A 55,050-nucleotide genomic window follows, 5' to 3' on the forward strand; every position below is an offset into this window, starting at 1 on the left:
AACGTCAAAACGCCTCCTCCACCTCGATCGACTTCGCCTGGAAGACTTCGCCAAGATCCTCGGTCCAGCCGATCGCGCTGCTGACCAGCGACACGCGCACGGTCGGCCGGCGCACCTCCACGGCCGTGCCATCCAACGGCGAGAGCCGCAGCGATGGCTTGAAGGTGACGATCGCCTTGCCGGCCGCATTGAAGACGAACGGCGCCGAGATCGAGACCATCTGCTCGTTGACGGTCAGCTTGTGGCCACGCTTCAGGCCGATCCCCGGCACGCCGTTGCGCAGGTTGAGCGATCGACCGTACTGCCCGGCGCCGTCGACGACCGGCATGAGATTGTCGGGCGCTTGCGGCGTGGCAGCCGCTTCGAGCCGGAAGCTGTTGATCTGGCCTTCGAGGTCGATCAGGAACGCCTCCGCCTCCAGCCATTCGTCGGTGCCGCAGCGCACCGCCATCTCGGCGGTCGCGCTCCACATCGAGGGGCCGGGCTGGGTTACGACCTGCCGGCGCTTGGTCCAGTCGGACCGGTTGACCTGCGCCGGCCGGTCCAGCGTCCACACCCGGCGACGGATCGCGAGCTGGTCGGGGACGGTGATGAGTGCCATCGTGCCGTCCCCTTACAAACGCTGCCGGGCGACGCCGGCGATCGTGCTCTCGGTGTGCTTGGCGGACGCGCGGTAGGCTTCGCCCGCCCGCGCGGTGGCGATCTGGTTCACCTTGCCCCAGACGTCCTGGTCGACCATGGCGCCGCGCATATCGATGTACTGCGTGTTGCCTGCGCCGCGTGCCTTCCCGCCGTCGTTCGGCACCACGGTGCCGCTGATCCCCGGATAGAAGCGCTCAGGGCCATTCTCGCCGACGTTGTACCACTTGCCCGCGGAGATCCCCCCGCCGTTCTTGCGCGCACCGCCGAACGACGAGGCGAAGAAGTTGCCGATCGAGGCGAACACGCCGCCCCCGCCACCAGCGCCGAACAGGCTGTTAGCGAGAGGCTTGATGATCGCCTGTTGGATGGCGATGTCGAGCAGCGAGCCCACGATCCGGCGCCCCATGTTGGTGAAGGCGTCCCCGAGGCTCTTGGCGCCGAGGATGGCGTCCGAGAGTTCGGTATTGAGATCGTGCAGGGCACCGACGCCGGCATCCTCGACGCTCTCCTTCAAGGCGTCGCCGGACATGTTCATCTGCCGCATGAAGGTCTGCGCCGACGTCTCATTGCCCCGCATGGTCGCGGCGCGACGTTGATCGTAGACGCCCTTCAGCGCGTCCTTGCGCGCCGCGGCGTTGCTCCATTCGGCCGACCCGGTCGCCTTCGTAGCGAGGATGAGATCGAGATCCGCCTCTTCCTGCTGCTGCTGGAGATCGAGCAGACGCAGCTCGCCGTCCCGGCGCACCGCCACACTGTCAGCCGCGTCGATCGCCACGCGAACCTGCTCCTGCGCGGCATCGTTCCTCGCCTTGGCGAGATCGTAACCCTCCTGCGCGAGCGCGACCGTGAGCGTCTGTTGGACGACGTCACGACGACGCTCCAGCACCTGGTCCTTGGCGGCGAGCAGGCTGGCGCGCTGCGCGTCGGTCAGATCCTTGTCGACACGGTTCTGGCGGATGTACGAGGCGCGTTCCTCTTCGAGAGCGGCGACGTCCGCGGCGAACCGGGTCCGCGCGTTGTCGGTGAGGTCGGCCTCCGCCTGGAGCCGCTCGACGCGCGAGCGGCCGAGCTCGTCCTGAAAGGCTGCCTCGTTTCGTGCCGCATCGTCGGCGGTGTCGCGGGTCTTCTTCGTACGCGGCTTCTTCGGGTCGTCGAAGCCCATGTCGATCTTGGTCGGCTTGCCCGCCGCCTCCGCGCCGTTGATCGCGTCGTCGATCGTCCGGAAGTTCGCCTCCGCCTTGGCGGCGTTCTGCGCACGCTGCGCGACCTCCGCCTTGGCGTCCTGCACACGGCCGGTGCGGGGCAGGATCAAGGTCGGATCGAAGCCGGCGGTCGCGAGCAGCGTCAGCGCCGCCCCTCCGACCGACTTGTCCTGCTTTGGCGCCTGCGCCTGCGCCCGCGCCAGCTCGGCACGTGCCGCGGCGAGGTTCGCGCGGGCATTGGCGATGGCGGCGGCAGCGGCGACGCGGTCCGCCTTCGCCTTGCCGAGGATCTCATCCCGCGCCTTGCCGGTGGCGGTCGCCAGCCGGGTCGCGGTATCGGTCGCGGCCGAATTGGCGTCGTCGAGCTTCGTAGCGGCGTCCTTGGCCGCCTGCGACGCCTCGGCCGTCTTGAACATCAGCGGGGCGAGCAGCGTCAGCAGGCTCACCGCCAGTCCGATCGGGCCGGCCAGTGCGAGCAGCCGGGTGCCGAGCGCCTGCAACATGGCCGATGCTCCGGCCTGCAACGCGAGCTGCGCGAGAAGGCGGATTACGACGCCGACCGGGTTGATCAGCGCGGCGAAGCCGAGTGCGATCGGACCCAGACGCAGCAGCAGCAGCGGCAGCGCCACCTTGGCGAGCGTCAGCATCACAAGAATCATCGGGCCGGTCGCAGCCGCCACCGCGCCGACGGCGACGCCGAGCTTCAGGAACCAGGGCGGCGCGCCCGCGACGGCGTTGATCATCGTCGCGGCGGTGTTCTTGATCAGCGTGATCGCCTGAAGGATGCCGGCGTCGCCGATTGCGATCTTCGCCTTCTCCCATGCGCCCGCCAGCCGCTGCGTCGCCGCGGCCTCGCCATCGAGCAGGACCGCCATCTTCTGCCCGGCAGTCACCTTCTCGATGCTGGCCTGCACCTCGTTGATGCCGGCCGCGCCTTCCTTCATCAGCGCGATGCCGGTGCGCATGGCGTCCGTCCCGAAGGCCGTCGTCATCGCGTCCTGCAACGACCGATCGCTGAGCTTGCCGAACTTCTGGCGCAGCACCTCGGCTATCTCCGCGAGCGGCTTCGCCTGCCCCGCGGCGGTGAAGAAGGCGTTGCCGTTCTCCTTCGTGATCACGCCGAGCTTGGTGAGGACGCGCTCCGCCTCCTTGGATTGCGGATTGAGGGTCGTCAGGAACGTCTTGAACGAGGTGCCCGCGTCCGATCCCGACTGAAAGTACGAGGCGGTGGCGGCGAGCGCCGTGTTCATGTCGTCGAAGCTGTAGCCGAGGCCGCCGGCGACACCGCCGACCTGACCGATGGCGAGACGATAGTCGTCCATCCCCATCTTCGACACGTCGAGCGCGCCGGTGACCTTGTCGACGATCTCCGGCAGATCGGCGGCCGTCTTGCCGAACTGCTGGATGATGTCGGTCGTCGCGTCCGCCGCGACGTTGAGATCCGTCTGACCGACGACGGCGAGGGTGAGGGCGCTTTTGAGGCCGCCGGCGAGGATCTCGGCCGCGCTCATCCCGTTCTTCGCGAGCGCTTCGATCGCACCCGCCGCCTCGGTGGCGCTGCGGCCGACCGCCGGACCCATCGACAGCGCCGCATCACGCAGCTTGTCGAGCTGCTCGGGCGAGGCGTTGATCAGCGCGGCATGCACGCCGTTCATCGCCGCCTGGAAGTCCGACGCGGCGTCCTTCGACACCTTGGCCATGCCGCCGAGACCGAGCGTCAGCCCGGCCGTGAGAGCGAGGCCGGTGGTACGGACCTTCTGCCCCGCCTGCGCGACCGAATCGGCGATCTTGACCGCCGCCTCGTTGACCCGCTTGGCCGTGCGTTCGACTGCGCCGGCCATGCCGTCGGTCGACTTGTCGAAGTCCTGCTGCGTCTTCTTAGCCTCGGCGCGCGCAGCCGACATGCCCGCCTTGTAGGCTTCGTCTTTCACACCCATCGAGACGACGAGCGATGCCAGCAGTGCCTGCAACGTTGATCTCCGAAGGCGTCAGGCGGCCCCCGGACGGGGACGGCCGGGGAAGTCGACAAGCTCGATCTTGATCGGCGCCCCCGCCGAGGCGCGAGACGCATAAGCGGCGAGCATCTCCGCCGGCGACTGCCGGTCGGGCTGCTTCTTCGCCGACGCGGTCAGCGCCGACAGGTAGTGCTTGAACCCGCGCAGCCGCTCCTCGCGGGCGAAGAACTCGCCCTTCCACGCTCCGAAGAGCGTCTGTTCGTATGCGTCTGCGCGGGCCTTCAGCCGCCCGCGGAGGGCCGCGCCGTACGTTGCCGGGCACTGGTGCCAGAACGTGCCGGCGTCGAACCCCGCGCGCGCCCACTGGTGGACGAGGGCTTCCCAGTCCGTCCGCTCGCGCGGGTTCGGGGCTTTCCCGGGGCGGCGTCGTCGCCATCCCCCTTGCCCTGCGCCGCGCGGATGGCCTTGCCGATGATGTCGCCGAACGCCTCGTGACCGAGATCGTCGGCGATGTCGCTGACGTCCTCCAGCGTGACGTCCGCATGATGACGGCGCAGGCCGAACCATGCGAGGTCGCGCAGCACGGACAGGCGCACCGTCTTCATCGCCGTCTGCATCTTTTCGACCGCGGCGATGCTCAGGCCATCCAGCTTGCCCGTCGACATGGCGGTGCCGATCGCGAACGCGGTCTCCGGATCGATGTCCGGGATCGCGTCCGCGACGACGCCGAAGAAGCCCTTGCCGTAGTGCTCCTCGACGGCGCACTGCGCGGCGTTGCCTAGGAACAGCGTCCAGCGCTGCCCCGCGGCATCGAACGTCTGCTCGCCGATCATCCGGCGATGTCCGGCTGCGCAGCCGCTGACGCCTCATCCGAGCCGCCGGTGAACTGGACGTTGATCGTCTGCGTCATGCGATCGTTGATCGGGATCGCCCGGCCGCGCGACTTGACGATCAGGAAGCCGCTGATCTTCCACCACTTGTCGTCGGGTGCCGGGAGATAGGTCTCGTACGCGTGCGGCTTGCCCGACGCATGGGCCTCGCGAAGAACCACATCGGTCGGGCTGCCGGGAATGTAGTTGATCTCCAGCGTGTCCTCGCCGGGCTCGATCAGGCCGGCGCCGTATTCCTTGCGCCGGCCCGGCGACTTAAGATGGGTCTTCTCGAAGGTCTCGGTCGTCTCCTCGGCGAACGGGACCTTGATGACCTCGTCGATCTCGGTCTTCGCCCCGCCGGGAGGGGTGAGGAAGAAGCCGGTGCCGTAGCCCGACTGTGCCTCGCTGTTGCCGTCTGCGTCCATGGGATGCTCCTTGCGCTAACCGTTGTGAAGGAAAATGAAGTCGATGATCTCGCGGTAGAGTTCGCCGCGTGGCTGGCCGTCGGTCGCCGTGCCATCGCCGTCGAAGCCGGGCCGGACGAGCGGGACCGAAGCACGATCGAACCGGACGCCGGCGACCTCGTCGGCGGGCGTCAGGACGGCGATGGCAATGTCGCGCAGCGCGATGGCATCCGCGAACGTCGCGCCCCAGCAGTCCACCTGGACGCGCGTCGGGCGGACGCCTTGGAAACCCTTGTAGTGCTGCGGCCGGGAGTCGCTGATGATCTGCAACGTGTAGGCCGGCAACGTCTGGCCGGGACGCCGCATCCAGTCGACGCGGGTCGCCACCTTGGCCGCAGCGGCGGGATCGTCGAGGAGGCGCTTGGCGACTGCGATCTCGAAGCTCATCGGGCCGACCTCTTCACGCTTTCGAGCAGATCCTGCACCACGACGTCCGCCGCGGTGTCGGACTTGGTGTCGACGGCGGGGCGGGCGAACGGGTGCGCAGCGGCGTGCGGCGTCCCTTCTTCGACCAGACGGCCGTACCAGCCGTCGGGCAGCGAGGGGCCGAAGTAGACGGTGTCGCTGTTGCTCGGCAGACCCTCCGCCTCCGCGGTGACGACGATGCTGCCGGCCAGCTCGCCGCTACGGGAATGGATCAGGCGGCGTTCCTCGTCGGCGATGATCGTCGCCCCCTTGGTCAGGGCGCGCCGCTTCTCCGCTGGCGTGGGGCCGCGCTCCAGCTGCGCGAACTTGCGGTCCAGTTCGCGGAACCCGCTCGACTTGAACGATCCCGCCGCCATCAGCCCGCCTTGACCGCGCGGCAGGTGAGTTCGAGGCCATCGCGGCGGCCGATCTCGCGCGGGGCGGCGATGATCTCGAACAGCTGCCCGTCGTCCTTCGCAGGATAGCGGACGCGATCGGCCGGGCCGACGTCGGCGACCGTCCGCGACCACCGGATGATGAAGGCGACCGGGATCTCGGCCTCTCGCGTGGCGAGGTCGAAACGCTCCTGCCCGCGGGCGGGCTTGTACTGCGCCCAGACCGTGGCGAGCGGGAAAGGCTTGCCGGGGACGTTCTGCAGGCCGTCGTGCGACGGCTTTCCATCGCGCTCGATCCGGATGCGCCGGTCGAGCGATCCTGTGTCGAGGCCCATCAGCCGTACACCCGGAAGGGCTGGAGCAGCATGGAAGAAGCCATTGGCATTTTGATTTCGCCAACGTTGCCGATCGCGACGTTGCCGCGGTTCCGGTATAGGTCGTCGACGAACATCAGAAGGGCGACACGCAATGGTGCGGGCACCTGCTCGTAACCTGCCCGATAGCGGATGCGCACCGATCGGCTTGCACCCCTATATGAGCGGGTGCCAGGCCACGACTTGCCCCACGCAGTGCCGATCTCGCCGTCGCGCACCTCATAGGTCGCCGGATCAAGATCGCGCCACGTGCCGGTCACGTCCTCGTACCGGATGCTGACCAAGTCGATCAGCGGCGGATAGGGAAGCCGGATCGGATCATGGACGAAGCCGTCGAGACCGGCTTCCAGTGTCTGGACGCCGATCGCGCGGCCGAGCCAACCATCGGGGCCATCGATATGCCCGGTTGCCGCGGCGATATAGGCTTCGATCAGCGCGTCATCGTCATCCGCATCCACCTTCAGCTGTTGCTTCGCTTCATCGAGCGTAATGATCGGCTGTGGCGGCTCGATGACGATGACGCGCGGGTTCACGGATCAGGCGCTCTTGTTCGCCGGCTTCGGCGCAGCCTTATTCGATGGCGCCGGCGCGTTCTTGTTCTTGGGCGGCGTGACGGCCTTCGGGGCGGCGGGCTCATTCGTCATCGGGGCGCTCTCCTGCTGCCTGATCGCTTCGGCGATTTCCTCGCCAGTGCTCCGCGAGGCGTAGCCAGCGGGCGGATAGTTCTTGGCCGGATATCCAGCGGCGACGTATTCGCCGACGGTCGGACCGTCGGTCTTCAGCTCGCCGCTCTCGTCGTCGTCGTCCGACAGGATTTCGACGAGCCCGTTGGCCTTCAGCTGGCTGCCACGCGCGCGGGTGACCGTATGTTCGGAGCCTTCCCGGACATCCTTGTCGGGTCCGACGCCCTCTTCACCGCTGTAGGCGCGGATGACCTTGATCTTCATGATGCTGCTCCTGGTTGGACCGAAGGGAGGGCGGCGGCCAGGCTGTTGCGCTGTCGAAAGATAACCGCCGCCCGCCGTTCGGGCGGGATCGCTCCCGCCCTCCCGGATCAGGCAACGTTGCCGAAATCGCCGTAGATGATCGCCTCGGGACGATAGACGGCAAGGCCGGTGCGCTGCTCGCCACGGATCGTGACCATATTCTTGACGAAGTTGTCGCGATCCTCCGTCGAGATCTCGACGTTGGCGTCCTCGCGATCGAACAGCTGAGCGGCGAGCTTGAATGCCCCCGTCAGGAACTTGTCGACCGTCATCGCCGGGGTTTCGACCACCGGAAGACGCCACAGGCGGGGCGGCGCGCCGTCGGCCGCGTCGCCGATGATGTAGCGGCCCATCTCGTCCTTGCTGGTCTCGATGCGCGCCCAGTCGATCGGGTTGAGAACATGCCCGGTCGCCGGATATTCGGCGAGCACCGCTTGCAGCATGGCATAGCGCAGCTGGTCGATCATGGTCGTGGCGACGAGACCGCCCTGGGGAGCATAGGCCGTTGCCTGCGGGATCAGACCCAGCAGGTTCGATCCCGTTCCATCGCCCTTGAGCAGCTGAAGCTCCTCGGCATAGGCGAGGCCGTATCGCAGCCGGCCATCGATGTAGCTCGCGAGCATCGGCGCATCGGCGAGGATCTGCTTCGATGCCTGCACCCAATGGGCGATCGTCGCGACTGGCACCGTCTTGAGGTCGAACTTCATGCTCGACTCGGGCTTCAGCAAACCCTCGGCGACCGCCGCGGCGCTGTTCACGAATCCGGTCTCCTGGACGTACTGGATCGCGTTGGAGTTGGTGCGGCCGGGCGTGATGAGATCCCGAACCGTCATGCGGCGATCGGGCGCCGCGACGATGCCCGCCTGCCGATCGGGAACGATCAGGTCGCCGGCCGCGCCTGCCGTGTCGGTGGTGACGCTGGTGATCGCCTTGACCTCGACGCTGACCCCGCCCTTCGACGGCGGCCGCTGCATGAAGCCCTTCACGCCCTCGTCCTCGACGAAGCGCTGACCCATGGACTTCCGCTCGGTGTCCTCGCCACCGCCACGCCGGGCGAGCTTCTGCTCGATCTCGGTCATCGTTGCCGAAAGCTCGTTGAACTTGACCAGCGCCTCGTCCGCGGCCTCCTTGGCCTTCTGGCTCAGGGCCTCGCCCTTTTCGAGCCGGCCCTTCGCGTCCTCGGCGAATTCCTTCACCTTGTCGGTGGCGGACTTGAGGTCGCGCGACAGCTGCTTGATGTCGGGCTCGTTGCCACCGCCGTCCTTGCGGCCATATTCGGGCTGGCAGAACGCCGGGGTGACCATGGCGCCCATGGCGAGGGCCGCCGCGGACGATGCGGCGAGGATGTTCGGATGCTTCATGATGCGTTCCTTCAGAACTTGGGCAGGCTGAAGCCTGCGATGGCGTCGGAAATGGACTTGAGATCGCCGGCGCCCGCGGACTCGCTCCGGAGCAGATGGTCTAGGCCGTGGCTGGCGATCGCCGCGGCCTGCGACTTCGAGAATGGAAAAGCCTCGCGCAGTGCCTTCTCGAACTCGGATTTCGTCGGGAGCTGACCGCGCTCCAGCTTGAACTTGACCGCCTCGACCCGTGCATCGTCGTTGGCGGGGAACGTGACGAGGCTGACCTCGACGAGGTCGAGCTTCTTCAGCGTGCGGATACCCGTCTTCTCATCGTAGCTGGCTTCGCGGACCCAGTAGCCGATCGACAGACCGGAGACGGCACCGGCCTTCAGCAGGGCATGGGCCTCCTGCGCCTGGCGCACTCCGGGGCTCTTGGGCGTGCCGTCGCCGATGATCAGCTGCCCCTTCACCCTGAGGCCGCGGGTGTCCTCTTCGAGCAGATCGTAGACACCGATCGGTTCGGACGAGCGATGCTGCCACAGGACCGGGACGGTGCGCCCTTTCGCCTTCAGATCGGCGAGGCTGTCGGCAAATGCGCCGGGCGCCACGATCTCGCCGTAGCTGTCAGTGACGCCGAAAACGGAACCGTAGCCGGAGAAGCTGCCGTCGTCGGCAACGTCGCTGGCCTTGATCGACAGGCTGAAGTCGCGAACCTTCAGCTGCCCGTGCTTGTGGTGGATCAGCATTACGCGTCTTCCTTCTGTTTCAGCGACGGCATTCCCTCCGGGAACAGCCAGTCCATGATCGAGCGACGCGCCGCTTCGCCGCTCGCGCTGGTCAGCTCGCCGAGCTGCTTCGCCGGGATCATGTTCGACTGGATCGTCAGATCGTCTCCGCCATCCAGCGGCGGCAGGTTCTCGAGGCGGCGAACCTCGTTGCGCGTCATGATCCCGTTCTGGACCATCTGCGAATAGAAGGAGGCGCGAGCCGCACTGTCCGCGCGAAGCAGACCTTCGAAGTTGAATTCGACGGTGATCGTCAGGCGCTCTGCCGGGGTCAGCAGCTGCTTGATGATGGCCTGCTCGATCCGCTTGAGGCGCTCGCGCAGCGTAAAGATCAGGAAGCCGATCGTCTGCTGTTCGAGACCGCTGCCCCAGCTCGTCGTGTTGGTCGTGTGGCCGACCATGTGCGGCGGCACGCCGAACCAACGGCAACCGTCCTCGACCGAGAACTGGCGGCTCTGGATGACCTCGGCGTCGGCCGACGACATCTGGATCGACTTCCATTCGAGCCCGGCTTCGAGCACGAGCGGCCGACCGCTGTTGTCTCCCGCCATCGGCTCGACGACGTACTTGTAAACGTCCTCGCGCTGCTCCTTGCTCAGCGTGCGCTGATCCTTGGTCGTCAGGACGCCGGAGGGGCGCAGCCCGTTCTTGTAGATCTGCGCTGCGGCCTCGTCGGTCGCGAGAGCGAGGCCGAAGGACTGGCGGCCGAAGGACAGCGTCGACAGGCCGCCCATCGGCGAACCACCGAAGCCGCGGATGTGGAACATCTCGTCCTGACCGATGTCGATCGCCTTGCCAGCATCGACATAGCGATACCGTATCGAGCCGTCGTCCGCCCGCCGGACTTTCACCAGCTCCGGGCGGACCGGCGTCAGGGCAACGATGCGGTTGCCGGCGCCACGCTCGATCCGGGCATAGGCGTTGCCCCACAGTTCGAGGCTGACACACATGAACTGCCAGAAGTCCAACGCGGTCTGATCGGCGTTCGGGCTGTATTGCAGCAGCTGGTAGAGCGGATGCGCCTTGAACCGGCTGCGGGTCTCGTTCGGACCGTCCTTATAGACGATCAGCGGCAGAGAGGAGATGGTGCCGGCGACGAGGCGAGTGCACGCCCAGACCGTCGAGAGGGTCAACGCGTTGGCGGCGTTGACCGTCTTGCCGGACGTGCTGGTCTCGGTCAGCACGCCGGACCAGCTGCGCGGATCGAGCAACGACAGCAGCATCTTCATGCCGCGCCGCATCTTGCGACCGATCTCCATCAGGCGCGCCCTCGGAGGGCGGCGAGATATTCGTCCATACCGCCTCCTTTTGCTTCCGGGTTGAGACTCATGAGCATCACAGCCGAAAACATGGCCGCAACGGGGTCGATCTTCGCGCTTGGCGACTGCTTCGTGATGGCGACGCCACTCGCCCCGCGCGGCTCCTGCTTCACGTTGCCGATGCACCACGACATCATCTTCGTGCCGCCATGCCGCACCGTGCGCGCCGCGCACTTCTTCGCGAGACCCTTGATCGCACTGCTGAGCCGCCAGCCCTGAGGAATGCTCTTCAGCATCTCATCCTCGAACCCCCGCAGGGCCAATTCGTCCACGATCGTCGCGACACCCGCGGGGTCCAGACCCACTGCCTCCCTGTCAGGGAAAAGGCCGGCATCCCGGACTTGAACCAGAACGTCGACGACCCCCCGAACGTCCTCGGTAAGATCCTCGGCGAGATCCTCGCCGACATCATCAGCGACTGCGCTGAGATCATCCTCCTCAGGCATGTTGCACCGGATCAGCGTGCCTTCGCCGACCAGCTCGTCGAGCTTCGTCGCGATGTCCTTGCGGCGATCCCATACGACGGACCAGGCCCAGCCCTGAGCCCATATCAGCCACCGCTTGCTGCCCTTCTCCCGACCGATGAGGCACAGGCCGAGAAGGTCATCCAGTCCGCCGCCATCGACACCTGCGACGATCACCTCGCTTCGGGCCAGCAGATCGTCCAGCGTCAGGGCGGGGATCGCGCAACGGTCCCAGAAGTCGGCGCCAACCCAGCGATCGTTCGAGAGCCGGGTGCCGATCTCGATGTTGAGGTGCTTCGACAAGAAGATCTGGAGCTCGCCGGTGTCGGCACGCTCGGCTTCGATCAGTTTCTCAGCGAGCCACTCGGCGTCTACCGAACGGCCGATGTTCGGGTTGGTGACATAGAAGTTTGCCGGATCGCGATATGCCCGGCTTTCAATCATCGCCGGCGGGAACTCGTAGAGCATTCCCAGCTTGCGGGGATCGACGATCGTCCCGTCACGGATGCCGCGGAAAAGATCGAGCTGCTTCTTGAACACGCCGCGGGGCGCGCCGTCCGAATGGGTCGACAGATAGACGACGAACCCTTCCGGCCGGCTCACCATGCCGCCGGTCGCCTCCATCAGCATCGCCGCGGCCTTCGGGTTCTTCCCGAACAGCCAAAGCTCCTCGACGAGGATGAACCCCGCCTTCTTGCCACCGACGATCTCGCTGTCGGCCGCGACGACCTTCAGCTCGGCTTCGTTCTCCAGATGCTTGATCGTGCGCAGATGCTCGATCGGCTTCAGAAGCGCTCGCAGTTCAGGGTCGGCGTTGACCATCCCCATCGCGGGGGTGAAGACGTTGTTCGCGATCTCCTTCGTCGGCGCCAGTACGAGCAGCTCGTTGTAGTGCCGCCAATTCAGGATCAGCGCCGTGATCATGATCCCCGCCGCGATCGTCGACTTCGAGTTCTTCTTGCTGATGAGCAGGAAGAACTCGTTGATCAGCTGCCGCGTCTGGGTCGCATCGTAGGCGCCGAAAATCGCCGCCACGAAGTCGAAGACGAAGTCGTCACATGCCTCGCCGAACGTCGGCTGTCCGGGCACGTCGACGATCCGCAGGTCCTTGAAGATCTCCAGCGCCGCTTCCGCCTCGTCCGGGAAGAGGGGCGGTGGCACCAGGCTGCGCCCCTCGACGATCCGCTCTTCCCAATCGGGACAGGCGGTCGACCATTCGAGCGGACGCATCGGCTCAGTTCAACAGCGTCGGGCCGGCGCGGGGCCTGAACTTCTTGACCGCCTCCTTCGCAGCCTCGCGGGCCGCTTCCTTCTTCCCGATGGGAGCAGGCTTCTTGATGCGCCCGCGGTCGATGACCTTCTCCGACAGTTGCTGGATGGCCGCACGTTCCAGTCGTCGGCCGAGCTCCTTTTCGGCAGCAACGCTGCCGGCCTTGGCACCGTCATTGAGCCGGGCGAGCTGGACCATTTCGAACCGGAGCGCGGCGGCCTCGCGCTGCGCCACTTCGGAAGAATAATGCTTGCGCAGCGTCGGGACCGAGACCCCGATTGCAGTCGCCGCCTCCTTGACGCTCAGGCGACGAGCGAACGCCAACAGGACCTTGTTCGAGTTTTCGAGGGTCCAGACGTGCTCAGGTCGCCCACGGCCTTCCTTGCGCGGCTGGATCGGGTCGCCGAACAGATCGACCCCCGAAAAATCCGCGTCGGCCAAAATAAAATCTCCAGATGAGAGGACTAGCGGTCTGGAGGCCTGCTCCCCTCCCGACTTTTCACCCCCCCCACCATTACCAATCCTGCCGCCGCTCCTCCGCCTGCTTAAGGCTGTCGTGGCACGGCTTGCACAGGCACCACAGGTTCCGGTCATCCCAGAACAACGCCTCGTCGCCGCGGTGCGGCTTGCGGTGGTCCGCGACCAGCTGCGACGTGTCGGCCTCGACCCGGCCGCAACCCGGCCACTGGCAGGTGAACAGATCGCGCAGGAGGATCGACATACGCAGCTTCTGCCAGCGCGACGTCTTGTACCACTTGCGCCATGCACGTTGGTCGCGCTGCCGATCGAACGACTGTCGATCGACGGGCACGCTCGCGAGGCGAGGGCGCAGGCCACCGAGGCGTGGCCGCAGGCTGGTCAGCTTGGCCACGTCGAACGCCTGTAAACGGCGACGGGCGACGTGACCGAAGCCGCGCCGCCCGTCGAGGAGAGGATGCCACCGTGTTGCGTCCGAAGGCCCAACCCAGTGTGTCAATAAATAGGCCGATTTTGTCGTCTAGGCGAACAGGGAAAATGATCGTGGCTGCTAGTTTATGGGATTGACAGGTTCCGGCCAGCATTTCCGCCGTTCTGCGCAACGCAGATGGCGTTGATCGCGCGACCGTAGCGCATGCGCAGTCCGTCAGCCCCGCGCTTCAGTCCCATGCGAGCCAGCATGTCGAGCCACGACACCTCGCGCCGGCCACGCGCCAGCTGCCCGATCGCAAGGCCGACGAGCTTGCGGTCTTCGGGTGAGATCGCGTCGAGCCAGCCGAACGCCTCCTCCATCTCCGCCACCTCGATCCGCGTCTGCGATGCGGGCCGCAGCACGACGTCGGAGCTGCTGCCCTCACCGCCGCGGGCGTCATAGTCGCCACGATGCTCCTCTCGGCTGATCTCGGGCCACGCCGACCGGATACGCTGCCAGCCGCGTTCGCGGTCGGGGTAGCGCCAGCAGGTCAGCAGCGCCTCGACGAGACGGTCCTCAACGTCGCAGAAGGTGAGGGCGCCCGTTGGAAGGACGGGCCCTTCCACTGGAGGCTGCTCGCTGATCGTCCGTCCTTCCATATCTCGGTTCCTCTTTGTCGCTGAAAGTGGCGGTTTTCCGCCGTTTTTGATGTTGGTGATCTGATCAACAGATCAGAATGGAAGGACTGGAAGGATAATTCAGGGTCTTTTCGTGTGCGCGCATGCGCGCACACACGCGCATGACGGGGGGACCGTGCAAACCCCTTCCACCCCTTCCAAAGCCGCGGAAAACCGTCACTTTCGTCCTTCCAATCGTACTTCCACGCGGAAGGATGAGTCCTTCCAAAATCGTCATCACAGCGGCACATCATCCGGATAGGGTCCGGGATCGCCATGATCACGACGGGAGCGATTGCTGACGTCGGTGTCGGCATAGTCGTCGGGCGACTTGGTCATCTCGATGTCCAGCCACTGGATACCGTTGGACGACTTCTTCTCGAAGCCACGGTCCTCCATCGCCTTCGAGAAGCCCTGCGTCTGCCATTCGGCCGAGCCGGTAGCCTTGGACCATGCCGTGAACAGTTGGAAGAGGGTAGACGACTTCGATCGCGCACCGCTCATCGGCCGCGTGCACTCGTCGAGGAACCGGCCGAGCTGATCGCTCTGCTCCCGGTACTTGGCCGTCGCCGCGATCACGCTCTCCGGCTCGACCAGACCGTGTGCCCGCCAGTCGAGCAGCCCCTCCAGCAGCCGGTTCAGGATGCCCGATGCCTCCTTCTTCAGCTTCTCGGGCAGCGCTTTGTCGACGTCCTCCTTCGCGATCTGGACCTCCCAGGGCACCAGCATCACGCGTCGCCAGATTCCGTCGTCGTGACCGGTGATCTTGGGCTTGTGGTTGCCCGAGATCGTCACCTTGAAGGAGGGCAGGAACGAGAAGAACCCCTTGTTGAGGTGGCGCGCGTCGATCAGCTCGCCGCCCGTGATCAGCTTGATCAGCGCCTCGGCGAGCTTCGCGCCCTTCTCTGGTTCGGACGTCCGCAGGAACCGGATGCCGGGGAGGCGAGCGAGATCCGGCGTCGCCTCGCCACCCTTGCGGCCGCGGCCCTGATCGAGGAACGTCTCGATCGCGACCGATCCGCCATAGTCGCCGGCGATGTAGCTCCACGCGTCGACTAGCGTCGACTTGCCGTTGCGGCCCTTGCCGTGGAAGAACGCCAGTTTCTGTTCGGTGATGTCGCCGGTCAGGCTCAAGCCGCCCCACTGGTGCAGGAACCGCCGCATCTTCTCGTCGGGCTGCACCACGGCGAGGAACGCGTCGTAATCAGGCGACACGGCCTTCGGATCGAACACGACGTTGGCGATCTTGCTGATCAGATCCTCCGGACGATGCTTGTCGAGGCGCAGGCCCCAGCGGTCGCCCATGGTGATCGGCTTCAACGTACCCTCGACCATCACCCATCGCTTGCCCTCTTGGGTCAGACGCATGGTGCCGTTGAGGAGATTCATGGCCATCCGGTCGGCGTCCATCGCATCCGCACGGATCGCGACGTCGGCGAAGGATTTGACCAAGTTGGCGATGCAGCCGAGCCGCTGCGATCCCTCGCTCGACTTCGCATGATCGCGTAGGGTGTCGCTGTAGTAGATCGGCACCTTGTTGTCGCCGCTGCCCTTCCAGCGGACGATGAAGTTCAACGTCTCGGCACGCTGCTCGTCCGTCGCGTCCTCCGGAAGCTCCTCCTTCAGGCCGCTGGCCTCGACGAGGTCGGCCTCGTGACGGATCGAACGCACCGTGTCGAACACGGCGAGGCTGACCTTGCCGGGGATCTTGTCCTTTTCCTCGGACAGTAGCTCCCAGCGGCGATCGTCCCAGACGAACCATCCCAGCTCGTTGCAGAACCGGAAGCGCCAAGCATGCCGCGCCCTGAAGCGTTCGGCGTTGCCGAGATCCGTGGTGGAGAACAACGCGCATTGGCGATCCAGCACTTCGTTTTTGGCCGGCGCAATGCGCCCCCCAGACCCCCTAGCGATGGGCGCTGGGCTCGGGGTTCCAGACTGGAAGGACGTTTCCTCTCCCTCCCGGTCGGGTGCGGGTGGAAGACGCTCGATGTCGTCGGCATAGGCGTCGATCGGAGGGAGGCCGGGGCCAGGAGCCGAAGAGGATGATGCGCGGCCGCTGTCGCGACCGCGCGCGGTTTGCGCGCCTACGGCGCTGAGGTCGCGAGGCTTGGCGATGCCGTTGGAGAGGCCGTTCTCGATCGCGCCGGCATGCGACTGATAGGCGCCCGGATCGAAGCCACGGACGACGTCGAGCAGCGTGTTGCGGACCAGCGCCTCGGACAGCGCGCCGGCGCCGACGAATTGGCCGAGATTGAAGGCGGCGTGATAGGCGCCCTGATTGCGCCCACCGTGCCGGCCGCCGCCCTTCGGCGTGCCGGCGAGTTCGCGCACCTCGGCATCGAGCGCGTGCAGCGCATACCTACGGTGCGATTCGTCGAGGTCGACCTGGAACAGCTGATCATGGGCCGCCAGCGGGGGTGCGGGGGCGTGATCCGTTGCGACGCGTGCCTTCGGCCGGCGCATGATCTCGGCGAGCGCTTCGGGCAGCGCCGCGATCGGCGTGTCCGCCTGACCGCGCAGCCAACGGTATTCGCCGCGCGAGTTATTGCCGTCGCCTTCGCAGAAGGAGGGCGGCACGATCGTGTAGCCGCCGAGCCCGCGCACATCGATGTGGTCCGGCAGGCTACCGCTGTTCCCGATCGGCTTTCCCTCGGGCATCAGGAAGTAGATATGCACGCCGCCCGACGGGGTCCGCACTGCGAGACTGACCGGCAGCTGACCGCCGATCAGCTCCTCCAGCGCCAGGCGGTGCCGCTCCAGCGTCCATTCCTCGTAGACCGCCTCTGCGATGACCTCGCCGGTGTCCGGATCGATCATCTCCGGGGTGATCAGATCACGGCGCGGGTCGAGGTCGATCACGACCATCCCGGCGCGGCCGACGGCGACGCCGATCATGGCTTCGGGCCACTTGCGCCACCAGGCGCGGATCTGCTCCTCGTCGTCGGTTGCCTTGCTGACGCCACCCGAGCCCTTGATCGGCTTGCCGTCGGCGTCCTTGTCGCGGGCAAGCAGCGGGCGCTTGTTCTGCCGCGAGCACGGGAACACCGGCCAGCCACGGCGCGCGAATTGGAGCGCCGCCTCCAGCTGAGACGGCAACGAAGTGGATACGCTCACGGATCATGCCCCCGGCAGGATTGGTGGCAGACGACCGTCGCCGGTCTGCCGTCGGCGCGATGCGCCGGTTAGAAGGGGACGTCGTCGTCCAGATCGTCGACCGGCGCGCCGCCACCGCCGGCGCCACCACGCGGACCGCCGCGGCCGTCCGCATAGCTGGAATAGTCATTGCGACCGGGATCGGCCTCGCGACGATCGAGCAGCACGAGCGTCGAGTTGAACGTGCCCAGGACGACCTCGGTCGAGTAGCGATCGTTACCGGCATTGTCCTGCCACTTGCGGGTGCGCAGCTGGCCCTCGATGTAGACCTTGGCGCCCTTCTTCAGATACTGCTCCGCGACCTTTACCAAGCCGTCGTTCATCACGACGACGTTGTGCCACTCGGTGCGCTCCTTCTGCTCGCCCGAAGTGCGGTCCTTCCAGCGTTCGGAGGTCGCGATGCTCATGTTCACGATCTTGCCGCCGTTCTGAAAACTGCGGCTCTCCGGGTCCTTGCCGAGGTTGCCCACGAGGATCACCTTGTTAACGCTGCTCATGCCATCATCCCCATCGCGCGCAGGTAGACCTCAAGGATCGCCTGTCGTTCCTGCTGTTCCTCGGGCTTCTTCGCCCGCAATTTCATGATGTCCTGAAGCGCGCGCGGGTCGTATCCGCGCCCCTTCGCTTCCGCCCAGACATCCTTGATGTCGTCGGAGATGCCCTTGCGCTCTTCGACCAGGCGCTCGGCACGCTCGATGAGCAATCGAACCTCATCCGCCGCCACGGCGCCGCCTTCGAACCCGTTGTGGCGCGGATTTTCTCCGCCTTCGCCCTCGGGCCGCGGCGGTACGTAGACCACGCTACCACCCTCGCGCCGCTCGCCGATCCACCCGGCGCTGACGAGCGCCTTGGTCATGGACTTCAGCGACGGCGACGCCGCACGAATATGACCCGGCAGCCGCTCCGCGACCTGTTCGAGCGTGATCTCGTCACACCCGACGAGCATCGCGCCGACTGCCGCCGCCACCTGGGTGTCGAGCTTCTGTTTCACGCCGCAAGCGCCTCGCGCAGCTTCGTCAGCCTCGCCTCGGCGGCCGTCGCGCGCGCTTCCGCCGCGTCGGCGCGTGCGGTGGCTTCGGCCAGCGCCGCGGACTGGTCGGGACGATCGGCGAACCGGGCGCGTAGCAGCTCGATCAGCGTGTCGAAGTCGACGACGGGAGCCGCGACGGGCGCCTCGGGCACCGGTGCCGGGGCGGGCTGGAGCCCCCGCTCGATCAGCTCGGCAGCTGCCGCGCCCAACGAGAGCACGTTCCGCTGCGCGTGCTGCTCGACCGCCTTGATCGCGGTCTGCGCCGTTGCCGGCAGTTGTATCGACTTCGGATTCACGATGTCCTCCAGGACTGGGGCGGGTACAGGCGCCGGAAGCTTGCCGGTCGGGTTGGTGGGGCGTCGTCGACCATCACGGCAGAAGGCGCAGCGGCCACCGACGAGGCGTGGACTGTCCTCGAAGCACTGCTCACACTCGCCGGCGACGCCCTCGGCGATCGGCAGGCGCGCGCGCTGGAGGCTCAGGGCGAGGTGCTCGTCCTGAAGCTCCGCTGCCATGTCGACGACGTCGGCCATGATCAGGCCGCAGCGCGCGCGATCGCGATGCGTTCGCTCAGGGCGTCGGCATTCGGATGGTCGCGGACTAGACGGTTGATGTCGATCAGCGCGTCGGCATGGTTGCCGCGCACGATGTTGACGACCAGATCATGCAGAACGGTCTCGTCGAGGTCCGGCGAGGTGCCGCCGCATTCGTTGCACTCGTAGTCGATAGCCATTGCTTGCTCCTCAGACGCGGTAGGGCATGAGGACGCCGACGAGGTCGTCGTCCTTGTCGGAAGTGACGCGGATCGGCGACGCCGGGTCGTTCAGCGAAAGCGTCAGAAGCGATCCTTCCGCGAAGACGCCAGCGACCTCCCGAGCGTACTGACTGTTCAAGCCGAAACGGATGCCGGACCCGGAGTAGGATGCCTCCAAAGGCTCGGTTGCGCTGGTCCCGGTCGCATCTCGGGCGCTCACCTCATAGGCGTCGTCGCCGGTGGTGAAGTCCAGTGCGACCGCGCGCACCTTGAACTTGTCGCCCTCCGCGTTGACGATCGCCGAAACCGAGGAGACGGGTCCGGTAAAATCCTCGCGCTTCATCTTGATGACATGCGCGCCGACGTCGGGGATCACCCGATCGTAATTGGGGTAGGTGCCGTCGACGAGGTTGCTGATGATCGTCGCGTTGCCCAGCTGGAAGCGGATGGCCTTGTCGTTGACCTCGATGTCGACGTCGCCGCTGGCGGAGCCCAGCAGTTGGATCATTTGTGTCACGGCCTTGGTCGGCACGATGACGTCCGCAAGAGCCTTCGCGGCATCCGGCAGCGCCATGTCGGCCCGCATCAACCGGTGTCCGTCCGTCGCCGCTGCCCGCAGCTCGCCTTCGACGGCATGAAGGAAGATGCCGTTAAGGTAATATCGCGTCTCGTCACGTGACTGGGCCACCCGGCAGGTTCCAAAAAGACGCAGCAAGGCATCACCGGCCAACCGAAAGCTGGCTGCGTTCTTCAGAGCTTCTCTTTTGGGGAATGCGTCGGCGCCCAAGGTCGAGATCGTGCGGACGCCACGACCCTGCTTTACCGTCACCGCCGCCCGCCCTGGCACCTCGGCTATCGTCAGCTTGCCCGCCTTGAAGCTCTTGACCGCGGTCAGGATCTTGTCACTTGGCAGGGTGGTCTTGATCTCGCCCACGACAGGCGTCGTCGCGTTCGCTTCGATGTCGATATCTGTGCCAGTAACCGTCAGCAGACCTTCCTGCGCCACGAACAGGATGTTGCTCAAGATCTCCATCGTGTTGCGCGCCTCAATGACGCCGTTGACCTGCTGAAGCGCGCCGAGCAGCGCGTCGCGTTCGATTTCTACGGTCATGCTGCCAGTCCTGTGATCGCGCCGGTGGAGAGGATGAGGACCCTGCGATTGGTGGGCCCGCGCGCGCCCTCGATGCGGATCAGGTGAGCCGCGACCATCGCGTCCAGCGTCGGCTGGACCATGGCGGTCGCGATGCCGGCACGTTCGGCCAGCTGTTTGTCGGTGGGGCAGGGGCGGCCCTTGGCGGCGAAGCGCTCCAGTACCGGGAGCAGCACGTCGATCGACGCCGCCTCGTCCTCCGCAATAGGCGCACGGCTCAGCGCGAGGCGAGGTCGCGCGGGCTTGGCCAGCGCATCCGCGACCGCGGTCCGCACCGCGATGTAGTTCATGCGGGTCGGATCAAGCGACGAGCGCGCCTGGAACAGCATCACCAGCTTCCGTCCCGCCAGATCGCGCATGCGCGCGGCACCTGCCGAGGCTTTGGGGAGGCCGGACCGGCTGGCGTAGATGAAGCGGTCGCCCGGATTGGCGACGGCCATCCAGGCGTTGATCCGATCGACGCCGGCGACGAGGCCGCTGACCTCGTCGAACATCGAACCCGAGGAGACGGAGGCTCGGGGGAACACCCCCGCCTCCTCGGCACACACGCGCCCGTCGGCATCGTGCATGGTCAGGGACGCGGGCTTAGCCATGAGGCACCGCGGAGAGTTTCGGCGAGACGGGCCGGGTCATGGGGCTACGGGGGCCCGCCTCGCCGACACGCGCGAGGCCGGGGAGAGAACCCCCGCGCGTGATCTTGTTGAACATCAGGCGACGACCCGATCCGCGTCGAACCAGCCGCCGGCGGGAGGCGAGCGCCAGTCGGCGCGGCTGATGCCGTCGCGCGTCGCACGGGCGATGTCGCGGACCAGCTCCTCGCCGGGGATCAGCGATCCGTCGACGAGGCATTGGAGCTGGATCGCCGACAGCTGCATGCAATGCGCAGCGAACAGGAGCTTGCCCTTGTACGCCGACTGGATGCGACGGGCGAGCAGGCGCGCGCCCTCGTTCTTCGGCAGGGCCGGAAGATGCAGTTTCTTCATGCTGAGGCTCCATCGTTGGTGAAGCGGGCGACCGCCCGCATCTGGACGACCACGCGCAGCAGCTGGTCGAGCTCGCCTTCGAGGCGCTCGCCGTCCTTGCCGCACCACTTGCCATCCGCGAGACCGGCGCAGACCGCGCCGATCGCGTCGTTGAACTCGCTCGACAGCTGGGACGAGAGAGCGAGCAGATCCGAGCCGGTGGTCGGCGCCTCCGGCTCGGGTACGAACGTGCCGCCCATGGCGCGACACAGCGCCTGTGTTACGTGCGGCCACCCGGTGCGCTCGCGGGCGAGCGGCTCCAGATCGGCCACGACGTCGATCGGCACGAAGCAGTTAGGATGATTGGGAGAACCGTATTCCGACAGCATGGATCTACGGACACGCGTGAAGCCTTCTCCGGCTTCCTGACCGCCGACGCCCTTGATCATCTCTACGGTCGCGCGCTTCAACAGCGCCCTCTCCGGCGTCATGCCGCCACCTGGGCGGAAAAGTCGTCGTCGATTCCGGCTGACGCGGGGTCAACATCGGAGCAAACGTCACTCCCATGGAACGCCTCGAACCCCGCCTCCTCGTCCTTGCCGCGCATGAACGCGACGATGCGGTTGGCCGTGTCGAGGCTGGGCGACCGCCCCTTGCGCAGGCTTTCCAGAAGCTGCGGCTCGCCGGTGGCCTCGCGACCGAAGCGGGTAGGCGCCATGTCTTGGTGCCGTTCGAGGAACCGCTCGATCGCGGCGACCATGTCAGAGGTTGTCGGAACGTCCATGCGCACGCTTGTAGATCAGCGATCGCTTACGTTGCAAGCAGATTTGTAAGCAATGGCTTCAATCGACGGAACGCCGCATGTTAGCTATTGCTGACAGGGTCATGTCAGACCCTCTTTCGCTATACGATCGCCTCATGGCGGTTAAGCCCGCCGGCATGTCCAACACCAGTTGGATGATGAAGGCCGGGCTCAGCCGGATGGCGCTCACCGACATCAAGCGGCGCGGCAGCGCCAATCACGAGACGATCGAGAAGCTGCTCGCGGCGATCGGCGCGACCTTCGCCGAGTTCGAGGCGGGCGAACGCAAGACGGATCGAGAACCGGGGACGACGCAGGAGCGCGGCCCTTACCTTGCGTTTCGCGGCTCTGATCGGCCGCGAGACGTGCCGATCGTCGGCACGGCGCTCTGCGCGGATCTCAAGTTCGAGGATGACGGAAGCACGGTCGATATTGAGGCCATGGAAATGCACTTCGACGACGTGATCGATCACGCCCGCCGACCTCTCACCTTGGACAATCGCCGGGACGTTTACGCCCTGTATTTCAGAGGCGTCTCGATGGCCCCCAGGTACGAGCCAGGCGAGCTGGGCTATGTCGATCCTCGCCGTCCACCGGTGTCGGGAGACTATGTCGTCGCGCAGCTGCGGGGACCGGATGGCGTCGACGGCGAGCGGATCATGACCGTGATCGCAAAGCGCTTGGTCCGGCAAACGGCTCATTACTACGAGTTCGAGCAGTTCAATCCGGCGCTGCTGTTCAAGGTGGAGCGCATCCGTGTAGCGCATCTTCACCGGATCATTCCGTGGGACGAGCTGGTCACATTCTGATCGCGTGTGCGGGCGGCTCTCGCTAGGCTGGGCGCTGTAGCCGGGAGGGTAGGGATGCAGGCGAAGGGTTCGACCGGGTCTATCACGATCGATGGCGATCTGGTCAGCATAGGCCGAGCGTCTTTGCCCGGCTTGGCTGAGGCGGTCAGGACGGTCGCCATCGGCGATCTGGTCGGTTTGGATCTGCGGCAGGCGACCGCCGTGGAGCCCGGCTATATCCGTCTCATCTATCCTGGTGCGAGCGCTGGCGTCGCGGGCAAGCTGCGCCTCTATGATCCGGACACGGTCATGTTCAACATCGAGCATCAGGAAGTCATGCTCGACGTACACGACGCGTTGATGAGCAGGATCTCCGGAAAGCCTTTCGTGACGACGCGACGGTCCGCGCCGGTGCGTTCGAGCGCGGCGACGGTCGTGTCGTTGATCGGCGCGATCGTCGGGCTGGCACTTCTGGCGTGGTGGGTATTCAGCTGATTTGTAAGCGGACGCTTATAGGTAGTTGACTGTAAGCAATCGCTTACGGTAAGCGGGCTTCATCAGGGCACCCCGCCCGATGGGAGCACGCCGTGCAACTTGCCAACCTTCCCCGCGAGGCCGACGCGACCGGCGCCCTCGTCACTGACTTCCACATCGACACGGACCCGCCGGTCACCCGGCGGCTCATTCCGCACACGCTCAGCCGTCACGCTGCCGCGCGGCCGTTCAACCGCCAGCCGCTGGTGCTCGCCGGGCGTGACGCCACCGCGGCCCGCCTGAAGGCCGTCGTCGGCCGGGCACGGGGCAAGTCGACGACGCATCCGCTGCGTCGGTCGCCGGTGCCGCAGCCCGCCATGCCTCGCCTCGCCGCCCTGTGCGACGCCGCGGAGGATCGCGCGCGCGGCGTGCTTGACCGGATGATCGTCCTCGCCATCGGCGGCCTCGCCGTCTGGGTCGGCGGCCCGGTGCTGCTGACCATGGTCGCGGGGACGCTCTGATGGCGAGCCGCACCCCGCCAGAGCGCAAGATCCGCAGCCCCTACAGCGGCAATCTGTTCAACTGCCCCCCAGGTTGCGGCTGCCCCGACTGCGCCAGCCGTCCCCCGCGTCCGCTGATCAGGGCGATCGTCGCGCTGCTCGCCCTGACCGTGCTGCTCGGCGGGACCGCTCTCGCCGTCCGCGCCGTCTGGGCGCTGATCAAGGGGCAGTGGTGATGCGTCGCCACCTCATCCCCCGCTTCGAGTGGGGCGGCTGGCGCGGTGACGGCCTGACCGTCATTCCGCGCGTGCTGCGCTCGCACCCCGAATGCCGCCATGACGAGATCAAGGGCGGCATCTTCACCATTCAATGGCTCGGTCTGATGATCGAGATCGGCATCGGAAAGGTTTCCTGATGATCGTAATCCACGGCCCCCAGCGCAGCGGCAAGACGCTGCACCGCGAGCTGTTCGCCAAGCATTATGGGTGCAACCGCATTGTTGATGACGTGATGTGCAACGATCGGCGCATTGCTGAGCAGGAGGGAGACCTCCTGCTCAGCAATGAAGACCCGGACAAGCTCGCCCGCCGCTTCCCCGGTGCGACGATCGTCAGCATCGACAATGCTCGTGCCAACGTCGGGCTGGATGCGGTCCCGGTTGGCGGGTTTCAGGTGGTGGCGCAGCAGAGGACTTGCCCACGCGTGGATGCCTTGGCCGCCAAACTCGCGGCGGGGGACGGCCTGTGCTGGGCCGAGGTTTGCGTCATGGAAACGGACATCGGCCAGCACTGCGAAAGCTCCACTTGCATCGCCGCCTTTCACGAGGATCACGATCCGCAGCATGCGCGCGCGTGGTATCGCTCAATCGCACGCACGTCCTTCGACTTCTTGGTCAACACGCCGGAGACGGCCGACTTCATGGCCGGTGTCCCCCTGGAAGCGACGCATCAGCGTGATCGATGGAGCTCGGACCACGACGCCGGCAAGACGCCGTTCGATTGGTTCTGGCTGATCGGCTATCTCGCGCAGAAGGCTGCGGCGGCCGCAGTCGCCGGCGACGTCGATAAGGCTCGACACCACACTATCAGCACCGCCGCAGCGCTGGCGAATTGGCATGCGGCGCTCTCCGATGCCGATACGACCATGCGGCCGGGCATCGAGCCGCCTGATCTACTCGAAAGCACGAACTCGCAGGAGGTCCGATAATGGCCACCGCAATCAAAAACGCCGCAGCACCGGCGTCGAAGCCCCGCGGCGCCAAGACAGCGCCTGCCACAGCCAAGGCGCTGGCGCCGACGTCGATCACCACGATCCCGTATGGTCGGCTGCGCCGCGCGCCGCAGAACGTCCGCAAGACCGACATAGCAGCCGACGTCGAGAGCCTCGCGGACGACATCGCAGCGCATGGTCTGCTGCAATCGTTGATCGGCTACGCCGGCAGCACGACGATCGACGCCAAGGCCGTCTACGTCGTGGGTGGTGGGCGACGCCTCCAGGCGCTTCAGCTGCTGCGCGAGCGCGGCACGATCAAGGACAACTGGCCGGTGCCAGTCCTCATCCGTCCGGAGGACGAGGCGGTCGAGCTGTCGCTGTCGGAGAACCTCGCGCGCCGCGACATGAACCCGGCGGACGAGTTCGTCGCATTCGCCGCGCTCATGGCGCCGGGCAACCGATCGCCCGCTGATCTCGCGAAGCAATTTGGTTTCACTGAGCGCTACGTGAAGCAGCGGCTGCGACTGGCGGGGCTGGCGGAGGAGATCCTCGACGCCCTCCGGCTGGGACAGATCAGCCTGGAGGTGGCGACTGAATACGCCAAAACTGCCGATCAGGCTCTACAGTCGCGCGTTTTCAAGCGCGAGTGCCGACCGAACAACTATCAACGGCACAGCCTGTGGAACATTCGCGCCGCCTACAGCGCCGAGCAGATGACAGAGGCGTGCAGCGTCTTCCGGTTCATCGACCGCGACACCTACGAACGCGAGGGCGGCGGGTACGAGGAGGATCTGTTCACCGCAGCGGCAGACGGCGCCCCACGCAAGCTGGCGAACGGTCAGCTTGCGCGGGGCATCGCTAACCGCTGCCTGCAATTGCAGGCTGTCCGCGTCCAGATGCAGGCGCAGGGGAAATATCCCAGCGTGTCGGGTTCCGTCATTCCTGCCGATCTGACGGTCGACGGTAAGGCCGAGGCCCCCACAGGCTACGCTCTCATTGCCGGCGGCTGGAATGGCGATCTTGGTATGCACGTGGCCATCGACGACTGCTGGAAGCGGGCCATGGACCGCGATGTCTCCATCCAGATCGTGGTCGGGGTCGGGCAGGAGGAGCCGATCGGCGAAGATGACGACGGCAGCGCGCTCGAATACGTGGCGCAATGGGATCGCACGCGGTTTTTCGTTCCGCGAGAGCACCGCAAGACGGTCCTTCCTGAAAAGCGCGAGACTTCCTATGGCGGTCCCCAGCTGACCCCCGAGCAGGAGGAAGAGCAGGCGGTCGCGCATCTCGGCCGGGTCTGGGCGGCTCGCCTCGCAGTGCCGAAGTTCAGCGATTTACCCGGCATGGAAGGCCGCGCCTTCTACGCCAACGATTGGCTAGGAGAGAAGACGAAGCCGGGAGACCCCCATTCGGGTCCGCGCACACCGTGCTTCGAGATCCAGATGTTTGTCACCGAAGAGGAGATCGCTTCGAACCTTCCCGCCGGCATAGAACATGCCCGCGAGGTAATCGCCGACCGGAAGCGTCGGAAGGAGGAACGTGAAGCGGCGGCCACCGCGGCAAAGGTCGCCGAGGAAACCCGCTGGCAGGAACTCTGTGCCGCCGATCCTGCGCCCGAGGTGCTGCTTACCACGGGCGGTGATCTTTGGACGAAGACGCCGTTAGGCTGGACCATCGAAGGCCAGGAAGAGGACGTCGGCTACGCCGAGGAGTTTGCTGATTTGCTCGAGGCGCTGAACCCCGCCGACGTCGGCGGCTGGTGGGCGACGCAGGCGGACTATCAAGCCGATCATCCGGACGCTGCCGGTGATGCGGAGGGCGGCCAGTGACCAGCTCGCAGACCCAGATCGAGGCTCGCTGCGTCGCCATCGCAGACACCGTCGTCCCCAACTACCGGAACGGCAAGCGGGCCTCCAGCTGTACCAGTCAGGCCGCCCGCATGTGGCAGGCCGCATATGATGGCGCGGCCAATGTGCTGTCCGGCTCGCATGGCGTCCCCACTCCCGCTGTGCTGTCCGATGCGCGGGTGCAGTGTCAGGCCTTTTGGGACGCGGCACAGGAATGTCTACGCGTCGGCGAAGAGACAGAGTTCGCAGCCGATGTAACCCAGGAGCACCGCAACGGGTACAAGGCCGCCTGCAACATGATGTCGGCAATTCTACAGAAAACCTCTCACCGGGTGTTTCACGGATTGCCCTGGAATGACACCCCGCCCGCGAGCGATGCCGCGGTTCCGGCGGGGTTGTTGCGGGAGGCGCTGCAACGTGCGCGCGAAACGCTTGAGGTCTATGCCGACCCGACAGGTTATACCGACAACGAAGGCGAGCAACTGACGGCCGAGGATGAATTGCACCCCGGCCTGCTTGCGCAGCACACGCTTGAGCAGATCGCCGCCATGCTCGCCGCAGCCCCCAAGGTCGCGAGCGACACCGGGGCGGGGGTCGATACCTTGGCGAAGCATGTCGCCGAGGTGATGGCCGAGGATGGCGGATGCTGGACTGCGTGTTCGGGCTGTCAGGAGAGTGACGAAGGCTACGTCTCCGAAAAATACTATCCGTACAGCCCTATCTTCCGATGCCAGCCGGGCGGCGGATGCAGCGAGTGCGGCGGCATCGGCGTAATCTGGAATGACGGCGCGTTTCTCGCAAGCTGGGGTGACAGCCTAGCCACCCCCACCGATGCGACGGACGGGGCGACGGGCGGCGGGGAGGTGACATGAAACGACCACCCGCGACCCATGAGTTCGCCGGCATAGCCGCTATCGCCGAGCAGCTTCGCGACGCGCGTGCTGCCGGCGATCAGCGCTTGGTCGCCGAGGACAAGATGACCGCAACCGACGCGACCGACCGCTTGCGGATCGCATCGGCACTTGCGGCCGACTGGCGGCGAGTGGTGAATCGCGCGCCGCGGCCGGAGCGCACCGCGACCGACGCCGAGATCCTCGCCATGTTGAAGCAGGCACTACCGGCGGCCATCAGCCGCCGCGATCGGGCGCATCAGGCCCTCGTGAACAACGCGCCGCAGTACCGCCGATACAAGACGGCTGAGCTTTGGGCGCTGTCCGATCGGATCGGCGCCTTCAGCGAGGGCGTGCAGGACGACATCGTCGAGTACGTCCGCCCGTTGCTCAACGCCGAGAGCGTGGCGGCCGGCCTCGCGGCGATGCTCTGGTGGCATCAACGCACCGGGACCGACTGCATCCATTGGCTGACTGACGCGACGATTGAGTTGCGCGCCGCACGGCTGGCGGAAGGCGAGGGGAGGCTGGCTGCGTGAACCTTGCCCGGCTGGAACAACTGCCGGACTGGCCGGCTCGCATGACCGCGGAGATCGCGGCAGCGTACATGGGCGTGTCGAAGACGTCGTTCCTGACCCGGTTTGGCGGGTTCGGGGTGAAGGAGGGCTACAACACCCTGTGGGCGAAGGTCCAGCTCGACGCGATGATTGCCAAGCAGTTCTCGATCAAGCAGCCTCGCGCGGGCGCGCAGGATCGGGACACGTCATGGGACGACTTTCGTTGAAGAATGTAACCGAGCGGAAGGGTCTGCTCTACTTCCGGCGCAAGATCGCCGGCAAGGATACCTACCTGCGACTGCCGGATCTCGACGATCCCGACTTCCACGCGGAGTACCGACGGCTGTCGCAGCAGACGGCGCCGAAGGAGGGCCCTGCGCCCGGCAGCATGGCCGCCCTAGTCGCTGCCTATCGCGGCAACCCGGAGTTCGCGGCGTTGGAGATGAGCACGCGCATCAACCAGATGCGCTACCTCGACCTGATCGTGACGGAGATCGGCGAGCGCGGCGTAAAGGGCCTGCGCCCTGCGCACATCTACACGATGCGCGACCGGATGGCCGAGACGCCGGGCAAGGCGAACGCGTGGCTTAGCGTCATGCGGGCGCTCCTCGCCTACGGCACGCGCATTGACATGCGCGCCGACAATCCGGCGTCGGGGATCAAGCGGCTTGAGCTGGGCGAGCACGAACCATGGCCGGCGGATCTGCTGCGCGTCGCGCTGGAGGAGGCGACGCCGATGACGCGCGCCGCGATCGTCACCGGGCTATGCTCCGGGCAGCGGGTCAGCGACTGCATCAGGATGCAGTACGGCTGGATTGACGGCGGCATCATGGAGTTCGCGCAGAAGAAGACGGGCAAGGACGTCGCCATCCCGATGCACCCGTTCTGGCTGGAGGAGCTGAAGAAGCTGCCGCGGCGGTCGACGACGCTCCTGTACGAGCGCAGCGGCGCGCCATTCAAGACGACGGGTGCCATCCAGGCGCGGCTTCGCGACCTGATGGCCATGTCCGCGGTGCGGGAGGTTCACGCCGATCTCGTCGCGCGCGAGGTCATCACCGCCGACGCGACCTTCTCGTTCCACGGACTGCGCAAGAACTCGTGCTGCTACTTGCTGGAGCTTGGCCTGAGCGACACCGAAGTCGGCTCGATCCTCGGCATGTCGAGCGAGATGGTGAGGCACTACGGGAAGCGGGCGCGGGCATTGATGATCGCGCGTGGCGCGGCCGAACGCGTGACCGGCGGCAAGATTGTGCCTCTGGCTAGGAAGGTTGTCTCCTGATCGTTTAGATCTGGAGACCCTCCGCTTCGTCGATCATCCATGAAAGGTGTCGAAGGTTCAACTCGGCTGCTTGCGTAGGGAGCAGATCATCAAGGATCTCACCTTTATGCAGGCGGGGCGGCGGATAGACGTTCGACTTCCCTGTGACGGGACGCAGCACCATCATAGGAATGCGCGCACGTATCCGCACTAAGCTGCTGCCGTCCTTGCTGCGCACGGTGAGCCGCACCTGGCTGCCGTGTTCGGTATCGACGAGCTCGTACGTCGACCCGCCGTCGTTCTCGCCAAACTCGACGGTAGGCGGTTGATACTCAACAGGGGCGGATAGCCCATGTTCGTCATCGTTGCGGGATTCGTACATGTACTGGAGTAGCGGGTCAGACTTCCGCTCCACTCTGCGATCCTCAAACCACGCCTTCGACGCGGCGCTCGCCTTTGCACCCTGTTCGAGGGTCGTATGGACGGCCTTCGCCGCAACTAGATAAGTGTACCAAGTGTCGATGAACTCGTCGCGAACGTCACAGCGCAGCAGCTCATCAAGGGCCTTCTGCGCAACTCGAAGCCGAGAACGAGCCTTGGTCACCGCCCTTCGATCCATCACCACCCCGCAAATTCGAAGGCAGGATAAGCCCGGCTTTACGTCGCAGGCAACCTCCGGGGGCAAAACGTATGGAATTGCGGGGGCAACCGAACCGCAGCAGGATGGCAAAAATGGCTGATTTCTGCCGCTGGTGACCCCTACGAGAATCGAACTCGTGCTTTCGCCGTGAGAGGGCGACGTCCTGACCGCTAGACGAAGGGGCCGTGCGGTGAGCCAGCGCCTCTAGGCGCTGGGGCAGGGGGCGTCAAGCGGGTTTCGCCGACGCCCCCGTTTATCAGGCGGCGACCTTGCGCCGCTCGGCCATTTCCGCGTTGAGCATCTCGGCGAGCAGGAAGGCGAGTTCGAGGCTCTGCCCGGCGTTGAGACGCGGGTCGCAATGCGTGTGATAGCGATCGGCGAGGCTCTGTTCGGTCACGTCGATCGCGCCTCCGGTGCATTCGGTGACGTTCTGACCGGTCATCTCCGCATGGATGCCACCGGCGTGCGTGCCCTCGGCGCGGTGGACGGCGAAGAAGCCGCGCACCTCGGCGAGGATGCGGTCGAACGGGCGCGTCTTGTAGCCGGTCACCGCCTTGACGGTATTGCCGTGCATCGGGTCGCAGCTCCACACCACCGGATGCCCCTCGCGCGTCACCGCGCGGACGAGCTTGGGCAACGCCGCCTCGATCTTGTCGAAGCCATAGCGGGTGATCAGCGTCATCCGCCCCGGCACGCGGCCGGGGTTGAGCGTGTCGAGCATGCGCAGCAGCGCGTCGGGTTCGAGGCTCGGCCCGCATTTGACGCCGATCGGATTGCCGATGCCGCGCAGGAACTCGACATGCGCCGAGCCTTCGAAGCGGGTGCGGTCGCCGATCCACAGGAAATGCGCCGAGGTGTCGTACCAGTCGCCGGTCAGCGAATCCTGCCGGGTCAGCGCCTGTTCGAACGGCAGCAGCAGGGCTTCATGGCTGGTATAGAAAGCGGTCTGCGCCAGTTGCGGCACGGTCTCGGGATCGATGCCGCACGCCGCCATGAACTCGAGCGCCTCGCCGATCCGGTCGGCGGTCTCGGCATATTTGCGCGACCACGGGCTGCGGCCCATGAAATCGTGCGTCCAGCGATGCACCTGGTGCAGATTGGCATAGCCGCCCTGTGCGAAGGCGCGCAGCAGGTTGAGCGTCGCCGCCGACTGCGAATAGGCGCGGATCATCCGCTGCGGATCGGGGATGCGGCTTTCGGGCGTGAAGGCGATGTCGTTGACGTTGTCGCCGCGATAGCTCGGCAGCTCGACGCCATCGATCACCTCGGTCGGCGCGGAGCGCGGCTTGGCGAACTGGCCCGCCATGCGGCCGAGCTTCACCACCGGCAGCTTCGACGCATAGGTCAGCACCACCGCCATCTGCAGGATGACGCGGAAGGTGTCGCGGATGTTGTTCGCGCTGTGCTCGGCGAAGGATTCGGCGCAATCGCCGCCCTGCAACAGGAACGCCTTGCCGGCGGCGACCACGGCCAGTTCGGCGGTCAGATTGCGCGCCTCGCCGGCGAAGACCAGCGGCGGGAAAGTGGCGAGCGTGTCGGTCGCCTGGGTGAGCGCGGCGGCGTCGGGATAGTCGGGAAGCTGGCGGGCATCGGCCTTGGTCCAGCTGTCGGGGGCCCAGTTCGCGGCCATGATCGGTGTGTCCTTCGGGTCTAAACGCCTCGCGACATGCGCCCAAAACGGCTTTGACGCAACGAAGGAACGCTTGGGGCAGTCACCGCGACGTCTTTGCGGGCAACCCCGCATTGCCGGTCATCGCTGCAATCCTCTAGGATGAAGGTAAAGACAGGGGACGGGGCATGCGGTGGTTGATCATGGGGCTTGCTCTCGCCGTCGCCAGCCCGCTGGCGGCGCGCGATCTGCCGGTGCCGGCGGACAAGGGGTGGCAGCATGCGCAGACCGGATTGGTGCTGACCGCACAGATCGACGGGATGCGCCGTACCGCGCTGACCGATGCGACGGCGTCCGAGCATGACGTGATGGCACAATATCAGGCGGCCGACGGCAGCGTCAGCGCGACGATCTATCTCTTCCATCCCGCGGCCGACGATGTCGCCCTCTGGTTCGACCGGTCGCGCACCACGCTTGAGCAGCGCGATCTGTTCCGCAACGCCGCCCCGGCCAGCGCCGATCCGGTCGCCTTCGCTGCGCCGGGCGCGTCGACGCCGTCCGCGCTGCGGCAGGTCTACGGTATCGCGGGCGGCGCAATCCGCAGTACCGCGCTGGCGGCGATCCCGGTCGGTGACTGGATCGTTGTCATCCGGATGACCGCACCGACGCTGACCGCGACGCAGCTCGACGCGCGGCTCCAGGCCGTTATCGGCGGGATACGCTGGCCGAAGCCGGAGGGAATGCCGGCCCCGGCGGCGGTGCCGATCGTCGCCTGCACCACCGCCTTGCACTTCGCCAAGGCGCAACCGATCAAGACGCTCGATATCCTGTCGATGCTGAGCGGAAGCATCGCTGCCTCCGCGGCCAAGTCCGAGCCCGCCGGCCCGCGCCCCATCTGGTGCCGCGACGGCGAGCCGCGCGTCGAATATGGCGTCTACCGGACGGACGAGCGGAGCTATGTCATGGTGCTGTACGACGCGGGCCGCACCGTCTCCGTCTTCCCGTCGATCATGGGGCAGATCGAGAAGAGCGGCAGCTATGCGGTCTCGCTCACCGATGTCGACGGGACGACGAGCGCCTTTCCGACCTTCGATCATATGCCGTCGCCGAAACAGGTCTGGAGCCTCGTCGGCAGCGGCAAGCGCGTCGCGGTCTCCACCGGCAATCGGGTGACCATCGACGCCAACGCGGTCAAATGACCGGATCGGCGGTTCCGCTGGCGCCGCCGCTCGCCTAGAAGCGGCGGATGATCAAGGCTCTGTTCTGCGTCGCGCTCGGATTGTCGCTGCCTTCGGCGGCCATGGCGCAGGATGCTGCGGCGACCTTTGCGGCGATCCGCGCGGTCGACGGGCGGATGGCGGGGATCGCCTATCGGCTGACCACCGCCAATGCCGCGCTGTGCCGCGAGCTGGCACCCACGCCGGGCTGGGCGATCCATGCGATCGACCAATATGACGCGCCCTTGCGCGACGCGGCGCGGGTCAGCTTCGGGTTCGAGGCGCCGGTCGCGGTCGAGGCGGTGGTGTCGGGCGCGCCCGCGGCGTCGGCGGCGGTCCAGCCGGGCGATTCGATCACCGCCATCGACGGCAAGCCGCTCGCCGCCGTCGCCGGCAAGACGACGTCGAGCGCCACCCGCGACGCCGCGCTCGCGACGATCGCTTCACTGCCCGCCGACCGGCCGCTGCGCGTCGCGCTGGTCCGCGGCGGGCAGGCGCGCAGCGTCACCATCGCCGCTTCGCCGGGCTGTCGCAGCGCGTTCGAGGTGCTGCTCGGGCCGGGCATGGAGGCCTCGGCGGACGGGCGGATCGTGCAGATCGCGGTGCGCTTCTTCGAACGCTATAGCGACGACGAGGTGGCGGTGGTGGTCGCGCACGAGCTGGCGCACAACATCCTCCACCATGCGCGGCGGCTCGATGCCGCGGGGGTGAAGCGCGGGCTGCTCGCCGAGGTCGGGCGCAACGGCCGGCTGTTCCGGCTGACCGAGGATCAGGCCGATCTGCTCGGCATGTATCTGCTGCGCAACGCCGGCTATGATCCGCAGAGCGCGGTGCGCTTCTGGCGCGACCATGGCGGCGATGTCGACGGCGGGCTGTTCCGCAGCCGCACGCATCCGTCATCGGCAGCCCGGGCCAAGGCAATCGAGGCGGAGATCGCGCGCATCCCCGCCGATGCGCCGCGCCCCTATGTCCCGCCGATCATCGCCACCGCCGACCAGCCGCTCGGCTAGGCGGCGGGCGGGATCGCGATCGCCCAGTCCCAGCCGAGCGGATCGCCGTCCATCACCTCGACCCCCAATGCGGCGAGTTCGTCGCGGATCGCGTCCGAGCGCGGGAAGTCCTTGGCCGCCCGCGCCTCGCGTCGTTCGGCGAGCCGCGCGGCGACCCCGGCGGCGTCGATCCCGGCGCTCGCCGGCCGGACGCGCAGATCCTCGCGCGCCAGCGTCGTCAGCCCGAGGCCGAATACCGCGTCGAAATCGGCGAGCGCCGCCAGCCGGTCGGCCGGGCTGATCCGTTTGTCGGCGAGCAGTTCGTCGAGCACCGGCAGCGCGCGCGGCGTGTTGAGATCGTCGGACAGCGCCGCATCGAGCCGTTCGCGATAGGGCGTCGCGGCGGCGGCGCCCTTCGCCTCGCCGCGGGCGCGCAGCGCCGCCACGGTCTGGACGTAGCGTTTGAGCCGGGTCTGCGCGGCGGCGAGATTCTCCCAGGAGAATTCGAGTTCGCTGCGATAATGCGCCTGCAGGCACATCAGCCGATAGGCGAGCGGATGGAAGCCGCGCTCGACCAGTGCCGGCAGGATCAGCGCGTCGCCCGCCGATTTGGAGACCTTGCCGGTGCGGTTGACGAGGAAATTGTTGTGCATCCACACGGTCGCGCCGGTGTCGGCGGTGCCGGAAAAGGCCTGGTTCTGCGCGATCTCATTGGGATGATGGATCTCGCGATGATCGATGCCGCCGGTGTGGATGTCGAAATGCGCGCCCAGATACTGGCGGCTCATCACCGAACATTCGAGGTGCCAGCCCGGCGCGCCGCGGCCCCACGGGCTGTCCCACTCCATCTGGCGGTTCTCGCCCGGCGCGCTGGTCCGCCAGATCGCGAAGTCGGCCGGGTGGCGCTTGCCCGCGACCGTCTCGATCCGCCCCTCGACCGGGCCCTCGTCGCGGAGGCCGGCGAGCCGGCCGTAATCCGGCACGGTGCTGGTGTCGAAATAGAGGCCGTCGGCAAGCTGGTAGCAATGCCGCTCGGCGATCGCCTCGCCGAAGGCGATCATCGGCCCGACGTGATCGGTGGCGAGCGGGAAGCGGGCCGGGTCGCGGACGTTGAGGTCCTTGAGGTTCGCCTTGAACGCCGCGGTATAATGCGCCGCGATCGCCCAGATGTCCTGCCCGCTGGCGCGCGCCGCCGCCTCCATCTTGTCGTCACCGGCATCGGCGTCGCTGGTCAGATGGCCGACGTCGGTGATGTTGATGACATGGGTGAGGCCATAGCCTTTCCAGGTCAGCACCCGGCCGAGCGTGTCGGTGAACAGATAGGCGCGCAGATTGCCGATATGCGCGTAATGATAGACCGTCGGCCCGCACGAATAGATGCGGACATCGGCGGGGTCGGCGGGCTCGAACAGCTCGGTGGTGCGGGTCAGGCTGTTGTACAGCGTCAGCGGCGTCATGCCGCCGCTCTAGCCCGGTCGCCCCGCCGCCGCCAAGGGGCGGTTACCGGCGCAGCGGCAGATCGTCGCGCAGATAGACGAGCAGATGCGCCCCCTCGCGCGGGACGCGCGACACCAGGCGATAGCGGGCGGCGAGGGTGCGGGCCATGATCCGCTCGCTGGCGCGGTTCCACGGCGCCATCGGCACGTCCATCGTCACGATCACCGGTGGCCGCCGCGACAGGATGCGTGCGACCTCGCGCGCCTCGTCGATCCCGGTTGCGCCCTGTTCCGCCTCATAGGCGAGCGTCGAGGGGAAGGCGTAGGCGGTCGGGATGCAGGCCTTGGCCAGATGGTAGAGGATCGCGTCGCCGGCGAAGACATAGGGGCAATCGCCGCGGTCGTTCGCCGCCATCACCCGGGCGACGGTGCGCGCCGAGTCCGCCTCGGTCGGCACCAGGGCGACGCGCGCGACGAACAGCGCCAGCCCATAGCCGAGCAGCAGCCAGGGCGCGGCGCGCCAGCGGCCGAGCGCGACGCCGGTGAGCATCGCCATCGGCACGAGCAGCGGCAGCGCATAATGATCGAAGAAGGCGCCGATCATCGCAAAGGCGACGAGCGCGGCGGCGAGCCAGCCGAAGGCGATCCACCGCTCCGGGGATCGCGGCCGCATCCGCCAGACCGCGGCGATGGCGATCAGCAGCGGCAGCAATTGCGCGGTCGTGCCGGCGAGCCGCGCGGCGATCTTGGCGGCGGGATAGCCCTTGCGCAGCGCGACCGAGGCGAAATTGGCGAACCAGAAGGCGTCGAACACCGCCGGCCCGCGCATCCAGTAGAAACCGACGATTAGCAGCGTCGGCAGCAGTCCGAGCAGCGCCCAGATCGCCGCCGCCGCGATTACTGCCGGCGCGGAGGCGCGCGCGCGATAAAGATACCAGAGGTGCGCGAGGCCGAAGAAGGCGCCTTCGACGACCGGCGTATATTTGGTCTGGATCGCCAGCCCGGCGAGCAGGCAGGCGACGCAGCCGCTGGCGACGATCGCGCCGACCGCCTGCGCCGCGGCGAGCCGCGGCAGGCGCAACGTCAGCACCACCGCGCCGGCGACGAACAGATTGTAGAAGACCGGCGACTGCCCGCCGCGCCCGCTGAGCAACGACAGCCACAGCACATAGGCGAGCCCGGCGACGAACCCGCCCGTCGCCGTCGCCCCGAGCCGCCGGCTGCCGCGCATCACCAGCCAGCCGGTCGCCGCCGCGAACAGCGTCGCGACCAGCTGATAGGCGAGGATGCCGTCGCCGGGCAGCAGCCGCATCGCCGCGAAGATCAGGAACAGGCCGGGCGGCTTGCGATCCCACAGATCGACATAGGGCAGGGCACCGTGCAGCAGGCGGTCGCCGACCAGCAGATAATATTGCTCGTCGACATGGATGATCGGATTGCCAAAATCGCGGCAGCGCAGGATCACCGCCCACAGCAGCAACGCCGCGCCTTGCCCGAACATCGACAGCCCGAATGCGGGCCGCCGGAGCGCGGGCGATCGGCCGGCTACCGCGGCTGCGGCCGGGAAACGGGCCATATGGGTCATCGGTCCTTGATAATCCGTGACCGGCACAGCGTCATGCGGAACTTTTTTGCATAGGCCGGTGTGGCTTGGGCGGATCGGTGTCGTCTGTCATCGGGGCATCGCAGCGACCGACGCGCGGCGCCGACGTGGTCTGCGGGGGGTGGACCACGTCGGCATGCGTCGCGGTCCGCGATGCCGCCAGACACGTCCGCCGGGGGCATCATGTTTCTGCTCAACGACCATGATACGATGCTACGCAGCGCGGCGGGATCGTCGATCGCCGCGCGGCGGCTCGATCGGCGGCCGACGCCGCTGTGGACGGTGCTGATCCCGTTCTTCAACGAGCGCGATTATCTCGCCGCGACGATCGCCAGCCTCGCCGCGCAGACCGTGCCGGTGATCATGATCCTCGTCGACAATGGCTCGACCGACGGCAGCGCCGATGTCGCCCGCGCCGCGGTGCGCGCGCACGGGCTCGACGCGCTGGTCATCACCGAACCGACGCCGGGCAAGGTCACCGCGCTGCGCACCGGGCTCGGCTGGGTACGGACGCGCTATGTCGCGACCTGCGACGCCGATACGCTCTATCCGCCGCATTATCTCGCCGAGGCCGAGCGGCTGTTGCAGCGCGACCGCTGCGTCGTCGCCGGCGCCTATTTCGTGCCGCCGGGCGCGGAACAGCCGGCGCGCGATGCCGAGGCGCGGCGCATCCTGTCGGCGGCGCGGCTGCTGCCCCGCCAATGCCATGCCGGCGGTGCGGGCCAGTGTTTCGACGTCGCCGCCCTGCGTGCGGCGGGCGGCTTCGACGCCGCGATCTGGGGCTTCATCCTCGAGGATCATGAGGTGATCCACCGGACGATGCGGCAGGGGCGGATGCTCTATTCGCGCGACCTGTGGTGCATGCCCTCGCCGCGCGAGCGCGACCGGGAGTCGATCCGCTGGACGCTGCTGGAACGGCTCGTCTATTCGGCCGCCGCCCCGGTCGCGGGCAGCTGGTTCTTCTATCGCTTCCTGGCGCGCCGGTTGCAGCGCCGCAAGTTGCTCAGCGTGCAGATGCGCGAGCGTGCGTTCCAGGATCTGGAGGGAACGGTCCTTGCCTAATCTGATTCTTTGCGCCGACGATTTCGCCTATTCGCGTGGCGTCAGCGAGACGATCGCCGAGCTCGCTGCCCTGGGCAAGCTCAACGCGACGAGCTGCATGACGCTGATGCCCGGCTGGGCAGAGGATGCCGCGCTGCTTCGCGACCTGCCCGCGCACGTTTCGATCGGCCTCCACCTGACGCTGACGCAGGAGCGGCCGCTCACCGATATGCCGCGGCTCGCCCCCGACGGTCGCCTGCCCGAGATCGATCCGCTCGCGCGCCGCGCGGCGCGGCGCAACCTGCCGCTCGACGAGATCGCCGCGGAGATCGCCGCGCAATTCGACGCCTTCACCGCGGCGATGGGCCGCGCCCCCGACTTCGTCGACGGCCACCAGCATAGCCATGCGCTGCCCGGCATCCGCGACATCGTCCTGTTCGAAACCGCGAGCCGCGCGCCCGATGCCTGGCTGCGCGACTGTACCGACCGCGTCGACGCGATGCTGGCGCGCCCCTTCGTCGGCAAGGCGATCGGCAGCGCCTATCATTCGCGCGGACTGCGCCGGGCGGCGGCGCGCTACCGGCTGCGCTGCAACGACAGTTTCGCCGGCCATTATGACTTTTCGAGCGACTACAAGACGCTCTTCCCGCGCTTCCTGCGCCGGGCCGCGGGCATGCATCTGGTGATGTGCCATCCCGGCGCGGGCAAGCGCGACGGCGATTCGATCGCGGCGGCACGGCCGCGCGAAGCAGATGCCTTGCGGAGATGGTCGATTGCGGACATGGCGGCGGCGGAAGGGCTGGCGTTTCCAGCCTGACGGGAGCGTGGACGCAGATTGGGCGAGGCTGGACTTCGCGCCATCTTCCTCGAACAGCGGACGATGCTGGCGCGGCTGCTGACCGCGCGGCTCGGCAGCCGCGACGAAGCGGAAGATGCGCTGCAAGACATGTGGTTACGGATCGACCAGCTCGCCGATCAGCCGATCGCGCAGCCGGTCGCCTTCCTGTGCCGCGTCGCCAGCAACCTCGCCACCGACCGGCGGATCGCGGCGGCACGGCGGGGCGCGCGCGAGGCGGCATGGCTGGAGGATCAGCCGGCTGCGGACGATCTGCCCGATGCCGAACGCACGCTGGTGATGCGCGACCAGCTGCGCGCGATCGAGGCGGCGATCGCGGCGATGCCCGAGCGGATGGCGACGGCGCTGCGGCTCTATCGGATCGAAAACCGGCCGCAGCGCGCGATCGCCGAAGAATTGGGGATCAGCGTCAGCGGCGTCGAAAAGCTGTTGCAGCGCGCCTATCGGATTATTCATGCGCAGGCGAACGCGATTGCTGCGGATATGCCGGTCGCGCATCGTCATGATGATGGAAGGGGGCAGCGCCTGTGAGCCGTGACGCACCGAACATCATCGATCAGGCGATCGCCTGGCATCTGCGCCAAGCCGATATGGCCGCGACGGAGTGGGAGGCGTTCGTCGCCTGGCTCGAGGTCCCCGCGCATGCCGAGGCCTATGATCGGGTCACCCTGCTCGACCGGCAGATCGCCGAGGTCCGCTTTCCCGATCCGGCGCCGCTCCCGGTCGCGGCGAACGACGACGCGCCTCGTCACCGCCGCTGGTGGCCGCTCGCCGGGGGCGGCGCGATCGCCGCGGCGCTCGTGCTCGGGCTGACGATGCCGTCGGTGTTCGCGCCGGCCGCCGCCGACCACGTCTACGCCACCCGCGACGGCGAGCGCCGCGACGTCCGCCTCGCCGACGGCACGCAGGTCGCGCTCAACGGCGGCAGCCTGCTGCGCGTCAGCGGCGACGATCCGCGCCGGGTCGCGCTCGATTCGGGCGAGGCGCTGTTCCACGTCGTCCACGATGCCGCGCATCCCTTCGAACTGCGCGCCGGCGACCAAGTGGTGCGCGATCTCGGCACGACCTTCAACGTCGTCCACAGCGGTGCGCGAATCGCGGTCGCGGTCGCCGAGGGATCGGTGCTCTTCCAGCCGGACGGGGCGCAGCTGCGGCTGGGGGCCGGGCAGGCGGTGACGATGGCCGCGGACCACCGGCTGGTCCGCTCGACCCTGCCGACCGCGGTGATCGGCGGCTGGCGCACCGGCGATCTCAGCTTCGACGGCACCCCGGTCGGCGAGGTCGCCGCCAGCCTGCGCCGCGCGCTCGGCATCGATCTGCGCATCATCGGTGACTTGTCGAAACGGCCGTTTACCGGCATGATCCACGTTACAGGCGCTGCCGATCGCGACGTTCCGCATCTGGCCGATCTGATCGGGGCAACATGGCGGCGTAATGGCGAAGGCTGGGTTTTGGCGCAGCGCGACACCGCAACGCCCTGAACTGTTACGAGCGCTGATCCTTGTCGCCGTCTGCCTGCCGGCGGCGGCGCAGGCGCGCGACCGGGTGATCGCCGTCACCATCCCCGCCACAACGCTCGACGCCGCCCTGCTGACGCTGGCGCGGACCAGCGGGGTGGAGATCGCCAGCACCGAAAGCGGCCTGCGTGCCGTCCGCTCCCGCCCGCTGCGCGGCACGATGACGGTCGCCGCCGCGCTCGACACCTTGCTCGCCGGCAGCGGCTATCGCGCGATCGCATTCGCGCACGGCGGCTATCGCATCGTCGCCGCGCCGCGCAAACGCCTGCCGCCGCCGCACCCGCGGGCCGCGCCGCCGCCACGTGCCGAGGCCGCCCCGGCGGATATCATCGTCACCGCGAGCAAGCAGCGCGTGCCGCTGCTCCGCTATCCCGGAAGCCTGACGCTGATCGGCAAGGCGACGCAGGCCAACGGCAGTGCCGCGGCGATCAGCGATCTCGCCGCCGCCGATCCGATCCTGCAGAGCACGCAGCTCGGCGCGGGGCGCAACAAGGTGTTCATCCGCGGCATCGCCGACAGCAGCTTCAACGGCACGACGCAATCGACCGCGAGCGTCTATCTCGACGACGTCCAGCTCAACGCCTCCGGGCCGGACCCCGGCCTGCGCCTCTACGACATGCAGGCGATCGAGGTGATGGAGGGACCGCAGGGTACGCTGTACGGCGCCGGCGCGATCGGCGGCGTGCTGCGGCTGACCTCGAACGCGCCGGTGCTCGATCGCGTCGCGGCGGCGGCGGGCGGCGGCGTCACCGCGACGCAGGGCGGTGCGGCGGGTTTCGACCTGTCGGGGATGCTCAACCTGCCGCTGCTCGACGAGCGGCTGGCGCTGCGCGGCGTCGCCTATGGCGTGCGCGACGGCGGCTATATCGACGATCCGGTGCGTGGGAGAGCGGTCAATCGCGTCGATACGATCGGCGGGCGCGTCGCGCTGCGGGTGCAGCCCGGCCCCGGCTGGCGGATCGACGTCAGCGGCGCCGGCCAGCGGATCGAAGCCGCCGACGGCCAATATGCCGAGACGCGCGACAGCTACCGGCGCAGCAGCCGGCTGGCGCAGCCCTATCGCAACCGCTTCCTGTTCGGCCGCGTCGTCGTCAGCAAGGATTGGGACAGTGGCCTGCGGCTCGTCTCGGCGACCGGGGTGGCGGATTACCATACCCGCGAACTGTTCGATGCGACGCCGCGCGGCAGCAGCCGGCCGGCGATCTATACGGTCGACAACGACAAGCTGCTGCTGTCGCAGGAATTGCGCCTGTCGCGATCGATACCGGGCGGTCCGTCCTGGCTTGCCGGGGTGACGTTGGTCAGCGACAATTCGGTCCTGTCGCGCGCGCTCGGCGGCCCGGGCAAGCCGATGGATATCGTCGGCGTCACCAACGTCACCCGCGCCGCCTCGGCATTCGGCGAGACGACGCTGGCGGTAGCCCCGGCGCTATCGATGACGGTGGGCGGCCGTTTCACCAGCGCGCGCGTCGATGGCGAACCCTCGGCGACGCGGCGGCCGAACGCGTACATCAAGGGGCGTTCGACCCAGCGGATCGATCCGACGCTGGCGTTATCCTATCGCCTCGCGCCCGATGTCGCGCTGTTCGCGCGCTATCAGACCGGTTTCCGGACCGGCGGCCTCGCGGTCGCGCAGGGGATCGGCCGCGTCGCCAATTTCGCCCCCGATTCGATCGCGGTGGGCGAGGTCGGCCTGCGCCGCCTGCGCAGCGGCACGACCGGGCTCGGCCTGTCGGTGAGCGCCGCGACCGCGCGCTGGCGCGGCATCCAGGCCGATCTGCTCAACCGGCGCGGGCAGCCGTTCACCACCAATCTCGGCGACGCCAATATCCAGACGCTGGAGGCGGCGATCGACTGGGTGCCGGTGGTCGGGCTCAGCGTCGCGGCATCGGCGCTCTATACCTACAACCGCGTGCGCGGACCGGTCGCCGACCAGTCGCGCGAGGACAATCGCCGCCTGCCCGAAACCCCGCCCTTCGCCGGCCATGCCGCGGTCGATTATGGCTGGGCAAGCGGCCGGCCGGTCGAGCCGCGCGTCGGCGTGACGTTCGACTATATCGGGCGCTCGGTGCTCGGCACCGGCGACCTGCTCGACGTCAGCCAGGGACGCTATGTGACGCTCGGCGCCTCGGCGGGGCTGCGCTGGCGCAGGGTCGACGTGACGCTGGGGCTCGACAATGTGACCAACGCCGCCGCCAACCGCTTCGCCTTCGGCAATCCGTTCGGCCTCGCCGCGCGCAACCAGGTGACGCCGCTGCGGCCGCGCAATGCCCGGCTCGGCGTGTCGGTGGCGTGGTGATACGCGAGCTTCCGCACCCGCTGGGCGCTGGCGGACACGAGGAGATGTGGCGATGACGATCATCCGCAATGCAACCACGCCGTCGATGCCCGGCAAGACGCCGGGATGGTTCACCGGCGACGTGCGCCTCGACAATGTCGTCGCGGCCAATCGGCCGGGCCGGCTCCGCGCTCGTCACCTTCGCGCCCGGCGCGCGCACCGTCTGGCACACACATCCCGCCGGCCAGACGATCATCGTCACCGCGGGCAGGGGCTGGGCGCAGCGCGAGGGCCGTCCACGTGAAGAGATCCTGCGGGGCGATACGATCGTCTTCGACGCTGGCGAGCGCCACTGGCACGGCGCCACCGCGACGACGGGGATGAGTCATATCGCGATGACCGAGAGCATCGATGGCTCCGCAGTGACGTGGCTCGATCCGGTCACCGATACGGACTATCGCGACTGATCGTTCGCCTTGCCGCCGGAGGATCTTCGCCGGCAGCCTCTAGTCTGCCGCGGCATCTGCTCCGGCACGGGCGATGAGCCGCTGCGCCTGTTTCAGATGCGGCGCATCCACCATCCGGCCGTCGACCTGCAGCGCACCGGCGTCGGGCGCCGCGGCGAAGGCGGCAGTGATGCGGCGGGCCGCGGCGATCTGCGTTTCGGTCGGGGTGAAGGCGGCGTTGATCGCGGCGACCTGCGCCGGGTGGATCGCCATCATCCCGGTGAAGCCGTCGCGCGCCGCGCGGGCGGCATAAGCGGCAAGCCCGTCGAGGTCGCGGAACGCGGGATAGACGGTGTCGATCGCCGCCACCCCCGCGGCATGAGCAGCGAACAGGGTCAGGGATCGCGCCATCTCATAGGGCGGCGTGTAGCGGCCGTCGTCCTCGCGGCTGGTCGTCGCGCCGATCGCCGCAGGCAGGTCTTCCGCCCCCCAGGTGAGGCCGGCGAGCGGGACCTCTGCCTGCGCGTAACTCCCGAGCGCGAAGATCGCCGCGGGGGTTTCGGTGGCGATCGGCAGCACCGGTGCGGCGATCCCGACCGCGGCCAGCCGTTGCGCAAGCTCGGTCAGGCTCGCGGCGCCCTCCGCCTTGGGCAGGACGATCGCATCGGGGGCGAGGCCGCGCAGGGCGGCGAGATCGTCGGCGACGAAGCCGCCATCGAGCGGGTTGATCCGGACGAACAGCCGTACCGATCCGCGCGGCTCGCGCAGCCGCGCCGCCACCGCCGCGCGCGCCGCGGGCTTGGCCGCCGCCGCCACCGCATCTTCGAGGTCGAGGATCAGCGCGTCAGCGCCGCTCGCCTCGGCCTTGGCGAACCGCTCCGGCCGGTCGCCCGGCACGAACAGCAGCGAGCGCAGCCTCATGCCGCCGACCGTTTGAGCAGGGCGGTGCGCAGGCATTCGCAGACGATCTCATCGCGCTGGTTGCGCATCCGGTGCGCGAAGGTGACGATCCCGGCATCGGGCCGCGAGCGGCTGTCCTTGAGCGCCACCACCTCGGTCTCGGCGCGTAGCGTGTCGCCGAGGAAGACCGGCTTCGGCATCACCAGTCTGTCATAGCCGAGATTGGCGACGAGCGTGCCGAGCGTCGTGTCGCCGACCGACAGGCCGATCATCAGCGCGAAGGTGAAGGTGCCGTTGACGAGGATCTGGCCGAACTCGCTCGCCCGCGCCGCCTCGGCATCGATGTGCAGCGGCTGCGGATTGTGCGTCATCGTCGAGAAGAGCAGATTGTCCGTCTCGGTGACGGTGCGGCGGATGTCATGGGCGATCCGGTCGCCGACCTGCCAGGCGTCGTAGGCGCGTCCTGCCATCATTCCTCTCCCGTCGCGACGCGGGCGAGCAGGGTGCCTTCGGGCACCTGCGCGCCCTCGGCGACCTTGAGTTCGGCGACGCGGCCGTCGAACGGCGCGACCAGTGCCTGCTCCATCTTCATCGCCTCGAGCACCAGCAGCCGTTCACCGCGCGTCACCGCCTGACCGGGGGCGACGAGCACCGCGATCACCCGGCCCGGCATCGGCGAGAGGATCGCGCCGTCGCCCTCGCTGCCGCCGGCGAGCATATCGGCGCGGGGCGGGCCGAACGGCCATGCCTCGCCGTCGAGGAACAGCACGCCGTCCTGATTGTGGCCCGCGGCGCGCGGCTGCGCGACGAGATGCGTGCTGCCCGCCACCGCGACCGCGACCGATGTCACCGGCGTCCGGTTGACCCGGAAGCCGCGCAGCCCGACCCACGGATCGCGTCCCTCGGGCAGCAGCGCCGCCGCCGCTGCGGCGAGCACGGCGGGCGAGGGGTCGGCAGCGGGGATCAGATCGTCGCCATGGCGTTCGATGAAGCCGGTATCGACCGCGCCGGCGACGAAGGCGGGATGCGCCGCCGCGCGGGCGAGGAAGGCGGCGTTGGTCTTCACCGGCCATACCTGCGTATCCCGTGCCGCCGCGGCAAGCTTCGCCGCCGCCTCGCGCCGGGTGGTGCCGTGGACGATCAGCTTGGCGATCATCGGGTCGTAATAAGGCGTCACCGCGCCGCCCTGCTCGACGCCGCTGTCGACCCGCACCCCGGCCGGAAAATGCAGCCGGTTGAGCGGACCGGTCGACGGCAGGAAGCCGCTCGCCGGATTTTCGGCATAGAGCCGCGCCTCCATCGCCCAGCCGTGGATGGCGAGATCCTCCTGCCGGCGCGGCAGCGGCTCGCCCGCGGCGACGCGCAACTGCCATTCGACCAGATCCTGTCCGGTGATCGCTTCGGTGACGGGATGCTCGACCTGCAGCCGGGTGTTCATCTCCATGAACCAGATGCGATCGGCGCGCAGCCCGTCGGAGCCGTCGGCGATGAACTCGATCGTCCCCGCGCCGACATAGTCGACCGCGCGCGCCGCCTTGACCGCGGCGTCGCACACCGCGGCGCGCGTCGCGGCGTCCATACCGGGGGCAGGGGCCTCCTCGATCACCTTCTGGTGGCGGCGCTGGAGCGAGCAATCACGCTCGAACAGATGGACGACCTGGCCGTGGCGGTCGCCGAACACCTGCACCTCGATATGGCGCGGCGACAGGATGTATTTCTCGATTAGCACCTGCGTGTTGCCGAACGAGGCGGCGGCCTCGCGCTGGCAACTGGCGAGCAGCTCGGCGAACTCCTCGCGCGCATCGACCTTGCGCATGCCCTTGCCGCCGCCGCCGGCGACCGCCTTGATGAGCACGGGATAGCCGATCGCATCGGCCTCCGCCTGCAGCCGGGCGGGGGATTGATCGTCGCCGAGATAACCGGGGGTGACCGGTACACCCGCGGCGATCATCCGCTGCTTGGCGGCGTCCTTGAGGCCCATCGCGCGGATGCTCGCCGGCGGCGCGCCGACCCAGATCAGCCCGGCGGCGATCACCGCCTCGGCGAACTCGGCGTTCTCCGACAGGAAGCCGTAGCCGGGGTGGATTGCGCTTGCGCCCGTGTCGCGCGCCGCGGCGAGGATGCGGTCCTGGCGCAGATAGCTGTCGGCGGCGGGCGCGGTGCCGATGCACACCGCCGCGTCGGCCTCACGGACGAAGGGCATGGCGGCGTCGACATCGGAATGGACCGCGATGGTGCGGACGCCGAGCGCCCGCGCGGTGCGGATGATGCGGCGGGCGATCTCGCCGCGATTGGCGATGAGCAGGCTGTCGATCATGGCCATCACATCCGGAACACGCCGAACGACGGCGACTGGGGGATCGGCGCGTTGAGCGCCGCGGAGAAAGCGAGGCCGAGCACCTCGCGCGTCTGCACCGGATCGATGATGCCATCGTCCCACAGCCGCGCGGTCGCGTAATAGGGATTGCCCTCGTCTTCGTATTTCTGGCGGATCGGCGCCTTGAACGCCTCGGCCTGTTCGGGCGTCCAGCCGTCGGCGTCGCGGTGGACGGTGGCGAGCACGCTCGCCGCCTGTTCGCCGCCCATCACCGAGATGCGCGCATTGGGCCAGCTGAACAGGAAGCGCGGCGAATAGGCGCGGCCGCACATGCCGTAATTGCCCGCGCCGAAGCTGCCGCCGATCAACAACGTGATCTTCGGCACCGAGGCGGTGGCGACCGCGGTGACGAGCTTGGCGCCGTTCTTGGCGATCCCCTCCGCCTCATATCGGCCGCCGACCATGAAGCCCGAGATATTCTGGAGAAACAGCAGCGGGACTCGGCGCTGGCAGGCGAGCTCGATGAAATGCGCGCCCTTGAGCGCGCTCTCCGAGAAGAGCACGCCGTTATTGGCGAGGATCGCCACCGGCATGCCCCAGATGCGCGCGAAGCCGCAGACGAGCGTGGTGCCGTACAGTGGCTTGAATTCGTGGAAGTCGGAGCCGTCGACGATCCGCCCGATCACCTCATGCACGTCATAGGGCGCGCGCACGTCCTGCGGCACGAGTCCGTAGAGGTCCTGCGCGTCGAGCAGCGGCGGGCGGGGATCGGTGACTTCGATGTCGACCGCCTTGGGCCGGTTGAGCGTCGCGACGATGTCCCGGACGATCAGCAGCGCGTGTTCGTCGTTCTCCGCGACGTGATCGACCACGCCCGACTTGCGCGCATGCGTCTCGGCGCCGCCCAGTTCCTCCGCCGAGATCACCTCGCCGGTCGCGGCCTTGACCAGCGGCGGGCCGGCGAGGAAGATCGTGCCCTGGTTGCGGACGATCACCGTCTCGTCCGACATGGCGGGAACATAGGCGCCGCCGGCGGTGCAGCTGCCCATCACGCAGGCGATCTGCGCGATCCCCTCCGCCGACATCTGCGCCTGGTTGAAGAAGATGCGGCCGAAATGATCGCGGTCGGGAAAGACTTCCGCCTGATGCGGCAGATTGGCGCCGCCCGAATCGACCAGATAGATGCACGGCAAGCGGTTCTCGCGCGCGATCTCCTGCGCGCGCAGGTGCTTCTTGACCGTCATCGGAAAATAGGCGCCGCCCTTCACCGTCGGATCGTTGGCGATGATCAGGCATTCGCGGCCCGAGACGCGGCCGATGCCGGCGATCATCCCGGCGCCGGGCGCGGCATCGTCGTACATGCCGTTCGCCGCCAGCGCGCCGATCTCGAGGAACGGCGAGCCGGGATCGAGCAGCCGCTCGACGCGATCGCGCGGCAGCAGCTTGCCGCGCGCGACATGGCGGGCGCGATGCTGCTCCGATCCGCCGAGCGCGCTCGCCGCGATCCGGTCGCGCAGCGTGTCGGCGAGTGCGCGATTGTGCGCGGCGTTGGCGGTGAACTCGGCCGAGGTCGCGTCGATCGCGGTACGCAGGGTCGTCATTGCGCGCGCGGCGCGTCATGACCGATCAGCTCGCGGCCGATCAGCATGCGGCGGACCTCGTTGGTGCCGGCGCCGATGTCGAGCAACTTGGCGTCGCGCCAATAGCGTTCGACCGGCCAGTCCTTGGTATAGCCCGCGCCGCCCAGCGCCTGGATCGCCTCGCCGGCCACCTTCACCGCGCTTTCCGAGGCGAGCAGGATGCAGCCCGCCGCGTCGAAGCGCGTCGTCTGCCCCGCGTCGCACGCCTTGGCGACGGCATAGACATAGGCGCGCGCCGCGTTGAGCGCGACATACATGTCGGCGACCTTGGCCTGCATCAGCTGGAACTCGCCGATCGGCCGGCCGAACTGCCGGCGTTCGCGGACATAGGGCAATACGACGTCGAGGCACGCCTGCATGATGCCGAGCTGGATGCCCGATAGCACGACGCGCTCGTAATCGAGTCCCGACATCAGCACCTTCACGCCGCCATTGAGCGGCCCCATCACCTGCGCGTCGGGCACGAAACAATCGTCGAACACCAGTTCGGCGGTGGGCGAGCCGCGCATGCCGACCTTGTCGATCTTCTGCCCGATGGAAAAGCCGGCGAAGTCCTTCTCGATCAGGAAGGCGGTGATGCCCTTCGACCCGCCGTCGGGGATCGTCTTGGCGTAGACGACCAGCGTATCCGCATAAGCGGCGTTGGTGATCCAGAATTTGGTGCCGTTGAGCCGCCAGCCGCCATCGACCTTGTCGGCGCGCAGCTTCATCGACACGACGTCCGATCCCGCGCCCGCCTCCGACATGGCGAGGCTGCCGACATGGTCGCCGGAGATGAGCTTGGGCAGATACTTCGCCTTCTGCTCGGCATTGCCCCAGCGGCGGATCTGGTTGACGCAGAGATTGGAATGCGCGCCGTAACTGAGCCCGATCGCGGCGGAAACGCGGCTGATCTCCTCGCAGGCGACGAGATGTTCGAGATAGCCGAGGCCGAGCCCGCCGTCCGCTTCCTCGACGGTGATGCCGTGCAGGCCGAGCGCACCCATCTCGGGCCACAGTTCGCGTGCGAAGCGATCCTCGGCATCGACCGCGGCAGCGATCGGCGCGATCCGGTCGAGCGCGAAGCGGCGCGTCGTCTCACGAATCGTATCGGCCATCTCGCCCAGGGCGAAATCCAGCTCAGCCATCCTGCTCTCCAACATGTTTTGCTGGTCTTTTAGGCATTCGGACCGAGGATGGAAATTTCAAAGTCAGCGGCGGCAAGGCGCGCTATCACGCCTGCCGCCGCCGCCTCTCGCAACATTCCGCGTCAGCGGGACTAGTACATCGGCCCGCCGCCGGTCACCGGCACCACCGCGCCGGTCATGTAGCTTCCCTCCGCCGAGGCGAGCAGGACATAGGCGGGGGCGAGTTCGCCGGGCTGGCCGGCGCGGCCGAGCGGGGTCGACTGGCCGAGCGTCTTCAATTCGTCGGTCGGTTTGGCGATCGGCTGGATCGGCGTCCACACCGGCCCCGGTGCGACCGCGTTGACGCGGATGCCCTTGGGTGCGAGCAGGTTCGACAGGCCGATTGTCAGGCTGGCGATCGCTCCCTTGGTGGTGGCATAGACGATCATATTCTCGGTCGCGACCTTGGCCTGGATGCTCGTCGTGTTGACGATCGCCGATCCCGGCTTGAGGTGTGGCGCGGCGGCCTTGGCGAGGCGGATCATCGCGAAGACGTTGGCGGCGAAGGCGCCCTCCATCTCTGCATCGTCGATACTGGCGAGATCCTCGTTCATCGTCTGCGCGGCGGCGTTGTTGACGAGGATGTCGAGCTTGCCGAGCTCGCCGACGGTGCGCTCGACCAGCGCGTTGCATTGCGCGACGCTGCGGATGTCGCCGGGCAGCAGCAGGCAGCGCCTGCCCGCCTTCTCGACCCACGATTTGGTGTCCTCGGCATCGACCTGCTCGTCGGCGAGGTAGGAGATGGCGACGTCGGCGCCTTCACGCGCATAAGCGATCGCCACCGCCTTGCCGATGCCGGAGTCGCCGCCGGTGATCAGCGCGACGCGGCCGTCGAGCAGGCCCTTGCCGCGATAGCTGTCCTCGCCATGATCGGGGCGGGTGCGCATCTTGTCTTCGAGGCCGGGGCGCGGCTGTTCGGGTTCGTTCGGGAATTCGGTCGGCGCGCTGGTGCGGGGATCGTCGGTCATGGCATGTCCTGTCCGAAAGGGGGCGTGACAGGAACGACGCAGGCGGCGGATCGCTCCGCCGCATGATCACGCCTGCCAGCCGCCGCCGAGCGCGAGGAACAGCTGCACCTGATCGCCGGCGAGCCGGCTTTCCGCCGCGGCGAGCGTCTGGTCGGCGCCGATCGCGGTGCGCTGCGCGTCGAGCACCGGCAGGAAGCCGGTCCGCCCCGCGCGGAACAGCGTCTCGGCATCGCGTGCCGCTTTGCCCGCCTGACGGCTGGCATCGCGCAGGGCGGCGACGCGGTCGAGGTCGCGGGCGTAGACGGTGAGGCCGCTTTCCGTCTCGCGCAGCGCGGTGAGCACCGCGCCGTCGAAACGTGCGTAAGCGGCGTCGCTGTCGGCCTGCGCCGCGGCGATCCGCGCGCGCACCCGCGTGCGGTTGGGGAATTGCCAGCTGATCAGCGGCCCCAGCGAGAATTTGTAGGTGTCGCTGCCGAAGGCGTTCTCGGCGAGGCCGACGGAGCCGATCGACGCGCCGAGCGCGATGCGCGGATAGAGGTCGGCGGTGGCGACGCCGATCCGGGCGGTGGCGGCACGCAGCTCCCATTCGGCGCGGCGCACGTCAGGGCGGCGGCGGAGCAAGGCGGCACCGTCGCCGATCGGGATCGGCCGGTCGAGATGCGGCTCGCCGGTGCAGGCGGCGACGTCGCGGTCGAACTCGGCGGGCGGGCGGCCGGTCAGCGTCGCGAGCCGGTAGAGCGCGAGGCGCTGCGTCGCCTGCAAGCCGGGCAGCGTCGCGCGGACCTGCGCCTCCTGCGCGGTCGAACGGGTCGCGTCGAGCGAACCGCTGCGCCCGGCGCGCACCAGCCGCTGCGTCAATTGCGTCGTCCGCCGTTGCAGGTCGAGCGCGCGCTGCGCGACGGCGATCTCGCGCGCCGAGGCGCAGGCATCGAGATAGGCGCGCGTCGTATCCGCGGCGACGGTGATGCGGACGCTGTCATAGGCGGCGCGCGTCGCGGCGACATCCGCATCGGCGGCCTCGATCGCGCGGCGCACCTGCCCGGCGAGGTCGAGCTGGTAGGAAATGCCCGCGCTCGCCGCATAGACGAATGACCGCGGCAGCGCGGCGCCGGGCCGCAATTCCTCCTCGGCCGAACGCTGGCCGTAGCCGGGCGCCGCCTGCAACGCAGTCTGCACGCGGCGGCCATCCTCGGCGACGTCGAGCGAGGCCTGCGCCCGCGCGATATTGGCGGTGGCGACGCGCAGATCGGTGTTGGCGGCGAGCGCCTGTTCGACCAGCCGGTCGAGCAGCGGATCGCGGTAGAGCTGCCACCAGCGATCGGGCACCGGCGCCAGCGCGGCAAAAGCGGCCTCGTTGCCGCCGACGAACGGCGCCGCCGCGGCCGGACGGTCGATCACCGCCGCCGCAGGCCGGTGATAGTCGGGGCCGGCGGTGGAGCAGCCGGCGAGCAGTGCGGCGGTGGCGGCGGCGAGGCCGAGGCGGCGGGTCATGCCGTCGCCCCCTTGTCGTTTGGCGTCCGCGGCATCACCTCGACCGTCGCGGTGCGGCCGACGACGAGCATCGCGCCGCGCGGCAGCCGGTCGATCGCCACCCGCACCGGGATGCGCTGCGCGAGCCGCACCCAGCTGAAGGTCGGATTGACGTTGGCGAGCAGATTGGCGCCGGCGCTGCGGTCGCGATCCTCGATACCGCCGGCGATGCTCTGGACATGGCCGGTGATTGCCTGATCGTCGCCCATCAGCCGCACCCGCACCGGGTCACCGACATGGACGCGCGGCAGCTTGGTCTCTTCGAAATAGCCGATGATATGCAGCGAGCCGCGGTCGATGATCGCGAATTCCGGATGACCGGCGGTGGCATAGTCGCCGGGCCGCAGGTCGAGGTTGCTGACCGTACCGGCGACGCTCGCCCGCACCTCGGTCCGGGCGAGGTTGAGCCGCGCGGTAGCGAGCGCGATCTGCGCCTGCGACAAGGCGGTGGCGAGCTGCGCGACCTTGGCGTCGCCCTGCTCGCGCACCTCGCCGGCGACGAGGTCGCCGAGCGTGCGGTTGCGCTGCGCCTCGCGCCGTGCCTGCGCAAGCAGCACGCGCTGCGCCGCGACCGCCGTTTCCGCCTGCGCCACCGCCAGCCGGTAGCGCGGCCGGTCGACGCGGAACAGCGGCGTTCCCGCCGCGACCGGCTGGTTGTCGCGGACGAGCACCTCGGTGACGAGGCCGGAGACGTCGGGCGTGACCTGGACGATATCCGCGCGGACGCGGCCGTCGCGCGTCCACGGCTCGGTCTCGTAATGGTCCCAGAGCCGGCGGCCGGCGACGACCGCGAGCAGGACGAGGGCGAGGGTGACGCCGATCCGTGAGGTGACGCGCAACGAAGGATGGAGGGTCATAAGCTTTCTAGCCGAACGGGCTCGGGCCGAGCAGGCTGGCGGGGTCGCCGCCGGTGATCAGGCCGGCGATGCCGGCCCACAGGATGACGGTCAGCGCGACGTCGAACAGGCCGCGATGCCAGACGAAACGATAGAGGTGCGCGCGGGCGAGCGCCCAGCCGATCAGCTCGGCAGCGGCGAAGGCGAGGATCGCGGCGAGCAGCAGCGGGTGGACGAAGACCCCGGCGATATCGATGTCGCCGGTCATGCCGCCGCCCTCGCATCCTGCCAGTCGTTCGCCGCCGGAAAGACGTTGCGGCGCAGGCCGACGAGATTGACCATCGCGTCGCGCCGCTGCGCCGGATCGGCGATGGCCTGGCCCGCCGCCAGCGCCTCGTCGATCTGCGCCAGAAGCTCCGCCGACGGCGTCGCCTCGTCGCCGCGGGCAAGATCGCGGAAGTGCCGGGCGAGCGCGCTGCGCAACGGCGCCTGATCGGCGAGCGGCGCGATCTGCGCGATGCTGAGCCCGACGCGCAATTCGCGCAGCGTCGCCGCGGCGGCGTCGCGCTCCTCGTCCTCGACCTCGCCGATGCGGCTGGCGAGCAGGCCGACGCGGTCGAGCATGCGGCTGCGCCACGCGGTGACCTGCCCCGCGGCGGTGTCGACCGGGCGTTCGGCGAGCTGCGCGAGGTCGCGCCAGCCGGCGCGGCGCAGGCGGCGGATCGCGGTGCCCGCGCCGATGCTGCGCACCAGCCGCGTCGTCATCATCGCCGCGGCGATGCCGATGACCTGCGCGACATTGCCGTTGAAGAAGCTCGCCGCATCGACGGTGAAGCGATTGGTGAGCGCGAGGCCGCCGGCGAAGCCGATCAGCATCGGCACCATCCGACCGTACCAGCTCGGCAGCGCCATCACCGCCCCCATGGCGAGCAGCGGCGGCGCCATCGCCAGCGTCAGCATTGCAAAACCGTCGATCGCCGGCAGGATCGCGAAGAGATAGAGTGCGGCGAGCGGCAGCGAGGCGATCGTCCAGATCAGGAAGCCGCGCTGCGCCGGCACCGGATCGTCGAGCGTCGCGAAGAAGCAGCAGACCACCGCCGCGATCATCGCCGCCACCGCGCCCTCCGGCCAGCCGGTGGCGATCCAGAACAGGCAGCAGCCGAGTACGCAGAGCAACGTCGCGAAGGCCGACAGCGCCGCGAGACCATAATCGCGGTGCAGCGGGCGGGTGACGCTCGCCACGGACACCGGCGGGCGGCTGCCCGGCTGCGCCACCGCGGCGGCGAGCGCACGGGTCTCGCCCAGTGCCAGCACCAGCTCCTCGAGCCGGGCGAGCAGGTTGAGCGCGAGCAGGTCGCGCCAGTTCGTGGTGTCCGCCGCCGTGCGGGCGGCGTGCAATTCGGCGAGCACGGGTTCGGCGGGGAGGGCAGGGTCGCTCACCCAGTCACGCATCGACGCGACCGCCGCGGCGACCTCCATGGGCGTCTGCTCGCGCAACTGGCGCCAGCGGTCCTCGATTGCCGAGACGAGCGGGATCAGCAGCACGAGCCGGTCCTGCATCGCGGTCAGCACCGCGCGGGTCGGGCGCAGCCGGGCGGTATCGAACGGAATGTGCGTCGCGGTGACGTGAAGGTCGGTGATATCGCCGGCGAGCTTGCGCCGCGCGCGGGCGGTGCCGGATGCGGGGACGGGGGCGAGCACGTCGCCGATCCACTGCTCCGCTTCACCAAGCACGACGCGGACGCGCGCGCCGAACACTTGGCCGACGCTGCGTGGCCAGACGACGGCATGGATGATCGCGGCGCTGAGCACGCCGATGCCGATCTCCTGCACGCGCAGGATCGCGGTGTCGAAGATCATCTCCGGATGCGTCACCGACGGGAAGCCGATCAGCGCGGCCGTATAGCCCGCGAGCATGAAGACGTAGGAGCGCGGCGTGCGATCGAGCAGCGAGACGAACTGGCACAGCGCGACCCAGCCGGCGAGCGCCAGCGACAGCAGCAGCGGCGCGTCGACCAGCGCCGGCACCAGCAGCACCGCGACGCTGCCGCCGACGATCGTGCCGATCAGCCGGAACACCGCCTTCGACCGCACCGCGCCACTGAGGGGCTGGCTGGTGATATAGACGGTCGCCATCGCCCAGAACGGCCGCTCCAGCCCGAGCGAGAAGGAGACGAATAGCGCCAGCATCGCCGCGGCGAAGCAATTGGCGGAGAACACCGTCTCGCGCAGGCCGATCCGCATCGTCGTTGCTCAGCCCTGCGCGTCGAGACGCGCCATCGTCGCGTGCAGCCGGTCGAGCACGCGCGTCGCGATGACGAGCTCCTCCGCCTCGATACAGGCGAGCAGCGTCTGGCGGATCTCGGCGGTGCGTTCCTCGACCTGCGCGGCGAGCGTCGTCCCGGCCGGGGTGAGGTGGAGCAGCCGCGCGCGCTTGTCGGTGCTGTCGACGCGCCGCTCGACGAAGCCGCTGCGTTCGAGCTGGTCGATCAGCGGCACCACCGACGGCGCCTCGACCCCGAGCTGGTCGGCGAGCGCGCCCTGGCGCAGGCCTTCCCTGGCGCGGCCGATCAGCATCACCGCCAGCGCCGGCGTATGCGACAGCGACAGGCCGGCGAGCCCGTTGTCGAGCGCCCGTCGGT

General features: G+C 68.1%; 61 protein-coding genes and 1 tRNA gene (2 of these 62 only partly in view). 19 read left to right on the plus strand and 43 right to left on the minus strand.

From position 1 onward, the window contains the following. From BW41_RS01355 to BW41_RS01485, 27 genes are all read right to left on the minus strand, one after another. Nucleotides 1–8 carry the start of a hypothetical protein gene (locus tag BW41_RS01355; protein WP_152542039.1) on the minus strand. Its footprint begins 568 nt before the window's first position, so only the first 8 of its 576 coding nucleotides appear in the window; its start codon is at nt 6–8; its stop codon lies beyond the left edge, outside the window. Further along, a complete protein-coding gene (locus tag BW41_RS19920) occupies nt 5–601 on the minus strand; it encodes a hypothetical protein (RefSeq protein ID WP_051583163.1) in 597 nt (198 codons plus the stop codon). Before BW41_RS19920 ends, BW41_RS01355 begins: the two co-directional genes overlap by 4 nt. Nucleotides 602–613: 12 nt before the next feature. Continuing rightward, nucleotides 614–3,814 (minus strand): phage tail tape measure protein, encoded by a 3,201-nt coding sequence (locus BW41_RS19925; RefSeq protein WP_051583164.1) that lies wholly within the window; start codon nt 3,812–3,814, stop codon nt 614–616. Nucleotides 3,815–4,080: 266 nt separating this feature from the next. After that, a complete protein-coding gene (locus tag BW41_RS01370) occupies nt 4,081–4,632 on the minus strand; it encodes a hypothetical protein (protein ID WP_037530533.1) in 552 nt (183 codons plus the stop codon). Next, complete coding sequence (locus tag BW41_RS19930; protein ID WP_051583165.1) at nt 4,629–5,096, minus strand: phage tail tube protein; 468 nt, start codon at nt 5,094–5,096, stop codon at nt 4,629–4,631. Before BW41_RS19930 ends, BW41_RS01370 begins: the two co-directional genes overlap by 4 nt. A gap of 15 nt (nt 5,097–5,111) precedes the next feature. Beyond that, nucleotides 5,112–5,522, minus strand: coding sequence for a DUF3168 domain-containing protein (locus BW41_RS01380; protein WP_037530534.1), 411 nt, complete (start codon nt 5,520–5,522; stop codon nt 5,112–5,114). Further along, nucleotides 5,519–5,917, minus strand: coding sequence for an HK97-gp10 family putative phage morphogenesis protein (locus tag BW41_RS01385; RefSeq protein WP_037530536.1), 399 nt, complete (start codon nt 5,915–5,917; stop codon nt 5,519–5,521). Before BW41_RS01385 ends, BW41_RS01380 begins: the two co-directional genes overlap by 4 nt. After that, nucleotides 5,917–6,270, minus strand: coding sequence for a head-tail adaptor protein (locus BW41_RS01390; RefSeq protein ID WP_037530538.1), 354 nt, complete (start codon nt 6,268–6,270; stop codon nt 5,917–5,919). Before BW41_RS01390 ends, BW41_RS01385 begins: the two co-directional genes overlap by 1 nt. After that, nucleotides 6,270–6,842 (minus strand): head-tail connector protein, encoded by a 573-nt coding sequence (locus BW41_RS01395; RefSeq protein ID WP_051583166.1) that lies wholly within the window; start codon nt 6,840–6,842, stop codon nt 6,270–6,272. Before BW41_RS01395 ends, BW41_RS01390 begins: the two co-directional genes overlap by 1 nt. A gap of 3 nt (nt 6,843–6,845) precedes the next feature. After that, nucleotides 6,846–7,256, minus strand: coding sequence for a hypothetical protein (locus BW41_RS21415; RefSeq protein ID WP_037530541.1), 411 nt, complete (start codon nt 7,254–7,256; stop codon nt 6,846–6,848). A 107-nt stretch (nt 7,257–7,363) separates the two neighbouring features. Then, a complete protein-coding gene (locus tag BW41_RS01405) occupies nt 7,364–8,656 on the minus strand; it encodes a phage major capsid protein (RefSeq protein WP_037530543.1) in 1,293 nt (430 codons plus the stop codon). Between the two features lie 11 nt (nt 8,657–8,667). After that, nucleotides 8,668–9,384, minus strand: a complete 717-nt coding sequence (locus tag BW41_RS01410) for an HK97 family phage prohead protease (RefSeq protein ID WP_081792824.1) — start codon at nt 9,382–9,384, stop codon at nt 8,668–8,670. Continuing rightward, nucleotides 9,384–10,607: a phage portal protein gene (locus BW41_RS01415; protein ID WP_235199454.1), complete on the minus strand. Its 1,224-nt coding sequence runs from the start codon at nt 10,605–10,607 to the stop codon at nt 9,384–9,386. Before BW41_RS01415 ends, BW41_RS01410 begins: the two co-directional genes overlap by 1 nt. A 74-nt stretch (nt 10,608–10,681) precedes the next feature. After that, nucleotides 10,682–12,436, minus strand: coding sequence for a terminase large subunit (locus BW41_RS01420; protein ID WP_037530547.1), 1,755 nt, complete (start codon nt 12,434–12,436; stop codon nt 10,682–10,684). 4 nt (nt 12,437–12,440) lie between these two features. Then, nucleotides 12,441–12,917, minus strand: a complete 477-nt coding sequence (locus tag BW41_RS01425; RefSeq protein WP_037530549.1) for a hypothetical protein — start codon at nt 12,915–12,917, stop codon at nt 12,441–12,443. Nucleotides 12,918–12,990: 73 nt separating this feature from the next. Continuing rightward, a complete protein-coding gene (locus BW41_RS01430) occupies nt 12,991–13,347 on the minus strand; it encodes an HNH endonuclease (RefSeq protein WP_037530551.1) in 357 nt (118 codons plus the stop codon). 161 nt (nt 13,348–13,508) lie between these two features. Next, nucleotides 13,509–14,024: a hypothetical protein gene (locus BW41_RS01435; protein WP_235199455.1), complete on the minus strand. Its 516-nt coding sequence runs from the start codon at nt 14,022–14,024 to the stop codon at nt 13,509–13,511. 255 nt (nt 14,025–14,279) lie between these two features. Further along, a complete protein-coding gene (locus BW41_RS01440) occupies nt 14,280–17,156 on the minus strand; it encodes a phage/plasmid primase, P4 family (protein ID WP_235199456.1) in 2,877 nt (958 codons plus the stop codon). Nucleotides 17,157–17,224: 68 nt separating this feature from the next. Next, entirely contained in the window at nt 17,225–17,692 is a 468-nt protein-coding gene (gene ssb / locus BW41_RS01445) for a single-stranded DNA-binding protein (RefSeq protein ID WP_037530555.1), read from the minus strand. Further along, nucleotides 17,689–17,919: a DUF2312 domain-containing protein gene (locus tag BW41_RS21695; RefSeq protein WP_037530882.1), complete on the minus strand. Its 231-nt coding sequence runs from the start codon at nt 17,917–17,919 to the stop codon at nt 17,689–17,691. The genes ssb and BW41_RS21695 overlap by 4 nt, the downstream gene beginning before the upstream one ends. Nucleotides 17,920–18,182: 263 nt before the next feature. Then, the gene (locus BW41_RS21420; RefSeq protein WP_037530557.1) at nt 18,183–18,758 is read right to left on the minus strand and encodes a hypothetical protein; all 576 of its coding nucleotides are present in this window, start codon (nt 18,756–18,758) and stop codon (nt 18,183–18,185) included. 2 nt (nt 18,759–18,760) lie between these two features. Further along, a complete protein-coding gene (locus BW41_RS01460; RefSeq protein WP_037530559.1) occupies nt 18,761–18,958 on the minus strand; it encodes a hypothetical protein in 198 nt (65 codons plus the stop codon). Between the two features lie 10 nt (nt 18,959–18,968). Next, nucleotides 18,969–20,090, minus strand: a complete 1,122-nt coding sequence (dnaN, locus tag BW41_RS01465; protein WP_037530560.1) for a DNA polymerase III subunit beta — start codon at nt 20,088–20,090, stop codon at nt 18,969–18,971. Then, a complete protein-coding gene (locus BW41_RS01470) occupies nt 20,087–20,722 on the minus strand; it encodes a hypothetical protein (protein WP_152542041.1) in 636 nt (211 codons plus the stop codon). Before BW41_RS01470 ends, dnaN begins: the two co-directional genes overlap by 4 nt. Nucleotides 20,723–20,836: 114 nt before the next feature. Further along, nucleotides 20,837–21,112 carry a hypothetical protein gene (locus BW41_RS01475; RefSeq protein ID WP_037530565.1) on the minus strand — a complete coding sequence of 92 codons (276 nt, stop codon included), beginning with the start codon at nt 21,110–21,112 and terminating at the stop codon, nt 20,837–20,839. Continuing rightward, nucleotides 21,109–21,561: a hypothetical protein gene (locus BW41_RS01480; RefSeq protein ID WP_152542042.1), complete on the minus strand. Its 453-nt coding sequence runs from the start codon at nt 21,559–21,561 to the stop codon at nt 21,109–21,111. Before BW41_RS01480 ends, BW41_RS01475 begins: the two co-directional genes overlap by 4 nt. A 17-nt stretch (nt 21,562–21,578) precedes the next feature. After that, nucleotides 21,579–21,851: a hypothetical protein gene (locus tag BW41_RS01485; RefSeq protein ID WP_152542044.1), complete on the minus strand. Its 273-nt coding sequence runs from the start codon at nt 21,849–21,851 to the stop codon at nt 21,579–21,581. 158 nt (nt 21,852–22,009) lie between these two features. Between BW41_RS01485 and BW41_RS19935 the strand changes: the two genes are divergently transcribed. The 11 genes from BW41_RS19935 to BW41_RS01540 all read left to right on the plus strand — a co-directional run bounded on the left by BW41_RS19935 (nt 22,010) and on the right by BW41_RS01540 (nt 29,440). Next, entirely contained in the window at nt 22,010–22,702 is a 693-nt protein-coding gene (locus BW41_RS19935) for a S24 family peptidase (protein ID WP_051583168.1), read from the plus strand. Between the two features lie 54 nt (nt 22,703–22,756). Then, nucleotides 22,757–23,176, plus strand: coding sequence for a hypothetical protein (locus BW41_RS01495; RefSeq protein ID WP_152542046.1), 420 nt, complete (start codon nt 22,757–22,759; stop codon nt 23,174–23,176). Nucleotides 23,177–23,268: 92 nt separating this feature from the next. Beyond that, nucleotides 23,269–23,676, plus strand: a complete 408-nt coding sequence (locus tag BW41_RS01500) for a hypothetical protein (RefSeq protein WP_037530573.1) — start codon at nt 23,269–23,271, stop codon at nt 23,674–23,676. Continuing rightward, nucleotides 23,676–23,891, plus strand: coding sequence for a hypothetical protein (locus tag BW41_RS01505; protein WP_037530575.1), 216 nt, complete (start codon nt 23,676–23,678; stop codon nt 23,889–23,891). The genes BW41_RS01500 and BW41_RS01505 overlap by 1 nt, the downstream gene beginning before the upstream one ends. Next, nucleotides 23,891–24,070 (plus strand): hypothetical protein, encoded by a 180-nt coding sequence (locus tag BW41_RS01510; protein ID WP_037530577.1) that lies wholly within the window; start codon nt 23,891–23,893, stop codon nt 24,068–24,070. The genes BW41_RS01505 and BW41_RS01510 overlap by 1 nt, the downstream gene beginning before the upstream one ends. Beyond that, nucleotides 24,070–24,861, plus strand: a complete 792-nt coding sequence (locus tag BW41_RS01515) for a hypothetical protein (protein ID WP_037530579.1) — start codon at nt 24,070–24,072, stop codon at nt 24,859–24,861. The genes BW41_RS01510 and BW41_RS01515 overlap by 1 nt, the downstream gene beginning before the upstream one ends. After that, nucleotides 24,861–26,696 carry a ParB/RepB/Spo0J family partition protein gene (locus BW41_RS19940; protein ID WP_051583169.1) on the plus strand — a complete coding sequence of 612 codons (1,836 nt, stop codon included), beginning with the start codon at nt 24,861–24,863 and terminating at the stop codon, nt 26,694–26,696. Before BW41_RS01515 ends, BW41_RS19940 begins: the two co-directional genes overlap by 1 nt. Further along, a complete protein-coding gene (locus tag BW41_RS01525) occupies nt 26,693–27,586 on the plus strand; it encodes a hypothetical protein (protein ID WP_037530582.1) in 894 nt (297 codons plus the stop codon). Before BW41_RS19940 ends, BW41_RS01525 begins: the two co-directional genes overlap by 4 nt. After that, nucleotides 27,583–28,143: a hypothetical protein gene (locus BW41_RS01530; RefSeq protein WP_037530585.1), complete on the plus strand. Its 561-nt coding sequence runs from the start codon at nt 27,583–27,585 to the stop codon at nt 28,141–28,143. The genes BW41_RS01525 and BW41_RS01530 overlap by 4 nt, the downstream gene beginning before the upstream one ends. Beyond that, complete coding sequence (locus tag BW41_RS01535) at nt 28,140–28,388, plus strand: hypothetical protein (RefSeq protein ID WP_152542048.1); 249 nt, start codon at nt 28,140–28,142, stop codon at nt 28,386–28,388. Before BW41_RS01530 ends, BW41_RS01535 begins: the two co-directional genes overlap by 4 nt. Further along, nucleotides 28,385–29,440 (plus strand): tyrosine-type recombinase/integrase, encoded by a 1,056-nt coding sequence (locus BW41_RS01540; RefSeq protein WP_081792826.1) that lies wholly within the window; start codon nt 28,385–28,387, stop codon nt 29,438–29,440. Before BW41_RS01535 ends, BW41_RS01540 begins: the two co-directional genes overlap by 4 nt. Nucleotides 29,441–29,444: 4 nt before the next feature. Here the strand turns inward: BW41_RS01540 and BW41_RS01545 are convergent, their stop codons facing one another. The 3 genes from BW41_RS01545 to BW41_RS01555 form a co-directional block, all read right to left on the minus strand. Continuing rightward, nucleotides 29,445–30,023 (minus strand): hypothetical protein, encoded by a 579-nt coding sequence (locus tag BW41_RS01545; RefSeq protein ID WP_152542049.1) that lies wholly within the window; start codon nt 30,021–30,023, stop codon nt 29,445–29,447. 146 nt (nt 30,024–30,169) lie between these two features. Beyond that, nucleotides 30,170–30,244: transfer RNA gene (locus tag BW41_RS01550), tRNA-Glu, on the minus strand. A 71-nt stretch (nt 30,245–30,315) separates the two neighbouring features. Then, nucleotides 30,316–31,689 carry a class II 3-deoxy-7-phosphoheptulonate synthase gene (locus tag BW41_RS01555; protein ID WP_037530595.1) on the minus strand — a complete coding sequence of 458 codons (1,374 nt, stop codon included), beginning with the start codon at nt 31,687–31,689 and terminating at the stop codon, nt 30,316–30,318. A 167-nt stretch (nt 31,690–31,856) separates the two neighbouring features. Here BW41_RS01555 and BW41_RS01560 point away from each other — a divergent pair, with 167 nt between their 5' ends. Both BW41_RS01560 and BW41_RS01565 read left to right on the plus strand, forming a co-directional pair. Continuing rightward, a complete protein-coding gene (locus tag BW41_RS01560) occupies nt 31,857–32,867 on the plus strand; it encodes a hypothetical protein (protein ID WP_037530596.1) in 1,011 nt (336 codons plus the stop codon). 47 nt (nt 32,868–32,914) lie between these two features. Then, complete coding sequence (locus BW41_RS01565) at nt 32,915–33,895, plus strand: M48 family metallopeptidase (RefSeq protein WP_037530597.1); 981 nt, start codon at nt 32,915–32,917, stop codon at nt 33,893–33,895. Here BW41_RS01565 and cysS read toward each other — a convergent pair. Together cysS and BW41_RS01575 are read right to left on the minus strand one after the other, a co-directional pair. After that, on the minus strand, nt 33,892–35,331 hold the full coding sequence (gene cysS / locus BW41_RS01570) for a cysteine--tRNA ligase (RefSeq protein WP_037530599.1): 1,440 nt from the start codon (nt 35,329–35,331) through the stop codon (nt 33,892–33,894). The genes BW41_RS01565 and cysS overlap by 4 nt on opposite strands. A 43-nt stretch (nt 35,332–35,374) precedes the next feature. Further along, complete coding sequence (locus BW41_RS01575) at nt 35,375–36,811, minus strand: membrane protein (RefSeq protein ID WP_037530889.1); 1,437 nt, start codon at nt 36,809–36,811, stop codon at nt 35,375–35,377. Between the two features lie 285 nt (nt 36,812–37,096). Between BW41_RS01575 and BW41_RS01580 the strand changes: the two genes are divergently transcribed. The 6 genes from BW41_RS01580 to BW41_RS01605 all read left to right on the plus strand — a co-directional run bounded on the left by BW41_RS01580 (nt 37,097) and on the right by BW41_RS01605 (nt 43,072). Next, complete coding sequence (locus tag BW41_RS01580) at nt 37,097–37,975, plus strand: glycosyltransferase family 2 protein (protein WP_081792827.1); 879 nt, start codon at nt 37,097–37,099, stop codon at nt 37,973–37,975. Beyond that, a complete protein-coding gene (locus BW41_RS01585) occupies nt 37,968–38,771 on the plus strand; it encodes a ChbG/HpnK family deacetylase (protein WP_037530601.1) in 804 nt (267 codons plus the stop codon). Before BW41_RS01580 ends, BW41_RS01585 begins: the two co-directional genes overlap by 8 nt. Nucleotides 38,772–38,834: 63 nt before the next feature. Beyond that, the gene (locus BW41_RS01590; RefSeq protein WP_051583170.1) at nt 38,835–39,341 is read left to right on the plus strand and encodes an RNA polymerase sigma factor; all 507 of its coding nucleotides are present in this window, start codon (nt 38,835–38,837) and stop codon (nt 39,339–39,341) included. After that, nucleotides 39,338–40,291 (plus strand): FecR family protein, encoded by a 954-nt coding sequence (locus BW41_RS01595; protein WP_037530604.1) that lies wholly within the window; start codon nt 39,338–39,340, stop codon nt 40,289–40,291. The genes BW41_RS01590 and BW41_RS01595 overlap by 4 nt, the downstream gene beginning before the upstream one ends. Beyond that, the gene (locus BW41_RS01600; RefSeq protein WP_152542051.1) at nt 40,245–42,626 is read left to right on the plus strand and encodes a TonB-dependent receptor domain-containing protein; all 2,382 of its coding nucleotides are present in this window, start codon (nt 40,245–40,247) and stop codon (nt 42,624–42,626) included. Before BW41_RS01595 ends, BW41_RS01600 begins: the two co-directional genes overlap by 47 nt. 134 nt (nt 42,627–42,760) lie before the next feature. Continuing rightward, nucleotides 42,761–43,072, plus strand: coding sequence for a (R)-mandelonitrile lyase (locus tag BW41_RS01605; protein ID WP_235199457.1), 312 nt, complete (start codon nt 42,761–42,763; stop codon nt 43,070–43,072). A 39-nt stretch (nt 43,073–43,111) separates the two neighbouring features. Here the strand turns inward: BW41_RS01605 and BW41_RS01610 are convergent, their stop codons facing one another. The 11 genes from BW41_RS01610 to BW41_RS01660 all read right to left on the minus strand — a co-directional run. After that, nucleotides 43,112–43,972 carry an HpcH/HpaI aldolase/citrate lyase family protein gene (locus BW41_RS01610; protein ID WP_037530605.1) on the minus strand — a complete coding sequence of 287 codons (861 nt, stop codon included), beginning with the start codon at nt 43,970–43,972 and terminating at the stop codon, nt 43,112–43,114. Continuing rightward, nucleotides 43,969–44,421, minus strand: a complete 453-nt coding sequence (locus BW41_RS01615) for a MaoC family dehydratase (protein ID WP_037530607.1) — start codon at nt 44,419–44,421, stop codon at nt 43,969–43,971. Before BW41_RS01615 ends, BW41_RS01610 begins: the two co-directional genes overlap by 4 nt. After that, nucleotides 44,421–46,268 (minus strand): acetyl/propionyl/methylcrotonyl-CoA carboxylase subunit alpha, encoded by a 1,848-nt coding sequence (locus tag BW41_RS01620; RefSeq protein ID WP_037530898.1) that lies wholly within the window; start codon nt 46,266–46,268, stop codon nt 44,421–44,423. The genes BW41_RS01615 and BW41_RS01620 overlap by 1 nt, the downstream gene beginning before the upstream one ends. Before the next feature lie 5 nt (nt 46,269–46,273). After that, nucleotides 46,274–47,869 (minus strand): carboxyl transferase domain-containing protein, encoded by a 1,596-nt coding sequence (locus BW41_RS01625; protein ID WP_037530608.1) that lies wholly within the window; start codon nt 47,867–47,869, stop codon nt 46,274–46,276. Then, nucleotides 47,866–49,035, minus strand: a complete 1,170-nt coding sequence (locus BW41_RS01630; RefSeq protein WP_037530609.1) for an acyl-CoA dehydrogenase family protein — start codon at nt 49,033–49,035, stop codon at nt 47,866–47,868. Before BW41_RS01630 ends, BW41_RS01625 begins: the two co-directional genes overlap by 4 nt. A 131-nt stretch (nt 49,036–49,166) precedes the next feature. Further along, on the minus strand, nt 49,167–50,042 hold the full coding sequence (locus BW41_RS01635) for an SDR family oxidoreductase (protein ID WP_037530610.1): 876 nt from the start codon (nt 50,040–50,042) through the stop codon (nt 49,167–49,169). A gap of 66 nt (nt 50,043–50,108) precedes the next feature. Continuing rightward, nucleotides 50,109–51,533: an efflux transporter outer membrane subunit gene (locus tag BW41_RS01640; RefSeq protein WP_037530611.1), complete on the minus strand. Its 1,425-nt coding sequence runs from the start codon at nt 51,531–51,533 to the stop codon at nt 50,109–50,111. Further along, nucleotides 51,530–52,429 (minus strand): efflux RND transporter periplasmic adaptor subunit, encoded by a 900-nt coding sequence (locus BW41_RS01645; RefSeq protein WP_037530612.1) that lies wholly within the window; start codon nt 52,427–52,429, stop codon nt 51,530–51,532. Before BW41_RS01645 ends, BW41_RS01640 begins: the two co-directional genes overlap by 4 nt. Before the next feature lie 7 nt (nt 52,430–52,436). Continuing rightward, nucleotides 52,437–52,676 carry a DUF1656 domain-containing protein gene (locus BW41_RS01650; protein ID WP_037530614.1) on the minus strand — a complete coding sequence of 80 codons (240 nt, stop codon included), beginning with the start codon at nt 52,674–52,676 and terminating at the stop codon, nt 52,437–52,439. Then, complete coding sequence (locus BW41_RS01655; protein WP_037530615.1) at nt 52,673–54,652, minus strand: FUSC family protein; 1,980 nt, start codon at nt 54,650–54,652, stop codon at nt 52,673–52,675. Before BW41_RS01655 ends, BW41_RS01650 begins: the two co-directional genes overlap by 4 nt. Before the next feature lie 9 nt (nt 54,653–54,661). Next, nucleotides 54,662–55,050, minus strand: the 3' portion of a protein-coding gene (locus BW41_RS01660) for a MarR family winged helix-turn-helix transcriptional regulator (RefSeq protein WP_037530616.1). The gene runs 67 nt beyond the window's last position; 389 of the gene's 456 nt are visible here — the last part of the coding sequence; the start codon falls outside the window, past its right edge; it ends in the stop codon at nt 54,662–54,664.

Source organism: Sphingomonas sp. RIT328 (assembly GCF_000632225.1).
In the GTDB taxonomy this organism is placed as follows: Bacteria; Pseudomonadota; Alphaproteobacteria; order Sphingomonadales; family Sphingomonadaceae; genus Sphingomonas; species Sphingomonas kyungheensis.

What these genes read in the sequence shown, in the direction of transcription:
- BW41_RS19920 (WP_051583163.1), bottom strand. Translation starts at nt 601, where the DNA reads ATGGCACTCATCACCGTCCCCGACCAGCTCGCGATCCGTCGCCGGGTG.
- BW41_RS01370 (WP_037530533.1), bottom strand. Translation starts at nt 4,632, where the DNA reads ATGATCGGCGAGCAGACGTTCGATGCCGCGGGGCAGCGCTGGACGCTG.
- BW41_RS19930 (WP_051583165.1), bottom strand. Translation starts at nt 5,096, where the DNA reads ATGGACGCAGACGGCAACAGCGAGGCACAGTCGGGCTACGGCACCGGC.
- BW41_RS01380 (WP_037530534.1), bottom strand. Translation starts at nt 5,522, where the DNA reads ATGAGCTTCGAGATCGCAGTCGCCAAGCGCCTCCTCGACGATCCCGCC.
- BW41_RS01385 (WP_037530536.1), bottom strand. Translation starts at nt 5,917, where the DNA reads ATGGCGGCGGGATCGTTCAAGTCGAGCGGGTTCCGCGAACTGGACCGC.
- BW41_RS01390 (WP_037530538.1), bottom strand. Translation starts at nt 6,270, where the DNA reads ATGGGCCTCGACACAGGATCGCTCGACCGGCGCATCCGGATCGAGCGC.
- BW41_RS21415 (WP_037530541.1), bottom strand. Translation starts at nt 7,256, where the DNA reads ATGAAGATCAAGGTCATCCGCGCCTACAGCGGTGAAGAGGGCGTCGGA.
- BW41_RS01405 (WP_037530543.1), bottom strand. Translation starts at nt 8,656, where the DNA reads ATGAAGCATCCGAACATCCTCGCCGCATCGTCCGCGGCGGCCCTCGCC.
- BW41_RS01410 (WP_081792824.1), bottom strand. Translation starts at nt 9,384, where the DNA reads ATGCTGATCCACCACAAGCACGGGCAGCTGAAGGTTCGCGACTTCAGC.
- BW41_RS01420 (WP_037530547.1), bottom strand. Translation starts at nt 12,436, where the DNA reads ATGCGTCCGCTCGAATGGTCGACCGCCTGTCCCGATTGGGAAGAGCGG.
- BW41_RS01435 (WP_235199455.1), bottom strand. Translation starts at nt 14,024, where the DNA reads ATGGAAGGACGGACGATCAGCGAGCAGCCTCCAGTGGAAGGGCCCGTC.
- ssb (WP_037530555.1), bottom strand. Translation starts at nt 17,692, where the DNA reads ATGAGCAGCGTTAACAAGGTGATCCTCGTGGGCAACCTCGGCAAGGAC.
- BW41_RS21420 (WP_037530557.1), bottom strand. Translation starts at nt 18,758, where the DNA reads ATGGCCGACGTCGTCGACATGGCAGCGGAGCTTCAGGACGAGCACCTC.
- BW41_RS01460 (WP_037530559.1), bottom strand. Translation starts at nt 18,958, where the DNA reads ATGGCTATCGACTACGAGTGCAACGAATGCGGCGGCACCTCGCCGGAC.
- dnaN (WP_037530560.1), bottom strand. Translation starts at nt 20,090, where the DNA reads ATGACCGTAGAAATCGAACGCGACGCGCTGCTCGGCGCGCTTCAGCAG.
- BW41_RS01470 (WP_152542041.1), bottom strand. Translation starts at nt 20,722, where the DNA reads ATGGCTAAGCCCGCGTCCCTGACCATGCACGATGCCGACGGGCGCGTG.
- BW41_RS01475 (WP_037530565.1), bottom strand. Translation starts at nt 21,112, where the DNA reads ATGAAGAAACTGCATCTTCCGGCCCTGCCGAAGAACGAGGGCGCGCGC.
- BW41_RS01485 (WP_152542044.1), bottom strand. Translation starts at nt 21,851, where the DNA reads ATGGTCGCCGCGATCGAGCGGTTCCTCGAACGGCACCAAGACATGGCG.
- BW41_RS19935 (WP_051583168.1), top strand. Translation starts at nt 22,010, where the DNA reads ATGGCGGTTAAGCCCGCCGGCATGTCCAACACCAGTTGGATGATGAAG.
- BW41_RS01495 (WP_152542046.1), top strand. Translation starts at nt 22,757, where the DNA reads ATGCAGGCGAAGGGTTCGACCGGGTCTATCACGATCGATGGCGATCTG.
- BW41_RS01505 (WP_037530575.1), top strand. Translation starts at nt 23,676, where the DNA reads ATGGCGAGCCGCACCCCGCCAGAGCGCAAGATCCGCAGCCCCTACAGC.
- BW41_RS01510 (WP_037530577.1), top strand. Translation starts at nt 23,891, where the DNA reads ATGCGTCGCCACCTCATCCCCCGCTTCGAGTGGGGCGGCTGGCGCGGT.
- BW41_RS01515 (WP_037530579.1), top strand. Translation starts at nt 24,070, where the DNA reads ATGATCGTAATCCACGGCCCCCAGCGCAGCGGCAAGACGCTGCACCGC.
- BW41_RS19940 (WP_051583169.1), top strand. Translation starts at nt 24,861, where the DNA reads ATGGCCACCGCAATCAAAAACGCCGCAGCACCGGCGTCGAAGCCCCGC.
- BW41_RS01530 (WP_037530585.1), top strand. Translation starts at nt 27,583, where the DNA reads ATGAAACGACCACCCGCGACCCATGAGTTCGCCGGCATAGCCGCTATC.
- BW41_RS01555 (WP_037530595.1), bottom strand. Translation starts at nt 31,689, where the DNA reads ATGGCCGCGAACTGGGCCCCCGACAGCTGGACCAAGGCCGATGCCCGC.
- BW41_RS01560 (WP_037530596.1), top strand. Translation starts at nt 31,857, where the DNA reads ATGCGGTGGTTGATCATGGGGCTTGCTCTCGCCGTCGCCAGCCCGCTG.
- BW41_RS01565 (WP_037530597.1), top strand. Translation starts at nt 32,915, where the DNA reads ATGATCAAGGCTCTGTTCTGCGTCGCGCTCGGATTGTCGCTGCCTTCG.
- cysS (WP_037530599.1), bottom strand. Translation starts at nt 35,331, where the DNA reads ATGACGCCGCTGACGCTGTACAACAGCCTGACCCGCACCACCGAGCTG.
- BW41_RS01575 (WP_037530889.1), bottom strand. Translation starts at nt 36,811, where the DNA reads ATGTTCGGGCAAGGCGCGGCGTTGCTGCTGTGGGCGGTGATCCTGCGC.
- BW41_RS01580 (WP_081792827.1), top strand. Translation starts at nt 37,097, where the DNA reads ATGTTTCTGCTCAACGACCATGATACGATGCTACGCAGCGCGGCGGGA.
- BW41_RS01590 (WP_051583170.1), top strand. Translation starts at nt 38,835, where the DNA reads ATGCTGGCGCGGCTGCTGACCGCGCGGCTCGGCAGCCGCGACGAAGCG.
- BW41_RS01600 (WP_152542051.1), top strand. Translation starts at nt 40,245, where the DNA reads ATGGCGAAGGCTGGGTTTTGGCGCAGCGCGACACCGCAACGCCCTGAA.
- BW41_RS01605 (WP_235199457.1), top strand. Translation starts at nt 42,761, where the DNA reads ATGTCGTCGCGGCCAATCGGCCGGGCCGGCTCCGCGCTCGTCACCTTC.
- BW41_RS01610 (WP_037530605.1), bottom strand. Translation starts at nt 43,972, where the DNA reads ATGAGGCTGCGCTCGCTGCTGTTCGTGCCGGGCGACCGGCCGGAGCGG.
- BW41_RS01615 (WP_037530607.1), bottom strand. Translation starts at nt 44,421, where the DNA reads ATGGCAGGACGCGCCTACGACGCCTGGCAGGTCGGCGACCGGATCGCC.
- BW41_RS01620 (WP_037530898.1), bottom strand. Translation starts at nt 46,268, where the DNA reads ATGATCGACAGCCTGCTCATCGCCAATCGCGGCGAGATCGCCCGCCGC.
- BW41_RS01625 (WP_037530608.1), bottom strand. Translation starts at nt 47,869, where the DNA reads ATGACGACCCTGCGTACCGCGATCGACGCGACCTCGGCCGAGTTCACC.
- BW41_RS01630 (WP_037530609.1), bottom strand. Translation starts at nt 49,035, where the DNA reads ATGGCTGAGCTGGATTTCGCCCTGGGCGAGATGGCCGATACGATTCGT.
- BW41_RS01635 (WP_037530610.1), bottom strand. Translation starts at nt 50,042, where the DNA reads ATGACCGACGATCCCCGCACCAGCGCGCCGACCGAATTCCCGAACGAA.
- BW41_RS01640 (WP_037530611.1), bottom strand. Translation starts at nt 51,533, where the DNA reads ATGACCCGCCGCCTCGGCCTCGCCGCCGCCACCGCCGCACTGCTCGCC.
- BW41_RS01645 (WP_037530612.1), bottom strand. Translation starts at nt 52,429, where the DNA reads ATGACCCTCCATCCTTCGTTGCGCGTCACCTCACGGATCGGCGTCACC.
- BW41_RS01650 (WP_037530614.1), bottom strand. Translation starts at nt 52,676, where the DNA reads ATGACCGGCGACATCGATATCGCCGGGGTCTTCGTCCACCCGCTGCTG.
- BW41_RS01655 (WP_037530615.1), bottom strand. Translation starts at nt 54,652, where the DNA reads ATGCGGATCGGCCTGCGCGAGACGGTGTTCTCCGCCAATTGCTTCGCC.